Source organism: Bradyrhizobium frederickii (assembly GCF_004570865.1).
In the GTDB taxonomy this organism is placed as follows: Bacteria; Pseudomonadota; Alphaproteobacteria; order Rhizobiales; family Xanthobacteraceae; genus Bradyrhizobium; species Bradyrhizobium frederickii.
On record NZ_SPQS01000002.1, the window covers coordinates 54647 to 110848 of the forward strand.

At 63.1% G+C, this 56202-nt stretch carries 54 protein-coding genes, 1 tRNA gene, 1 pseudogene and 1 riboswitch (2 of these 57 only partly in view); of the genes and pseudogenes, 26 read left to right on the forward strand and 30 right to left on the reverse strand.

Translation table 11 applies throughout. The features are described 5' to 3' along the window. Window positions 1–525 carry the 5' portion of a L,D-transpeptidase gene (locus tag E4K64_RS03060; RefSeq protein ID WP_135162126.1) on the reverse strand. It extends 153 nt beyond the left edge of the window, so only the first 525 of its 678 coding nucleotides appear in the window; the start codon lies at window positions 523–525; its stop codon lies beyond the left edge, outside the window. 335 nt (window positions 526–860) lie between these two features. Between E4K64_RS03060 and E4K64_RS03065 the strand changes: the two genes are divergently transcribed. Further along, the gene (locus tag E4K64_RS03065; protein WP_135162127.1) at window positions 861–1838 is read left to right on the forward strand and encodes a magnesium transporter CorA family protein; all 978 of its coding nucleotides are present in this window, start codon (window positions 861–863) and stop codon (window positions 1836–1838) included. Between the two features lie 207 nt (window positions 1839–2045). Next, window positions 2046–2261, forward strand: a complete 216-nt coding sequence (locus tag E4K64_RS03070; RefSeq protein WP_126256678.1) for a hypothetical protein — start codon at window positions 2046–2048, stop codon at window positions 2259–2261. Between the two features lie 175 nt (window positions 2262–2436). On the opposite strand, the gene E4K64_RS03075 is transcribed toward E4K64_RS03070, so the two are convergent. Together E4K64_RS03075 and pdxH are read right to left on the reverse strand one after the other, a co-directional pair. Beyond that, window positions 2437–3189 (reverse strand): SDR family NAD(P)-dependent oxidoreductase, encoded by a 753-nt coding sequence (locus E4K64_RS03075; protein WP_126256677.1) that lies wholly within the window; start codon window positions 3187–3189, stop codon window positions 2437–2439. A gap of 50 nt (window positions 3190–3239) precedes the next feature. Next, a complete protein-coding gene (gene pdxH / locus E4K64_RS03080; protein ID WP_126256676.1) occupies window positions 3240–3881 on the reverse strand; it encodes a pyridoxamine 5'-phosphate oxidase in 642 nt (213 codons plus the stop codon). A 113-nt stretch (window positions 3882–3994) separates the two neighbouring features. Here pdxH and E4K64_RS03085 point away from each other — a divergent pair, with 113 nt between their 5' ends. Next, window positions 3995–4402: an RT0821/Lpp0805 family surface protein gene (locus tag E4K64_RS03085; RefSeq protein ID WP_167771784.1), complete on the forward strand. Its 408-nt coding sequence runs from the start codon at window positions 3995–3997 to the stop codon at window positions 4400–4402. A 109-nt stretch (window positions 4403–4511) separates the two neighbouring features. Beyond that, complete coding sequence (locus E4K64_RS03090) at window positions 4512–5474, forward strand: DnaJ C-terminal domain-containing protein (protein ID WP_135162129.1); 963 nt, start codon at window positions 4512–4514, stop codon at window positions 5472–5474. Window positions 5475–5788: 314 nt separating this feature from the next. On the opposite strand, the gene E4K64_RS03095 is transcribed toward E4K64_RS03090, so the two are convergent. Both E4K64_RS03095 and E4K64_RS03100 read right to left on the reverse strand, forming a co-directional pair. Next, window positions 5789–6559 (reverse strand): anti-sigma factor family protein, encoded by a 771-nt coding sequence (locus tag E4K64_RS03095; RefSeq protein WP_135162130.1) that lies wholly within the window; start codon window positions 6557–6559, stop codon window positions 5789–5791. 106 nt (window positions 6560–6665) lie between these two features. Continuing rightward, window positions 6666–7154, reverse strand: coding sequence for an RNA polymerase sigma factor (locus tag E4K64_RS03100; protein ID WP_028144186.1), 489 nt, complete (start codon window positions 7152–7154; stop codon window positions 6666–6668). 173 nt (window positions 7155–7327) lie between these two features. Between E4K64_RS03100 and fabI the strand changes: the two genes are divergently transcribed. From fabI to E4K64_RS03120, 4 genes are all read left to right on the forward strand, one after another. Next, window positions 7328–8143, forward strand: coding sequence for an enoyl-ACP reductase FabI (fabI, locus tag E4K64_RS03105; RefSeq protein ID WP_126256671.1), 816 nt, complete (start codon window positions 7328–7330; stop codon window positions 8141–8143). Between the two features lie 13 nt (window positions 8144–8156). Next, a complete protein-coding gene (locus E4K64_RS03110) occupies window positions 8157–8756 on the forward strand; it encodes a histidine phosphatase family protein (RefSeq protein ID WP_135162131.1) in 600 nt (199 codons plus the stop codon). A 208-nt stretch (window positions 8757–8964) separates the two neighbouring features. Next, window positions 8965–10053 carry a chorismate synthase gene (gene aroC, locus E4K64_RS03115; protein WP_135162132.1) on the forward strand — a complete coding sequence of 363 codons (1089 nt, stop codon included), beginning with the start codon at window positions 8965–8967 and terminating at the stop codon, window positions 10051–10053. Between the two features lie 61 nt (window positions 10054–10114). Next, window positions 10115–11302, forward strand: a complete 1188-nt coding sequence (locus tag E4K64_RS03120) for an adenylate/guanylate cyclase domain-containing protein (RefSeq protein ID WP_135162133.1) — start codon at window positions 10115–10117, stop codon at window positions 11300–11302. A gap of 4 nt (window positions 11303–11306) precedes the next feature. Here E4K64_RS03120 and clpS read toward each other — a convergent pair whose 3' ends face one another. From clpS to E4K64_RS03145, 5 genes are all read right to left on the reverse strand, one after another. Further along, on the reverse strand, window positions 11307–11615 hold the full coding sequence (gene clpS, locus E4K64_RS03125; RefSeq protein ID WP_135162134.1) for an ATP-dependent Clp protease adapter ClpS: 309 nt from the start codon (window positions 11613–11615) through the stop codon (window positions 11307–11309). A 43-nt stretch (window positions 11616–11658) separates the two neighbouring features. Next, window positions 11659–12000 carry a DUF190 domain-containing protein gene (locus E4K64_RS03130; protein ID WP_028144192.1) on the reverse strand — a complete coding sequence of 114 codons (342 nt, stop codon included), beginning with the start codon at window positions 11998–12000 and terminating at the stop codon, window positions 11659–11661. A 2-nt stretch (window positions 12001–12002) separates the two neighbouring features. Next, window positions 12003–12431: a fluoride efflux transporter CrcB gene (crcB, locus tag E4K64_RS03135; protein ID WP_135162135.1), complete on the reverse strand. Its 429-nt coding sequence runs from the start codon at window positions 12429–12431 to the stop codon at window positions 12003–12005. 83 nt (window positions 12432–12514) lie between these two features. After that, on the reverse strand, window positions 12515–12904 hold the full coding sequence (gene crcB, locus E4K64_RS03140; RefSeq protein WP_235884515.1) for a fluoride efflux transporter CrcB: 390 nt from the start codon (window positions 12902–12904) through the stop codon (window positions 12515–12517). Between the two features lie 19 nt (window positions 12905–12923). Further along, window positions 12924–14132, reverse strand: a complete 1209-nt coding sequence (locus tag E4K64_RS03145) for an MFS transporter (protein WP_135162136.1) — start codon at window positions 14130–14132, stop codon at window positions 12924–12926. Between the two features lie 100 nt (window positions 14133–14232). Next, window positions 14233–14309: riboswitch (Fluoride riboswitch) on the reverse strand. 273 nt (window positions 14310–14582) lie between these two features. Between E4K64_RS03145 and E4K64_RS03150 the strand changes: the two genes are divergently transcribed. The 3 genes from E4K64_RS03150 to E4K64_RS03160 all read left to right on the forward strand — a co-directional run bounded on the left by E4K64_RS03150 (window position 14583) and on the right by E4K64_RS03160 (window position 17167). Beyond that, window positions 14583–15446 carry a DUF1194 domain-containing protein gene (locus E4K64_RS03150; protein WP_135162137.1) on the forward strand — a complete coding sequence of 288 codons (864 nt, stop codon included), beginning with the start codon at window positions 14583–14585 and terminating at the stop codon, window positions 15444–15446. A gap of 165 nt (window positions 15447–15611) precedes the next feature. Beyond that, window positions 15612–16247 (forward strand): hypothetical protein, encoded by a 636-nt coding sequence (locus E4K64_RS03155; protein ID WP_135162138.1) that lies wholly within the window; start codon window positions 15612–15614, stop codon window positions 16245–16247. Window positions 16248–16552: 305 nt separating this feature from the next. Further along, window positions 16553–17167 carry a hypothetical protein gene (locus tag E4K64_RS03160; RefSeq protein WP_135162139.1) on the forward strand — a complete coding sequence of 205 codons (615 nt, stop codon included), beginning with the start codon at window positions 16553–16555 and terminating at the stop codon, window positions 17165–17167. Here E4K64_RS03160 and E4K64_RS03165 read toward each other — a convergent pair. From E4K64_RS03165 to E4K64_RS03215, 10 genes are all read right to left on the reverse strand, one after another. After that, window positions 17164–18330, reverse strand: a complete 1167-nt coding sequence (locus E4K64_RS03165) for an Acg family FMN-binding oxidoreductase (protein ID WP_235884517.1) — start codon at window positions 18328–18330, stop codon at window positions 17164–17166. The genes E4K64_RS03160 and E4K64_RS03165 overlap by 4 nt on opposite strands. Window positions 18331–18345: 15 nt before the next feature. Continuing rightward, the gene (locus tag E4K64_RS03170) at window positions 18346–19593 is read right to left on the reverse strand and encodes a class I SAM-dependent RNA methyltransferase (RefSeq protein ID WP_135162140.1); all 1248 of its coding nucleotides are present in this window, start codon (window positions 19591–19593) and stop codon (window positions 18346–18348) included. Beyond that, the gene (locus tag E4K64_RS03175) at window positions 19586–20320 is read right to left on the reverse strand and encodes a TlyA family RNA methyltransferase (RefSeq protein ID WP_135162141.1); all 735 of its coding nucleotides are present in this window, start codon (window positions 20318–20320) and stop codon (window positions 19586–19588) included. The genes E4K64_RS03170 and E4K64_RS03175 overlap by 8 nt, the downstream gene beginning before the upstream one ends. Window positions 20321–20394: 74 nt before the next feature. After that, window positions 20395–20949 carry a nucleoside 2-deoxyribosyltransferase gene (locus tag E4K64_RS03180; protein WP_135162142.1) on the reverse strand — a complete coding sequence of 185 codons (555 nt, stop codon included), beginning with the start codon at window positions 20947–20949 and terminating at the stop codon, window positions 20395–20397. 210 nt (window positions 20950–21159) lie between these two features. Then, window positions 21160–23088, reverse strand: a complete 1929-nt coding sequence (gene dxs, locus E4K64_RS03190; protein ID WP_135162143.1) for a 1-deoxy-D-xylulose-5-phosphate synthase — start codon at window positions 23086–23088, stop codon at window positions 21160–21162. A 597-nt stretch (window positions 23089–23685) separates the two neighbouring features. Beyond that, complete coding sequence (locus tag E4K64_RS03195) at window positions 23686–23937, reverse strand: exodeoxyribonuclease VII small subunit (RefSeq protein WP_126256655.1); 252 nt, start codon at window positions 23935–23937, stop codon at window positions 23686–23688. A 74-nt stretch (window positions 23938–24011) separates the two neighbouring features. Then, window positions 24012–24941: a histone deacetylase family protein gene (locus E4K64_RS03200; protein ID WP_135162144.1), complete on the reverse strand. Its 930-nt coding sequence runs from the start codon at window positions 24939–24941 to the stop codon at window positions 24012–24014. Between the two features lie 134 nt (window positions 24942–25075). Continuing rightward, window positions 25076–26731 carry a bifunctional metallophosphatase/5'-nucleotidase gene (locus E4K64_RS03205; protein ID WP_135162145.1) on the reverse strand — a complete coding sequence of 552 codons (1656 nt, stop codon included), beginning with the start codon at window positions 26729–26731 and terminating at the stop codon, window positions 25076–25078. A gap of 326 nt (window positions 26732–27057) precedes the next feature. Further along, a complete protein-coding gene (locus E4K64_RS03210) occupies window positions 27058–27816 on the reverse strand; it encodes an enoyl-CoA hydratase-related protein (protein WP_135162146.1) in 759 nt (252 codons plus the stop codon). A gap of 197 nt (window positions 27817–28013) precedes the next feature. After that, window positions 28014–29792, reverse strand: coding sequence for an acyl-CoA dehydrogenase family protein (locus E4K64_RS03215; protein WP_135162147.1), 1779 nt, complete (start codon window positions 29790–29792; stop codon window positions 28014–28016). A gap of 253 nt (window positions 29793–30045) precedes the next feature. On the opposite strand from E4K64_RS03215, the gene E4K64_RS03220 reads away from it, so the two are divergent. Both E4K64_RS03220 and E4K64_RS03225 read left to right on the forward strand, forming a co-directional pair. Beyond that, a tRNA-Gln gene (locus E4K64_RS03220) sits at window positions 30046–30120 on the forward strand. A 22-nt stretch (window positions 30121–30142) separates the two neighbouring features. Beyond that, a complete protein-coding gene (locus tag E4K64_RS03225) occupies window positions 30143–30433 on the forward strand; it encodes a hypothetical protein (RefSeq protein ID WP_135162148.1) in 291 nt (96 codons plus the stop codon). Here E4K64_RS03225 and E4K64_RS03230 read toward each other — a convergent pair. Next, window positions 30411–31631 carry a hypothetical protein gene (locus E4K64_RS03230; RefSeq protein WP_135162149.1) on the reverse strand — a complete coding sequence of 407 codons (1221 nt, stop codon included), beginning with the start codon at window positions 31629–31631 and terminating at the stop codon, window positions 30411–30413. The genes E4K64_RS03225 and E4K64_RS03230 overlap by 23 nt on opposite strands. Before the next feature lie 554 nt (window positions 31632–32185). On the opposite strand from E4K64_RS03230, the gene E4K64_RS03235 reads away from it, so the two are divergent. From E4K64_RS03235 to E4K64_RS41060, 3 genes and pseudogenes are all read left to right on the forward strand, one after another. Continuing rightward, a complete protein-coding gene (locus tag E4K64_RS03235; protein ID WP_135162150.1) occupies window positions 32186–32362 on the forward strand; it encodes a GntR family transcriptional regulator in 177 nt (58 codons plus the stop codon). A 52-nt stretch (window positions 32363–32414) separates the two neighbouring features. After that, a pseudogene (locus tag E4K64_RS41850) lies at window positions 32415–32540 on the forward strand (hypothetical protein); the annotation flags it as partial. A 50-nt stretch (window positions 32541–32590) separates the two neighbouring features. Continuing rightward, complete coding sequence (locus E4K64_RS41060) at window positions 32591–32749, forward strand: hypothetical protein (RefSeq protein ID WP_235884519.1); 159 nt, start codon at window positions 32591–32593, stop codon at window positions 32747–32749. A 78-nt stretch (window positions 32750–32827) separates the two neighbouring features. Here E4K64_RS41060 and E4K64_RS03245 read toward each other — a convergent pair whose 3' ends face one another. The 5 genes from E4K64_RS03245 to E4K64_RS03265 form a co-directional block, all read right to left on the reverse strand. Beyond that, window positions 32828–33721: a LysR family transcriptional regulator gene (locus E4K64_RS03245; protein ID WP_135162523.1), complete on the reverse strand. Its 894-nt coding sequence runs from the start codon at window positions 33719–33721 to the stop codon at window positions 32828–32830. A gap of 186 nt (window positions 33722–33907) precedes the next feature. Then, the gene (locus E4K64_RS03250) at window positions 33908–35086 is read right to left on the reverse strand and encodes a muconate/chloromuconate family cycloisomerase (protein WP_135162152.1); all 1179 of its coding nucleotides are present in this window, start codon (window positions 35084–35086) and stop codon (window positions 33908–33910) included. 68 nt (window positions 35087–35154) lie between these two features. Then, entirely contained in the window at window positions 35155–36024 is an 870-nt protein-coding gene (locus tag E4K64_RS03255) for a dioxygenase family protein (RefSeq protein ID WP_135162524.1), read from the reverse strand. A gap of 70 nt (window positions 36025–36094) precedes the next feature. Further along, window positions 36095–36619: a flavin reductase family protein gene (locus E4K64_RS03260; protein ID WP_135162153.1), complete on the reverse strand. Its 525-nt coding sequence runs from the start codon at window positions 36617–36619 to the stop codon at window positions 36095–36097. After that, entirely contained in the window at window positions 36616–37155 is a 540-nt protein-coding gene (locus E4K64_RS03265) for a nucleotidyl transferase family protein (RefSeq protein WP_235884521.1), read from the reverse strand. Before E4K64_RS03265 ends, E4K64_RS03260 begins: the two co-directional genes overlap by 4 nt. 360 nt (window positions 37156–37515) lie before the next feature. On the opposite strand from E4K64_RS03265, the gene E4K64_RS03270 reads away from it, so the two are divergent. From E4K64_RS03270 to E4K64_RS03280, 3 genes are all read left to right on the forward strand, one after another. Then, complete coding sequence (locus tag E4K64_RS03270) at window positions 37516–39093, forward strand: 4-hydroxyphenylacetate 3-hydroxylase family protein (RefSeq protein WP_235884522.1); 1578 nt, start codon at window positions 37516–37518, stop codon at window positions 39091–39093. 111 nt (window positions 39094–39204) lie between these two features. Further along, the gene (catC, locus tag E4K64_RS03275; RefSeq protein WP_135162154.1) at window positions 39205–39495 is read left to right on the forward strand and encodes a muconolactone Delta-isomerase; all 291 of its coding nucleotides are present in this window, start codon (window positions 39205–39207) and stop codon (window positions 39493–39495) included. Window positions 39496–39632: 137 nt separating this feature from the next. Next, window positions 39633–41336 (forward strand): class I adenylate-forming enzyme family protein, encoded by a 1704-nt coding sequence (locus E4K64_RS03280; protein WP_209311935.1) that lies wholly within the window; start codon window positions 39633–39635, stop codon window positions 41334–41336. Between the two features lie 141 nt (window positions 41337–41477). Here E4K64_RS03280 and E4K64_RS03285 read toward each other — a convergent pair whose 3' ends face one another. Then, window positions 41478–41831: a hypothetical protein gene (locus tag E4K64_RS03285; RefSeq protein WP_135162155.1), complete on the reverse strand. Its 354-nt coding sequence runs from the start codon at window positions 41829–41831 to the stop codon at window positions 41478–41480. Between the two features lie 253 nt (window positions 41832–42084). Continuing rightward, window positions 42085–43332 (reverse strand): PucR family transcriptional regulator, encoded by a 1248-nt coding sequence (locus E4K64_RS03295; protein WP_167771786.1) that lies wholly within the window; start codon window positions 43330–43332, stop codon window positions 42085–42087. 113 nt (window positions 43333–43445) lie between these two features. Between E4K64_RS03295 and E4K64_RS03300 the strand changes: the two genes are divergently transcribed. Both E4K64_RS03300 and E4K64_RS03305 read left to right on the forward strand, forming a co-directional pair. Next, window positions 43446–45989, forward strand: a complete 2544-nt coding sequence (locus E4K64_RS03300) for a flavin-containing monooxygenase (RefSeq protein WP_209311936.1) — start codon at window positions 43446–43448, stop codon at window positions 45987–45989. Window positions 45990–46136: 147 nt separating this feature from the next. Then, window positions 46137–46814, forward strand: a complete 678-nt coding sequence (locus E4K64_RS03305; RefSeq protein WP_135162157.1) for a TetR/AcrR family transcriptional regulator — start codon at window positions 46137–46139, stop codon at window positions 46812–46814. Between the two features lie 344 nt (window positions 46815–47158). Here the strand turns inward: E4K64_RS03305 and E4K64_RS03310 are convergent, their stop codons facing one another. Beyond that, window positions 47159–49018, reverse strand: a complete 1860-nt coding sequence (locus tag E4K64_RS03310; RefSeq protein WP_235884524.1) for an ATP-binding protein — start codon at window positions 49016–49018, stop codon at window positions 47159–47161. A 728-nt stretch (window positions 49019–49746) separates the two neighbouring features. Further along, the gene (locus tag E4K64_RS03320; RefSeq protein ID WP_167771787.1) at window positions 49747–50532 is read right to left on the reverse strand and encodes an IclR family transcriptional regulator domain-containing protein; all 786 of its coding nucleotides are present in this window, start codon (window positions 50530–50532) and stop codon (window positions 49747–49749) included. 116 nt (window positions 50533–50648) lie between these two features. Here E4K64_RS03320 and E4K64_RS03325 point away from each other — a divergent pair, with 116 nt between their 5' ends. The 5 genes in view from E4K64_RS03325 to E4K64_RS03345 are tightly spaced (at most 53 nt apart) and all read left to right on the forward strand, a layout consistent with a single transcriptional unit that may run on beyond the window. Then, window positions 50649–51866: an ABC transporter substrate-binding protein gene (locus E4K64_RS03325; RefSeq protein ID WP_135162160.1), complete on the forward strand. Its 1218-nt coding sequence runs from the start codon at window positions 50649–50651 to the stop codon at window positions 51864–51866. Between the two features lie 53 nt (window positions 51867–51919). Next, a complete protein-coding gene (locus E4K64_RS03330; RefSeq protein ID WP_135162161.1) occupies window positions 51920–52870 on the forward strand; it encodes a 3-carboxyethylcatechol 2,3-dioxygenase in 951 nt (316 codons plus the stop codon). A gap of 44 nt (window positions 52871–52914) precedes the next feature. Further along, complete coding sequence (locus tag E4K64_RS03335) at window positions 52915–54726, forward strand: FAD-dependent monooxygenase (RefSeq protein ID WP_135162162.1); 1812 nt, start codon at window positions 52915–52917, stop codon at window positions 54724–54726. A 24-nt stretch (window positions 54727–54750) separates the two neighbouring features. Beyond that, window positions 54751–55632, forward strand: a complete 882-nt coding sequence (locus tag E4K64_RS03340; protein WP_135162163.1) for an alpha/beta fold hydrolase — start codon at window positions 54751–54753, stop codon at window positions 55630–55632. 11 nt (window positions 55633–55643) lie between these two features. Continuing rightward, on the forward strand, window positions 55644–56202 hold the 5' portion of the coding sequence (locus E4K64_RS03345) for a 2-keto-4-pentenoate hydratase (protein WP_135162164.1). The gene runs 224 nt beyond the window's last position; only the first 559 of its 783 coding nucleotides appear in the window; its start codon is at window positions 55644–55646; the stop codon falls past the right edge of the window.

Genomic DNA, 56202 nt, shown 5'->3' on the forward strand with positions numbered 1-56202 from the left:
CGAGATCGAGGCGCCGATATATTCCGGCTGGTTGGTGCCGTGGATGCGGAACAGCGTGTCCTTGCCGCCCGAGTAGAGATACAGCGCGCGGGAGCCCATCGGGTTGTCCGGGCCGGGGGCGACATAGGTCGGCACGCCCAGGCGCGAGATTTCGCCGGGGGTGGGGTGCCAGGCCGGCCACTCGGTCTTGCTGCCCACCTTGGCGATGCCCGACCAAGCCATGGCCTCTTCGCCAACGGTGATGCCGTAGCGGATCGCCTTGCCGCCCTCCAGCACGTAATAGAGATAATGGTTGTCGGAATCGACCACGATCGAGCCCGGCGATTCCTTGCGGTGGTACTCGACGATGGCGCGGCGGAACGGCTCCGCGACCGGGGCATTCTCGTATTTGACCTTGGCGAGGAGTTCCTTGTCCTTCGGCTTGAAGGCCTTGGTGTCGGTCGCCTCATAGCGAGTGGCCTGCATGCAGCCCGACAGCATCAGGCCAGCGGCCAAAATCCCAAACATAACTTTCAGCGACGACATGGTTTGGTTCCAATCAAAACAATACCGTGCGGAATGCCTGAGCTTACCGCCCAAGTTCCTCGACTCCGTTAATCCCATTATCGTTGAAATCTGCCACAATTCCAGCACTGAAGCCCTTTTCCCGCGCTGCGAGAGCCCACCTGTGGCTTTTCTGCCGCAAATTTTGCGGCAACGTGCAGGTTTTGGGGCGAGAAATGGCAAGCTGTCGTTTCCGTGCCACAGTTGAGCCATGACGCGCCCCCAAATGCAAACGCATCCTTAATGCAGTTGTCATCGTGAATTGGCCAGAATCGCGCTAAGGGCTGTCATTCTGTCGCAGGTCCCCGGAGTCGTGCATGCTTTCGGTGTTTGTTCCCTCGGAGTCCGCCCTGAAGAAGGTCGTGATCGAGGATCTTTCCGCGTTGTCCGAAAGCGCGGTCTGGATCGATCTGGTCAATCCGAGCGCGGCTGAGGACAAGGCGGTGGAGCGGCTCGCGGGCATCGCCATCCCGACCCGGGAAGACATGCAGGAGATCGAGATCTCGAGCCGCCTCTATATCGAGAACGGCGGGCGCTACATGACCGCGACTCTGATGTGCCACTCCGATACCGACATGCCCAGGACCACGGCGGTGACCTTCATCCTCGCCGACCACCGCCTGGTGACGGTGCGCTACGATCTCCCCAAGCCCTTCGCGCTCGTCGAGGCCAAGCTCGCCCGCTCCTGTACGCCGTCCATCACCGGCGAGACGGTGCTGATGGAGCTGCTGGACGCCGTGATCGACCGCTGCGCCGACATCCTGGAGCGTTGCGGCGCCGAGATCGACCAGGTCAGCCACGACATCTTCGAGCCGGAGAGCACGCGCCACGGGCAGGCAAAGAGATATTCCCAGATCCTGATCTCGATCGGCCGCAAGGGCGACCTGACCTCGAAGGTTCGCGAGAGCCTTGTCTCGATCGGTCGCGTCGTGGCGTTCCTGTCCGCGGTCGTCGAGGGCGTGAAATGGTCAAAGGACATGCGCGAGCAGCTCAAGACCATGCAGCGCGACGTGGCCTCGCTGACCGACCACGCCTCCTATCTCTCCAACAAGATCACCTTCGTGCTCGACGCCATGCTCGGCGTCGTCAATCTCGAGCAGAACAACATCATCAAGCTGTTCTCGGTCATGGCGGTCGTCCTGATGCCGCCGACGCTGATCGCCTCCGTCTACGGCATGAACTTCAAGGTCATGCCGGAACTCGAATGGGTGCACGGCTATCCGATGGCGCTGGTGATGATGCTGATCGCCGCGATCGTCCCGTACTGGATCTTCAAATGGAAGAAGTGGCTCTGATCGCGTCGCGCGCTCGGAAGATAGCTACCGAGACCTTACGCCGGTCGCACAGACACGATGAATCGTGTCGCAGAATAGATCGGGATTGAGGCGTCACGGTGATGGGTGCATCGTGCCGCAATTCCTCCGGTAAAATTTGAGCGGTGGGCTGAACGTTTGCGCGAAACTTGTCTGCGATAAGTAGTGCGTAGCCGCGAGGAACCAGCCATGGTTGAAAAACACATAACGTCGCCCCGCAACGTCATCGATCTGGCAAACTATCGTCGGGCGATGACGGGCGGCAAGGCGTCGATGTCGGTGCGCATGTGCCGGCACTGTGGTGCTCCGCTGCTCGACGGTGAGAACGACGACGATTGCTCGACCGCATTCAGCTCGGCCGCTCCGCGGCCGCGCGACAGGTCACGTCGGATTCGAATCGATTGAGGGACGGAAGGCGAGGGCGATCCAGGTCTTGCGGCGGCGTTGTCTGGATCGCCTTGCTTCCCGAAACGCTGGTTCCAATTCCGTCATTGCGAGGAACTCCTGCGACGAAGCAATCCAGAGTCTTTCCACGGGAAGATTCTGGATTGCTTCGCTGCGCTCGCAATGACAGTGACGCCTACACGTGCTGGCCGCCGTTGATGTGGATCTCGGCGCCGTTGACGTAGGAGCTGGTGTCCGTGCACAGCACGTAGATGATCTTGGCGACCTCGTCGGGCGTGCCGAGGCGATGCAGCGGGATCTGCTGCTCGACGATCTTCTCGGTGCCCGGCGACAGGATCGAGGTGTCGATCTCGCCAGGCGCGATGGCGTTGACGCGCACGCCGATGCGGCCGAAATCGGAGGCCATCTCGCGCGTCAGGGATGCCAGGGCGGCCTTCGAGGTGGCGTAGGCGGCCCCTGCGAACGGATGCACGCGCGAGCCCGCGATCGAGGTGACGTTCACGACCGAGCCCTTGGCCGCCTTCAATTCCTCGATCAGCCCGCGCGCGATCATGATCGGCGCGAAGAAATTGACGTGAAAGACATGCGTCCAGGTCTCGAGGTCGGTATCCACCGAGCCGAGCCTCGAGCCGCCCGGGCCCTTCGGCGAGATCGCGGCGTTGTTGACCAGCGCATGCAGCATGCCGCCTTCGAGACGGTTGCGGATGTCGGAGATCGCGCGGGTCGTGTCCCTGGGATCGGCGAGGTCGACCTGGATGTGGTCCTCAGGACCCGCATCCCACGGGCAGTCCTCGGGGAAAGGATGCCGCGAGCAGGTGATGACGCGCCAGCCCGCCGAGGAGAAGCGGATCACGGTGGCGTGGCCGATGCCGCGGCTGGCTCCGGTCAGGAGCAGCGTGCGGCGCGGCGCATTGGACGAATGCGGCATGGACATCTTTCAGGTCGGCCCAAAGCTCGAGACAAGGGTCAAGATGAGGGTCAAGGATACATCCGCGTCTTGGACCACTTCTGGCCAGCCGCGTCACGACGAAATTCGATGCGGTCGTGCAAGCGGAACGGGCGGTCGTGCCAGAACTCGATCCGTGAGGGCGTGATGCGCCAGCCGCTCCAGCCCGGCGGGCGCGGCACTTCGCCGATGACGTATCTGGCTGCGACTTTCGCGATGGCTTGTTCGAAGGCGAAGCGGCTCTCCAGCGCCTCGGACTGCTTGCTCGCCCAGGCGCCGATCTGGGCCTGCTTGGGCCGGGTGGCGAAATAGGCGTCGGCTTCGGCGTCAGTCACCGGCGTCACGTTGCCGCGGATGCGGACCTGACGGCGCAGCGACTTCCAGTGAAAAAGTAACGCTGCCTTAGGATTTGCGGCGAGTTCGCGGCCCTTCTGGCTGGCGATGTGGCTGTAGAAGACGAAACCCGCGGTATCGAAGCCCTTCATCAGCACCATGCGCACGTCAGGGAGGCCGTCGGGATCGACGGTCGCGAGCGCCATGGCGTTCGGATCGTTCGGCTCGCTCTTGATCGCCTCGTTCAGCCAGCTCTCGAACAGCGCAAATGGCTCGTCGGCGGCGGTGAAATCACCGGATGTTAAGGGTGTCTGGTGTTTCATCGAGGTCGTGTCGGTCATGTCTGGAGTCCGAGTTGCGTCCCGCGGCCCAAAACGCGTTGTTGTCCGCTACCGCCCTATATAGGGCATGGGGACGCGTTGGCCTATCGGCGATCCGGCCGTCCGGCTTCGTCATGACGATCATTCTCATCGGGCTCGGGGCCGGGGGCTGCAGCTTTTCCCGCAACGACCAGAGTGCCTACGCCAAGGCCGACGACAGCGACCTCACCGGCTCGATCGCGCGACCGGCGAAGGACGCGCCGCCGACCGAGACCGATCTCGCCTTCGCCCGCAACGCCGCCACCGACGTCCTCAGCAAGGGCGACAAGGATTCCAGCCAGCATTGGGAGAATCCGGAGACCGGGGCGCGCGGCTCGGTGACGCCGATCGCGCAATCCTATGCCGCCGAGGACGGCCGCAGATGCCGCGATTTCCTGGCGAGCTACGTCAACGGGACGACCGAAAGCTGGCTCCAGGGCGCCGGCTGCCAAAGCAGCCGTGGCCGTTGGGAGATTCATACGCTAAAGCCGTGGCGGAGCTAGGAATCGGCGCACGCCCCTAGTTGCAAAAATGCCACTCTCTCCCCACATGGATCGCAGGTGGGGCGGGGAGCCCTTTGAACAATTCGAATTCTTGAAGGAGACGTGACGGATGCGCGACCCCTATGAGGTCTTGGGGGTGCCGCGGAGCGCCAGCGCTGCCGCCATCAAGAGCGCCTATCGCAAGCTTGCCAAGAAGCACCATCCCGACAGCAACAAGGGCGACCCGAAAGCCGCCGAGCGCTTCTCCGAGATCAACTCGGCGAACGAGATCATCGGCGACGAGGACAAGCGCAAGCAATTCGACCGCGGCGAGATCGATGCCGAGGGCAAGCCGCGCTTCCAGGGGTTTCCGGGCGGTGGCGGGCCGCGCGGCCGCGCCGGTCCCGGCGGGTTCGAAAGCTATACGTTCCGCTCCGGCGGCGGCCCCGGCGCGGGCGGCGGCGCGTTCGAGGATATTCTCAACAGCATGTTCGGCGGCGGGATGCGCGGCGCGCGGCCGGGGGCCGGCGGCGGAGCTCAATTCGAATTCGACACCGGCGGCATCGGGCTCGATCTCGACGTCAACGTTGCCATGTCCGTCTCGCTGGAAGAGTCGGTCAAGGGCGGCGAGAAGCGCGTCCGGCTGCCGACAGGCAAGGAGCTCAACGTCAAGATTCCTGCCGGCGTCACCGAGGGTCAGCAGATTCGGCTGCGCGGGCAGGGCGAGAGCGCGCAGGGGCATCCGCCCGGGGATCTCCTGATCACCATCAACATCGCGCCGCACCCGTTCTTCAAGGTCGAGGGCGCCGATCTCAGGATCGACCTGCCGGTCACGCTCTACGAGGCGGTGCTCGGCGGGAAGGTCCGCGTGCCTACTCTCGGCAATGCCGTGGAGCTTTCGGTCCCGAAAAACACCTCCAGTGGCCGGACCTTCCGCCTCAAGGGCAAGGGCCTGCCGAAATCCGGCGGAACCGGGGATCTCTTCGTCACCGTCAGGATTATGCTACCGGATGGGAACGACGCCGAGCTTGAAGCATTGATGGAGAAGTGGCGGGACCAACACCCCTACAATCCACGTAGCGGGCTTGGTTAGACGATCGAACTGAAGGGGTTCTCCTAAAGGCCTAGGGCTTCGTCCTGGAGATGATGCTCATCATATGCCTGAGGCGTGGTAGCGCTTCATGAACTCGACGTATCGGCTGTCCGGCGGGGCAGCCGATAAAAAGGTGCGGCCTCGAGAGGGGGACCAGCGCGGTACCAAAAACCCCAATCGAGGCCGCCCGCGTCGATCGGCGGATCGAACGCTGCTCATTTTCGCGTGATCATCCGGTGCGATAATGAGACGCGCCGATGTCTTGATTCCAAATTTTCAATGACGGAATCTAGGCACTGTGCTCAAGCGGTGGTTTAGGTGCCGTTTTTCTCAGCCTGGTCATAGACCGCCTGCGCCACCTTGGTCAGCCGGTCGCGATCGCCGCCGCCGCTGACGACGTAACCAACGCCACGCTCGGCCCAGAACAGCGCGCCGTCCTTGTCGGTCCTGGCGTAACGCATTTGCGTCGCACCATTCTCGGTCTTGGCAGTGTAGATCGTGTAGCGCTCGCCCGAGACGCCCTCATACATCAGGAACGACGCAGGGCCATTCGGCCCCGGCAAGAGCCGGCCGCCGACCAGCTTCAGCCCGCTGGCCTCCAGGTTCGGCGCGAACACGGTCCAGCCGCAGCGCCGGGTCAGCCAGGCCTGGAGGTGGTCGCGCTCATTGCCGCCGACCTCGACGGGGTGGCGGACCTCGACGACATAGAGGCGGTGAGCGTCGAGCGCATCCGCGGTGAAGCTCTGGAAGGTCGAGGGGGCGCTGGCGGCGCCATGCGCGACCCAGCCGGCCGTGCCGCCGGCGACGAAGGCAACCAGCACAGCCGCGGCGGCGCCATAGAGCCATTGCCGCGGGCCGCGCTCCAGCCGCTCGAGCTCCAGCCGTGCCGGCACCGGCTCGTGGGCGATGGAATCGTAGCGGGCGTGCAGCATCTCCGCCATGGCGCGCCAGGACTGCACGCGCTCGGCCTCTTCCGGATGGGCGACCAGCCAGGCCTCGACGTCGGCACGGCGCTCGGCCGGCAGCTCGCCGTCGACAAAGGCGTGCAGTTCGTCCTCGGTCACTGGGATCTTGCGCTCGTTCATCTCAATCGTCTCTGGCTCTGTGGCCCACAATGTCGTCCAAAGCTCAAATTTGCTCGCGGCATCGGCACGCTGCGGGCGGATGATCCGCGATGCATCGACCCTGCCATCATTTCACCCGCCTGAGCGTCGGGCGCTCGCCTTCCAGCGAGGCCTTGACGTGGGCACGGGCACGGGCGAGGCGCGACATCACGGTGCCGATCGGCACGCCCTGAATGTCGGCGACCTCGCGGTAGCTCATGCCTTCCAGCATGACCAGGAGCAGCACCGAACGCTGCTCCTCGACGAGCGTCGCCAGCGCCCTCTCGATGTCGCGCCCTTCGGCTTCGGTGCCGCTGGCATCGGGATTGTTCTCCGTCAGCTGCATGAATTGCGGCCGCCTTGCCAGCGAGCGCCGCCGGTTCTTGTTGAGGTTGGTCAGGATCGTGTAGAGCCAGCTCCTGACGTCGCCTCCGAGAAACAATCGCTCCGAGCGCAGGGCCCGCACCAGCGTGTCCTGCACCAGATCGTCGGCCGCGTCCGCGTCGCGCGTGAGCGCGCGGGCGTAGCGGCGCAACGCCGGGATCATGGCTTCCACACTCTGGCGAAACGCGCTCATTGCGGTCTTGACGTCCTGGTCTCAGGCGCAAGCGCCTATAGGGATCATAACACCCGAATGGAACGGCTATTCCGGTGCTCTAAACAGCGTTAACGCGGCGTATTAGGGCTGTACCGCAAAGGAGGGCTGGTGTACCTCCAGACCTCAGCAAGAGTTCGACGGGACGTTCAAACATGGCGCAGAATTCAGGTCTGATGCAGGGCAAGCGCGGGGTGATCCTCGGTCTTGCCAACAACCGCTCGATCGCCTGGGGCATCGCCAAGGCATGCCACGCCGCCGGCGCCGAGCTCGCCTTCACCTATCAGGGCGATGCGCTGAAGAAGCGCGTCGAGCCGCTGGCCGCCGAGATCGGCGGTCTCGTGCTCGGCCATTGCGATGTCACCGATGCCGCGACCATCGATGCGGCGTTCGCGGTGCTGAAGGAGAAGTGGGGCAAGATCGACTTCCTGGTGCACGCGATCGCCTATGGCGAGCAGCTCGAAGGCCGCTACGTCGACACTACCGCGGAGAATTTCTCGAAGTCGCTGCTGATCTCCTGCTACTCGTTCACGGCCGTGGCGCAGCGCGCCGAGAAGCTGATGACGGATGGCGGCTCGCTGATCACGCTCAGCTATTACGGTGCCGAGAAGTGGATGCCGCATTACAACGTGATGGGCGTAGCGAAGGCGGCGCTGGAGGCCAGCGTGCGCTATCTCGCCGCCGACCTCGGCGAGAAGAACATCCGCGTCAACGCGATCTCGGCCGGTCCGATCAAGACGCTCGCCGCCTCCGGCATCGGCGACTTCCGCTATATCCTGAAGTGGAACGAGACCAACGCGCCGATGCGGCGCAACGTGTCGACCGAGGACGTCGGCGGCAGCGCGTTGTATCTGCTCTCCGACCTCTCGCGCGGCGTCACCGGTGAGGTGCATCACGTCGATTCCGGTTATCACGTGCTGGGCATGAAGAGGCCCGATGCGCCGGATATTTCGTTCGGCGGCAAGGACTGATCTTCAGGCTGGAATGGCCGTGCCCACGATCTACTATCTTCGCCACGGCGAGACCGAGTGGAACGCGCTCGGCAGGCTTCAGGGCACCAAGGACATTCCGCTGAACGCGCGCGGACGCAGTCAAGCCGTCCAGGCCGGCGGCATTCTCGCCGACCTGTTCACGCGCGAGGGGCGCGACAAGGCGGCGCTGCCTTACGTGTCGAGCCCGCTCGGCCGCGCGCGCCAGACCATGGAGCTCGCGCGCTTCAAGCTCGAATTGCCGGTTGCCGACTATGCGCTCGACGATCGGCTGCGCGAGATCGGCTACGGCACCTGGGAAGGGCTGACGCTGGCCGAGAGCGAAGCGGCTGATCCCGACATTTACGCCAGGCGCCTCGCCGACAAATGGAGGGTGGGCCCCGCCGGCGGCGAGACCTATGCCGATGTTCAGGTCCGCGTGCGCGCCTGGTACGATCAGCTGCGGACCGACACGGTCGCGGTGGCCCATGGCGGGACCTGCCGGGCCCTGATGGTGTGCTTGGGGCTGGAGACGCCGGCCAGCGCCGCGGAACTCTATATCGAGCAGGGGGCGGTCTACGTGTTCCGCGACGGGCGGCTGGAGAAGTTCAGTTAGGGGCGGCGCCACATCCTCCGCCGTCATGCCCGGGCCTGTCCCGGGCATCCACGCGCTTTCTCGCCAGCGGCGGGGCAAAGGACGTGGATGGCGGGACAGGCCCGGCCACGACGAATTTGGCGGGCATTTGACCACCCATCCAGATCGCGTTACGTCACGTTGACATTCAACATGGACGTTGTCTTTCAACGCTAGCCTACGGTCCGGCATGTCCTTCAACACCTTCGGCCACATGTTCCGCGTCACCACCTTCGGCGAGAGCCATGGGGTGGCCATCGGCTGTGTGGTCGACGGCTGTCCGCCCATGATCCCGCTCACCGAGGCCGACATCCAGGGCGACCTCGACCGCCGCCGTCCCGGCCAGTCGCGCTTCACCACCCAGCGCCAGGAGCCGGACCAGGTGAAGATCCTGTCCGGCGTGATGGCGCATCCGGAGACCGGTGTGCAGGTGACGACGGGCACGCCGATCGGGCTCCTGATCGAGAACACCGACCAGCGCTCGAAGGACTATTCCGAGATCAAGGACAAGTTTCGTCCCGGCCACGCCGACTTCACCTATGAGGCCAAATACGGTCTGCGCGATTATCGCGGCGGCGGCCGCTCCTCCGCGCGCGAGACCGCGACGCGCGTTGCCGCCGGCGCCATCGCGCGCAAGGTGCTGCCCGACGTCAGGGTGCGCGGCGCTCTGGTGCAGATCGGCCCGCACAAGATCGACCGCGCGAAGTGGGACTGGGACGAGGTCGCAAAGAATCCGTTCTTCTGTCCGGACAAGGACAAGGCCGCGTTCTTCGAGACCTATCTCGACGGCATCCGCAAGAGCGGCTCCTCGATCGGCGCGGTGATCGAAATCGTCGCCGAGGGCGTGCCGGCCGGACTCGGCGCGCCGATCTATGCCAAGCTCGATTCCGATCTGGCGGGTGCGATGATGACCATCAACGCGGTGAAAGGCGTCGAGATCGGCGCCGGTTTTGGCGCGGCGGAATTGACCGGGGAGGAGAACGCCGACGAAATGCGCACCGGCAATGACGGCACGCGCTTCCTGTCCAACCATGCCGGCGGCGTGCTGGGCGGAATCTCCACCGGGCAGCCGGTGGTCGTGCGTTTCGCGGTGAAGCCGACTTCCTCGATCCTGCAGCCCCGCCGGACTGTCGATCGCAAGGGCGCCGAGACCGAAATTTTCACGAAAGGCCGCCACGACCCCTGCGTCGGCATCCGCGCCGTGCCTGTCGGCGAGGCCATGATGGCCTGCGTCCTGGCCGACCATTTCCTGCGTGATCGCGGACAGGTGGGGCGTTGATGTTGCCGTACTAGCCCACCGCGCGGCTTGACGGGTCCACCACTTCATCCGCAAATGAGCTATGAACAGTTCCGAGCTCCAGCGCGTCCGCAACTGGCTGATCGACGGCGTCTGGTCGGTTGAGCCGGCCGTGATGATCACCGACTTCTGCGAACGCCTGGTCGCGGCCGGCCTGCCGGTGTGGCGGTTCGGCATCTTCATCCGCACGCTGCATCCCGAAGTCTTCGGCCGCAACTTCATCTGGCGGCAGGGTGAGGAAGTCGAGATCGGCACCGTCGATTTCGACGTTCTGGACACGCCCGAATTCGCCCGCAGCCCCCTTCGCGTCGTGTTCGAGCAGGCGCTGGAGGTCAGGGGGCGCGCGAACGATCCCGACGATAAGCGCTTTCCGTTTCTCGACGACATGCGCGCTGAAGGCGCGACCGACTATATTGCGGTGCCGGTGCCGTTTCTCGATGGCTCCATTCACGCAACCAGCTGGGTGACGCGACGTCCCGGCGGCTTCAGCGACGACGACATCGCGTCGATCCGGGCCCTCATCGCGCCGCTCGCGCGCGTCAGCGAGATCATCACCCTGCGCCGCACCGCGGAGATGCTGCTCGACACTTATGTCGGTAACCGCGCCGGCGCACGCATCCTCGGCGGCCAGATCCGCCGCGGCCACAACGACACGATGCAGGCCGCGATCTGGCTCTCGGACCTGCGCGGCTTCACCGCGCTGTCGGACCGGCTGCCGCCCGAGACGGTGGTCCAGATCCTCAATCACTATTTCGACTGTCAGGTCACCGCGATCCTCGCCCATGGCGGCGAGGTCTTGAAGTTCATGGGCGACGGCCTGCTCGCCGTGTTTCCGATCGACGAATATGTCGGCGATGCCGCGCATGTCTGTTCGCGCGTGCTGGAGGCCGCGCGCGAATCCCGCGCCAGCGTCGAGGCGCTGGCCTTTCCGGTCGGTGAGGCCATGGAGCGCTTCCGCTTCGGCGTCGCGTTGCACGTCGGCAACATCCTCTACGGCAATATCGGCGGCGGCAACCGCCTCGACTTCACCTGCATCGGACCGGCCGTCAACCTTGCCGCAAGGCTCGAGAAGATCACGGGCCGCCTGGGACGGACCGTCGTGGCCTCGGAAGGCTTTGCCAATATCTGCCGCCACGACTGGCGCGAGCTCGGCGAGTTTCCGATCGCGGGATTTTCCAAGGCGCAGCGCGTCTATGGGCTGGCGGATGAGACGCCGGCGCTGGTCGATTGAGCCGCTATTCCTCCGGCTCGGTCGTGAACAGCAATGGGTAGCCCTTGGCGCGGCCGGCGTCGGTGGCGCGCGTCGCCTTGGTCTCGGCGACGTCCTTGGTGAACACGGCGACCACGCAGGCGCCGAGCTTGTGCGCGGTGATCATCACCTTGTAGGCCTGATCCTCCGTCATGCGGAATTCGGCCTTCAGCACCATGGTGACGAATTCGCGCGGCGTGTAGTCGTCGTTGATCAGGATGACCTTGTGCAGCTTCGGCCGCTCGACCTTGGTCTTGGTCCTGGTTTTCGGCTTGGTGACGGTCTTCTCGTTCATTCCGCCTCCTGGAATCGGCGGGCTCGGTTCCCAGCCGCGGCGATCAGCCTGCGGCCTTCGCACCATATTGCAGGACCTGCACCTTCTCCAAGGTGATCAGCCCGCTCGACATCATGCCGTCCAGGATGGGCAGGAATGCGTTGATGTTGTCCTCGCTGTCGACGATCTCGATCAGCAGCGGCAGGTCTTCCGACAGCCGCAGGATCTTCGAGGTGTGCAGCCGGCTCGATTTGCCGAACCCCATCGGTCCGCGTAGCACGGTGGCGCCCGCAAGGTGCCGCTCGCGCGCCGTCATCACGATGGCTTCATAGAGCGGTTTGCCGTCGAAATGATCGCTCTCGCCGATGAAGATCCGGAGCGAAACTGCCTGATTGGGAATTTGCATGCTCAGCTCCTAGTCAAGCGGTTGTAGCGGCTCGCCATCATATGGCCGATCCATACCGACACCAGCCAGCAGATCACGGATACGGCGATGTAGGCGAGCGCCGTGTATTTCATGCCGTCATGGAACAGGCGGAAGGTCTCCAGGCTGAAGGCCGAAAAAGTGGTGTAGCCGCCGCAGAACCCGGTCATGACGAATTGCCGGTGCTCGGGCCGCGCCAGCATGCGGCCGTCGGGACCGGTCAGCGTCGCGTAGAAGCCGATGATCAGCGAGCCCATCGCGTTGATGAACAGCGTCGCGACGGGAAAGCCAGGTCCGGTATCGAGCGCCAGCCCGACCAGATAGCGCGTCAGGCCGCCGACGACGCTGCCCGCGGCAACCCAGGCATAGAGCATCGCAGTGCGCCAGCGCTCGGCGGAGGAGGGCGAGTTCATCACACGCTTCCTCTTGCCCCTCTCCCCGCAAGCGGGGAGAGGTGAAGATGCCGCGCTGCCGATGCCTTTCCAAAATCCATCCGCTAGCCTCCCAGACCGTCCGCAAGGAGGAAGCCGCAACTGACGGCGGCAAGGCACAGCCCGACCGACAACACGATATTGCCGAGCGCATGCATCGGCTCGCCGTTCCGCGCGAGCGTCAGCGTTTGCAGGCTGAACGAGGACACCGTGGTGTAGCAGCCGAGAAAGCCAGTCACCGCGAACAGCCATGGGGTGGGCGCGGCGAAGGCCGAGCCGGGATGGGTCGCCAGCGCGCCGAAGATGCCGATCACGAAGGCTCCGGTGACGTTGATGGTCAGGGTGCCCCACGGAAACGTTTCGCCCAGCCGCCGCGCGATCACACCGGAAACGAAATAGCGCGCACAGCCGCCCAGGGCACTACCGATCACGATCGCGATTGCCCCGCTCAGCATGATGGACGCTCTCCCGTCATCATTTGTGCTCCGTCGCGAGGCCATTGCCGATGGCAAGCAGCCCCAGAAGCGCAAGCAGCGCGAAGCCGAGCCCCGCAAGGAACGTTCCGGCCGGGCCATAGGCGTCCCACAGCGCGCCCGCGATCACGCTCGCGGCCAGCAAGGCAAGGCCGGTGAACAGGTTGAAATAGCCGAACGCGGTGCCGCGCAGGCTCGGCGGCGCGGCGTCGGCGACGAGGGCCGAGAGCAGGCCCTGCGTCAGTCCCATATGCAACCCCCACAGCGCGACGCCGAGTGCGAGGCCCGAAAGGTTCGGCAGCAGCGCAAGCGCGAGATCGGCACCGGCGAGGAAGACGAGCCCGAGCGCGAGCAGGCCGGTCCGGTTGATCCGGTCCGAGAGCACGCCGGCCGGATAGGCCGACAGGGCGTAGACGATGTTCATCAGCACCAGCACCGCCGGCACCCACATCGCATTGAGCCCGATATTCTGCGCGCGCAGGATCAGAAAGGCCTCGCTGAAGCGCGCGAGCGTGAACACGATTCCGACGGCTACAACACGCCAATAGACCGCTCCGAGCCGCCGCATGGCGGCGAGATTGAGCGGATTTTTTGCGGGCTCCCGGCTCGGATCCGGGTCCGGCTCGCTCACCGCGAACGCGATCAAGCCGAAGGACAGGAAGGCCGGCAGCACCGCTACCCAGAACACGGCGGTGAAATTGTCGGCGGTCCACCACATCAGGCCGATCGCGGCGAGCGGCCCGACGAAGGCGCCGATAGTGTCGAGCGATTGCCGCAGGCCAAAGCTCGCGCCGCGCAGGCCGACAGGCGCGATATCGGCGATCAGCGCGTCGCGCGGCGCGCCGCGAATGCCCTTGCCGACGCGATCGACGAAGCGCGCGGCCACCAGCCATCCGACGCTGGGCGCGAGCGGGAACAGCGGCTTGGTCAGGGCGGCGAGGCCATAGCCGAGTGCGGCGAGCAGCTTGCGGCGGCCGAGCCAGTCCGACAGCGCGCCGGAAAAGATCTTCGTGATCGAGGCCGTCGCCTCCGCAATGCCCTCGATGAAGCCGACGGTCAGCGTCGAAGCGCCGAGCACGGTGACCAGATAGACCGGCAGCAGCGCGTGGATCATCTCGGAGGAGATGTCCATCAGCATCGAGACGAAGCCGAGCACCCAGATTCCTCTGGGCAGCCCGTTACGTACAGCATTCGGTGTCGTCGTCGTCACGTCTTCGCCTTCTCCCGGCCTTGCGCCAGACAACAAAAAACCCGCCAACGGCGGGTTTGTCCATGCTCCCGCCGAAGGCAGAGGCTCAAAGATTGCCCCTCCTCAAGCAGGAGTCATCAGCCCATACGGTGATCGACCGCCGGGCGGTTATCGGGGGACTCCATCCCCATCTGTGAGGCCAACCTAGCACGGAAATCGCTTCGGACAAGTGGGCGGGGAGCTCTGTCCCCGTGCTCGTCGCTCCAGCTTCGCGCATCATGAGCCCGATGGTGCGAGCGCACGAGCGTGTTCCAGCGGTGCAAGCGCGGCAACACGGCGACAGCATTGCGCAAAGCGCGTGTACGCCTGAGCCGCAAATCCCTAACTCGAATGTGAAGCGCAAGCGATCTTCGCGCTTTGCGGCAAGGCGATTGCATGTCACCATCGCGTCATACGACGGGAGACGCTGCGATGCGGTTGCTGTTCTCGATCGGGGCTGTGCTGGTGGCCGGCATGTTTGCCGGAGGGGACGTCGCGGGCATCGCGGCACCAGGGCCAAAATTTGAGCCGCCTAAAAGTCAGCCGCAGCGGCCTGCGGCCGACAGGGACGCGCAGACGGTCGACGTCGAGCTGGTCCTCGCAGTCGACGTGTCCTATTCCATGGACATGGACGAGCTCGCGATCCAGCGCGAGGGCTATGCGCAGGCGATCCAGTCGAAGGAGTTCCTCCAGGCGCTGAAGCTCGGCCCGAACGGCCGGATCGCGGTGACCTATTTCGAGTGGGCGGCCTCCAGCGACCAGAAGATCATCATTCCCTGGCGGCTGGTCGACGGTCCCGAGACGGCGGACGCGGTCGCCGCCGAGATCATGAAGACGCCGATCCGACGCGCCTCGCGCACCTCGATCTCGGGCGCGATCGCTTTCGCGATGCCGCTGTTCGATGAGGATCCCTATCGCGGCCTGCGACGCGTGATCGACATCTCCGGCGACGGCCCCAACAACAATGGCGGCCCGGTCACGTTGGCGCGCGATGCGGCGCTCGAGAAGGGCATCGTCATCAACGGCCTGCCGATCATGGTCAAGGAGCCATCCTATTCGACCATGGATATCGACAATCTCGATTTCTATTACGAGGACTGCGTCATCGGCGGCCCCGGCTCCTTCGTCATCACGATCAAGGACCGCGACAAGTTCAAGGAGGCGATCCGCACCAAGCTGCTGATGGAGGTCGCCGGCCGCACGCCGGAGCGTCCCGTGGTGCCGGTCGCCGACAGGGAGCCGCGCGTCAATTGCCTGATCGGCGAGAAGATCTGGTCGGACCGCTGGGGCCGCTGAAGCCCCGGCTGAGACCTTTTGCCCGCCCGGGCGATGCTCGAGCTTAACGCCTCGTTAACCGGCGCGGGGCCCTAATCGCATGGTTTCCGTTCGTTTCCAGTCGGCATCCTGACATTGCCGAAGCGAGCGAAAGCGGGTTTGTCAGGCCCGTCTCCGAGCAATCCAATGGCCATCGTCACATCGAGCACCAACCAGATTTCGCCGGCCAACGAGCGCCTGTATCACCAGAGTGCTCTGGTCGGTGACTGGAAGGGCAATTGGGTGGGCAACAACCAGCCCGTCGGCTTCAAGGTCGTGAACATCCGCGGCGCCCGGGCGCAGGTCGAGTACACCCATAACGGCCACACCGAGCGCGGCTTCGCCGAGGTCAGCGGGACGCTCATCACCTTTGGCGGGGTTACGGTCGGCACCAAGGACGGCAAGAACATGGTGATGCTGTTCTCGTTCGGGGGCGCCGGCAAGCAGACCGCCAATCTCGAGAAGCAGGCCCCGCCGGCCTCCGACAGCCGCCTGATGGGAAGCTGGGGCGGTTATTCCAGCGCCAACGGCAAAAGCGCGAGCTTCAAGGTGCTGTCCGTCAATGGCAAGGAGGCCGAGGTCAGCGTCACCACCGACGGCGTCACCCGTAAGGGCACCGGCTACGTCTACAAGAACGTGATCATGTTCGGGCAGACGCAAATCGCAACCGATGACGGGCAGAACGGCAAGGTCATCTACCAGGTCGGCACGAAATCCTTCATGGTGCCGGTGACGAAATATCCGCCGGCCGATTCATCGTCCTCCGTGGACCGGACCGCATAACTTTCACGACCCCGGTCCACCGGGCTGCGTCAGCGCCTTCAACTGCCGGTCGATCTGGCGCAGGGTCGCGCAGGCCTGCGAAGCAGCCCGCACCGATCAACCGCCAGACTTCATCGGACAGCTCCACATGATCTGGAATCGTCTGCGGCAGATGGGCAGCGTCCTGCAGCGCGCGTGAGCAGGGGAACGTGCGGCATCAGGTTCGGCTATGGGGAGGCCCGTGGCTGCGACGTTGGCGCGGCCGCTCCGCTGGCATTGGCGATATCAGGGGAGTATATTCTGCAAAAGTCTTGACGGTAGTCTCAATGTCCAGCCTTGCCCCTTCACCCGTTCTTGCAGCTCTGCTCGCTATGCTTTGCGTGACGGTAGCACCGGTTCACGCCCAGGTCGCGCCGCTGAAATACTGGGTCCCCGGCGGGCCTTTCGGCCTCAGCGGTGGCGCCGACCAGAGTTCCGATATTTATGGCAATTCCACCAGCTTCAATGCCGGCGATCCGGATTGGCGCAGCAGCGCGAACGGCTTCTTCGTCGGCAGCCAGCGCGGCAACCTCAATTGGAGCGGCCTCAGTCAGACCGGACTCAGCCAGACCGGCCTTGCCGGCAATTTCAGCGCGCTCTCATATGACAGCACGCAGTTCGGCTACAACACCAAGACCATGGGCGGCATGCCCGTGACGTTCTTTGCCGGTTTCGACACGTTGAAATATGGCAACGGCATCGGCAGCTCGGTTGCGCCGCTGACATCTGGCGCGGCGCCCGGCACCGGCGCATTCGCGGGCGTCGAGTTCAAGCCGACCTCCAATCTCAGCCTGTCGTTCGGGGCTGGATTCATTCAGCGAGATTCGGTCCGCATGGACAGCGATATCAGATCGAACATGCTGCCGGGCGAGTCGCCGGCGCTGAGCGGTTTGCGTCGTTAGGGCCGCATCACCTGCTCTGGCGGACGCCGCAGCGATTTCGGCAGGTCCGGGCCGGTTCCGAAACGCATCACGATATCAGGGCGACGTTCGCCGAGTCCGAGTGAGGTTGCAAATTGCTGCCTCAGCGCCGCCACCTCGACCGGCTGATTGACGAAGGAATATTTGAGCCCCAGCGCGGTCGCCTGCAAACCGAAGCGCTGGCAGGCGCGGCCGACTGCGATCCAGTGCGATTTGTCACTGCGCTCGGCCGCGAGCACGACGACGCCCGCAGAGCTGGCGAGCTGGTCGCGGTACTTCTTGTTTTCCCCGCTCTCGGTAAAGAAGAGCTTGAGCATCGGCCGCGCCAGCCACGGCGGCAGCGAGGGGTTTCCCGAGGCCGGTGCGAACAGCCCGTCCAAGGTCGCGACCGCCTCCGCCTCGTTGAAGCGAATCCAGCTCACGAGCTCGCGCATGAAGGCCTTGTCGCGCATTTGCGCCGAGTTGCCTTCGAGCACGTAGTCGGTAACCCCGGCGATCGCGGCGCGCTCGGTCATCAGGATTGCCGTGACACCGGGTTCGCGACAGATGCTCTCGAGCCGGCGCAAGGTCTCGGGCGCGGCGGGCCTGCCATCGAACGCCGCGCGGGTGCATTGCCTGATCGGAATTGCGGCGGCCAATGCCGATGCGTCCGGCGGGGCTTGCTCGAGCGCGATCACGATCCGCTCGCCGTCGATGACCGGATCGGCGCGCCAGCCCAGTGCGGACGCAGCGAGGATGAGGTTTTCGGCGGCGCAGCCAAGACTGACAAAGAGGTGATGGTCGTCCGGATCCACCGCCGGACAGCGGCGCGAAAAATCCGGCGCAATCGCGATTTCGTTGCCGCGGGCGGAGAAGACCCACGGCTGGGTGTTGTGGCTGTTGGCCGCGAGGGTGGCAAAGCGCACGAGCTCGCGATCCCGCGGCACGGCCTGCAGCGGAGCCCGTGACGTCGTTACCGCCCCGTCGTAGGTCATCGCCGCCGCAGCAGCGGGGAAGTCGCCGATAGCCGCTGCGGAAAAGCCCAGCGCGGCCGCGGTGAACTGTCGTCGGTCAAGCACGAACGTCCGCTCCGCATCCCATGTCGCGCCTCCTGGCGCAAACGCGCTTCTAGCACCCAACGCGTTGCAACGATTGACCGGAATCAAGACCGGGCACCGAGGTTAGCGCGTGAAGCGCGCCACCAGCTCCACATGCGGCGTGTGGCGGAATTGATCGACCGGCACCACCGACTCCAGCCGATAACCGCCGTCGATCAGCAGCCGTGCGTCGCGGGCAAAGGTTGCGACGTTGCAGGACACGGCGACCACGACGGGCACCTTGCTTGCAGCGAGCTTCAGTGCCTGCGCCTGCGCGCCCTGACGCGGCGGATCGAACACCACGGCGTCGAAGTCGCGCAGCTCGGGCGGCACCAGGGGACGGCGGAACAGGTCGCGCGGCTCGCACTTGATAGGCTTCAGGCCTGGTGTGCGTGCGGCCTTCACCAGCGCTGCGACGGCGCCGGAATCGCTGTCGTAAGCAGTGATTCGCGCCTTCTCGGCGAGCCGTAGCGCGAACGGGCCGACGCCGCAGAAGAGGTCGAGAACGTCCTTGGCCTTGCCGATGCGCTCAGTGACGAGCGCGGCGAGCGTTTCTTCGCCCGCCACCGTTGCCTGCAGGAACGAGCCCGGCGGCAGCGTCACTTCGGCGCGCCCCATCTTCACCGTCGGCGGCAGGCGTTGCAGCACCAGCTCGCCGTGCCGCGTCAGCCGCGCCAGGCGGTGCTGCTCGGCGACGCGCGACAGCGCCGTGACCAGCGGCGTCGGCAGCGGCCCGGAGCCGCGCAGGTCGACATCGAGGCCGTTGGCGGTGGCGGTGACCTGGATGTCGAGCGGCTTGGTCACCGGCATCTTCGACGTCAGCGGTTCGGCGAGCGCCCAGGCGGCATCGAGCGCGCCGTCGAGCGCGGGATCGAGGATCGGGCAGCGGTCGATCGGGATGACGTCGTGCGAACTCGTCGCCGAGAAACCGACTTTGAGAACATCATGCGTGCCGAAGCGGCCGTGCAGCGTGATGCGCCGGCGGCCGGCGCCATGGGCGTCGACCAGCGGCGCCACCTCGCAATCGATGCCGGCCTGTGCCAGCGTCTCCACCACGATGCCGCGCTTCCAGGCGTGATAGGGCTCCGCCGCCCAATGCTGGATCGCGCAGCCGCCGCAGACGCCGAAATGCGGGCAGAACGGTTCGATGCGCTCGGGGCTTGCGACATCGACCGCGAGCAGCTTGCGGCGATCGGGATGGTGGCCCACGACGTGATCGACCTCGACGGTCTCGCCGCCGAGCGTATAGGGCACGTAGACCGCATCGCCCGCGCTGAGGCAGACGCCGTCGCCGCGATGGCCGACATGATCGATGGTCAGACGCTCAACCACGGCGCGCGCCCAGGAAGAATTCGGCATTGCCGTCACCGCCCGCAATCGGGGAGGGAAATACCTCGATATCGGTGCAGCCGAGCGACGCCGTGAAGGCCGCGATGTCGTCGCAGATGGCCTGGTGCACGGCGGCGTCGCGGACGATGCCCTTCTTGTTGTGCTTCCTGTCAGCCTCGAATTGCGGCTTGATCAGCGCGAGCAGGCTCATCGGCGCGGCGGCGAGGGACAGTGCCACCGGCAGCACCGTCTTGAGCGAGATGAAGCTGACGTCGATGACGACGACATCGGGCCGTGCCGGCAGCCGCTTGCCCTCATAGCTGCGGATGTCGGTCTCCTCCATCGAGACGATCTTGGGATGGTCGCGTAGCGAGGAATGCAGCTGGCTGGTGCCGACATCGACGGCGAACACCAGGCTCGCGCCGTTCGCCAACAGCACCTCGGTGAAACCGCCGGTGGACGCCCCGACGTCGAGGCAGACATGGTCCTCGATCTCGATTGGATAGCGTTCCAGCGCGCCGGCGAGCTTGACGCCGCCGCGGGAGACGTAGGGGTGCGCGGGCTCGGCCTGGATCACCGCGTCCTCGGCGATGGTCTCCGACGGTTTGGCGACCTGCTTGTCGTCGGCCCTGACGAGGCCGGCCTCGATCGCCGCGCGCGCTCGCGCCCGGCTCTCGAACAGGCCGCGCTCGACCAGCAATACATCCGCGCGCTTGCGGGCAGGGGACATCGGTTCTCTCAAGAGGGCGTTTTGCTGAGCATGATCTTATCGGAAAACCGCTGCACACTTTTCCGGATCATGCTCTATGTAGCGATCAATCGCGCGGCCGCCATCCGGACGCAAGCCTCGAACGCGGCCAGATCGTGCCAGACGTCGATGGGCGCCACGGTCGGCGTCACCAGCGGGCAGCCATGCAGCTCCAGCGCATGGATCATCATGAGATTGTCGACGAGGCCGAAATCCTCGACGGTCAGGCCCTGCGCGTCGATCAGCCGCCCGTCCTCGGACGTGACGTCCATGAAGCGGCTGAGGCGGTCGGCATAGGTGGCGCCGTCATTGGCATAAGCGAGGCAGAACTTGCCGCGGCCGGCCATGTAGCCGAGCTCGTAGACGGTGCCGGGATCGGCGCCGGCGCCGCGGAACGGGGTGAGGTTGGCGATGATGGCATCGGCCTCGTCCATCATCGCCTCGTTGCCGCAGAAGATCTGCCGCGCGGCATCGGGCGCCGTGAGGTCGATCGCGTTGTCGAGGGGATAGAGGCCGGTCAGGCCGTGTGCGGCGCAGACATCGACCTTGCGACGGCCGATCTCGATGGCATCCGGCAGGAACACGTCGGGACCTGCCAGATAGATCTTCATGCGTCTGTACCGGAAAATCTGAGTCGAGGAGCAAGCCGCAGAGTGCGGTCTGCTCCCTCCCCTGCTTGCGGGGGAGGGGTGGGGAGAGGGTGCCCCAGCACGCGAGAACCCCCAAGAGGAGAAGACCCTCACCCGGATCGCACTGGACGATGCTTCGCATCACCAGGAGCGATCCGACCTCTCCCGCAAGCGGGAGAGGTGAACTCACTATCAGGCCAGCTTGACCGTCTCGGCCTTGACGTCCTTGCCGAGCGCTTCGAACACCTTGGCGACGATGCCCTTGGCGTCGAGGCCGGCGCGGGCGTACATCGCGGCGGGCGTGTCGTGATCCTGGAACACGTCGGGCAGCACCATCGAACGGAACTTGACCATGCCGCTGTCGAGCACGCCCTGGTCGGTCAGGAACTGCGCGACATGCGAGCCGAAGCCGCCGACCGAGCCTTCCTCGATCGTGATCAGGATCTCATGGTCGCGGGCGAGCTTGAGCACCAGCTCGGTGTCGAGCGGCTTCATGAAGCGCGCGTCCGCGATCGTGGTGGACAGGCCGTGGGCGGCAAGCTCATCGGCTGCCTTCTCGCATTCGGCGAGGCGCGTGCCGAAGGAGAGCAGGGCGATCTTGCTGCCTTGGCGGATCATGCGCCCCTTGCCGACCTCGAGCGGAATGCCGACCTCGGGCATCTCGATGCCGCGGCCTTCGCCGCGCGGATAGCGCAGCGAGCTCGGACGGTCGTTGATCGCCACCTGGGTCGCCACCATGTGCACGAGCTCGGCTTCGTCCGCTGCCGCCATGATCACCATGTTCGGCAGACAGCCGAGATAGGCGTTGTCGAACGAGCCGGCATGGGTCGCGCCGTCGGCGCCGACGAGACCGGCGCGGTCGATGGCGAAGCGGACGGGCAGGCTCTGGATCGCGACGTCGTGCACGATCTGGTCGTAGCCGCGCTGCAGGAAGGTCGAGTAGATCGCGCAGAACGGCTTGTAGCCTTCGGTGGCGAGGCCCGCGGCAAACGTCACCGCGTGCTGCTCGGCGATGCCGACGTCGAAGGTGCGGTCCGGGAAGGCCTTGTTGAAGATGTCGACGCCGGTGCCCGACGGCATCGCCGCGGTGATGGCGACGATCTTGTCGTCCTTCTGCGCTTCCTTGACCAGGCTCTGGCCGAACACGTTCTGATAGGCCGGCGCGTTCGGTTTTGCTTTCGCCTGGGTGCCGGTGGCGACGTCGAACTTGACGACGGCGTGGTACTTGTCGGCGGATGCTTCCGCCGGGCCGTAGCCCTTGCCCTTCTGCGTCACGACGTGGACCAGGATCGGGCCGGTCTCCATGTCGCGGACGTTCTTCAGCACGGGCAGCAGATGGTCGAGATTGTGGCCATCGATCGGGCCGACATAGTAGAAGCCGAGCTCCTCGAACAGCGTGCCGCCGTCCATCATGAAGCCGCGGGAATATTCCTCGACGCGGTTGGCGCGGTTGGCGATGATCTTGGGCAGGCGCTTGTTGATCTGCTTGGCCGCATCGCGCAGCGTGCGATAGGTCTTGCCTGAGTAGAGGCGCGACAGATAGGCGCTCATGGCGCCGACCGGCGGCGCAATCGACATGTCGTTGTCGTTGAGAATGACGATCAGGCGCGAGTTCATCGCACCCGCATTGTTCATGGCCTCATAGGCCATGCCGGCCGACATCGCGCCGTCACCGATGACGGCGATGACGTTGTTCTTGCCGCCGGAGAGGTCGCGCGCCACGGCCATGCCGAGGCCGGCGGAGATCGAGGTCGAGGAGTGCGCCGCGCCGAACGGATCGTAATCGCTCTCGCTGCGCTTGGTGAAGCCGGACAGCCCGCCGCCGGTGCGCAGGGTGCGGATGCGATCGCGCCGGCCGGTGAGAATCTTGTGCGGATAGGCCTGGTGGCCGACGTCCCAGATCAGCCGATCGCGCGGCGTGTCGAAGACGTAATGGATCGCGGTGGTGAGCTCGACCACGCCGAGGCCCGCCCCGAAGTGACCGCCGGTCACCGAGACGGCATCGATGGTCTCCTGCCGCAACTCATCGGCGACCTGGCGAACCTGCTCGACCTTGAGCTTGCGCAGGTCTTCCGGCGTCCGGATGGTATCGAGAAGCGGCGTTTTACTGTATGCGTTCACGGCGATTTCCAATTTGTCAGCACCGGAAGGTCATTCCGGTGCGCGATGGGTTTGCACAATATCGGCGCAGCGCGAGTCCTAACCGTCGGAGCCACCTGCATGGGCCAAAGCCCCGTCTTCAAGCTTAGGTAAGCTTAAGTGCGCTCCGGTTCAGTCTCTGTGATCCCTGTCACTTAGATCGGCTTCGTCCGTCCCAAGCCAATTTCATTAGCAGTTTGAAGCCCTTGTCGTCGGTAATCGGTGCCCACGCAAGGCTTGCAAAAAGCCACACTCCGCGCAGCTTTACACCAAAGCTGGGGCCAAAGCCAACCCGGCGGACCGATTAGGGGTATGCAGATGCAACCGGCGGGCCAGAGTGGTTAACCGTGGCGCGGGACGTCGGGTTCCAGGTTTGCCTGGTCCTTGTCAGCATTTTCGAGCAATTGGGAGCCCTTTCACTTCAAGGGGCCGTCCGGAGCCGGACGATCCCGGCCCACCGCCATGGAACCGGGATCCGTCGCGGGCACGCAGCTGTGCGATCTGAAGACCTGGCAGGCGCTGCGACCAGCGAAGACGTTTCACCGGAGCGCGGTCAGAAATGGACAGGAGGGCCTCGGCCTATTGAACGTCGAGCGGCGCCGTGCCGGTGGCCTGGCCGGTGGCATCCGTGGTGATCTTGTCGACGCGCGCCTCGGCCTGGCGCAGCAGTTCCTCGCAGCGGCGCTTCAGCGCCTCGCCGCGCTCGTAGATGGTCACGGATTCCTCGAGCGGCACCTTGCCGTCCTCGAGCCGCTTCACGATCGTTTCGAGTTCCTCGATCGCGCGTTCGAAGGTGAGCCTGGAGACGTCGACTTGGGTGTTTTCGGCCATATCCGTTTCCGATTGCCCGATTCGCTTGGCCCACAGTGAAGGCCGGTTTTGCGGGCTTAATGTGGCGAGTGCTTTCAAGCGCCCATCAGGGCGCCGACATGCGCCGTAACAGATTCTTTCAGTCCTTGCAGGTCATAGCCGCCCTCGAGCACCGAGACAACACGCCCTCCGGCGGTCTTGTCGGCGAGATCCATCAGCTTGCGCGTCACCCAGGCATAATCCTCCGCGCGCAAATTCAGCGAGGCCAGCGGATCGCGGTAATGCGCGTCGAAGCCGGCGGAGATGACGAACAGCTCGGGGCTGAATTTCTCGAGCTGCGGCAGGATCAAGTTCTCGAACGCGGAGCGGAATTCCGGCCCGCCGTCCTCAGAGGCAAGCGGCGCGTTGACGATGGTGTCGTGGTCGCCGCGTTCGCTCTTGGCGCCGGTGCCCGGAAACAGCGGCATCTGGTGCGTCGAGCAGTACATCACGGTCGGGTCCGACCAGAAGATGTCCTGCGTGCCGTTGCCGTGATGCACGTCGAAATCGACGATGGCGGCGCGCTTGATGCCGTATTTGCGCTGCGCATGGCGCGCGGCGATCGCAACGTTGTCGAAGAAGCAGAAGCCCATCGGCTTGCCGATCTCGGCGTGATGTCCGGGCGGACGCACCGCGACGAAGGCGTTGCGATGCTCGCCCGCCATCACCGCGTCGGTCGCCGCAACCGCGCCGCCGACGCCGCGCATCACCGCTTCCCACGTGCCCGGCGACATCGACGTGTCGCCATCTATATAGACCTGCCCGCTGGCCGGCGCGATGTGGCGCAGCTCGGTGACGTAGTGCTCGTTGTGGCAGAGCGTGACGAGATCGAGATCGCCCTCAGGCGCCTGGTCGCGCGCCAGGAACTGGAAGCGCTCATGCGACAGCGCTTCCTCCACCGCACGCAGGCGATCGGGCCTTTCAGGATGTCCCGGCGGCGTGACATGGTCGAGGCAGGCCTTGTGGGACAGGAGAAGCGTGCTCATCAGGTCGGCCTCACAAGAAACGGGCTTTCGTCGTCGCTTGGCGCATCCGGCGCCAAAACGCAATGCAAAACCCAATCTATGCGCTTAGGCGGCAATGGCAAAGGGGCGTAGCGGGCCCAGCCGTTTGACCCGGATCAATTCACCCGCAGGATGCGGGTCGGCGGCAGCGGACCGATCGGCCCGTGCGCCCGGAAGAACGCGAACAGCGCGTCGGCGTCGTAACCGCCATATTGCGGCGACGTGCCCTGCTTGGCGACGGTAAAACCGTCGCCGCCGACGGCAAGGTAGTCATTGAGCGTGACCCGGTAGCCGCTCGCAGGCTCGATCGGCCTGCCGTTGAGCGTCATTGTCTCGGGGATCACGCGCTCGCCGAATGGCTTCGACGCATCCCAGGCATAGCTGAATCCGTTCGAAACCTGGAGGATCCGCGGCCGCTTCGGGTCCAACCATTGCTGCTCGAGCATGTCCTTGAGCTGGCCGCCCGTCAGCGTGAGCGTGACGAGGCGATTGCGGAACGGCTGGCTGGCGAAGACGTCGCCGAAGGAAATCGCGCCGTTCTCCTTCGGCACGATGTCGGTGCGGATGCCGCCGGGATTGGTGAGCGCAATGACAGCGCTGCCATCCTTGGCGTCTCTGGTCGCGGCGAGCTGCGCATCCGCGATGACGTCGCCGAGTGCGCTCTCGCCGGCCTCGTTCGGCACGCGCGACAACGTCTGCGTCACCGATCCGGCCGGCCGGTTGGCGATCGGCGCTGAGAGTCTGTCGTAGGCCTCGATCAGCGCGGTCTGCTCCGCGTCCTTCGCCAGCGAGGCATTGGCGACGAGCACGTTCTCGCCCCTGGCGCCGACGATGTCGCGCGTCGCGCGATCGAGCTTCAGGTCGATCGCGGTGACCAGCGTGCCGTATTTGTCGCCGCTGGTGACGAGCCGCCCGTCGATATCGCAGATATAGGCGCGGTGAGTATGGCCGCTGACGACGACGTCGACGGCGCGGTCGAATTTTTTCACGATGTCGACGATCGGCCCCGTAATGGCGGGGCATTCGTTGTAGTCGCCGGCGGGCTCGCCGCCCTGGTGGATCAGCACCACGATCGCCTCGACGCCGCGCGCCTTCAACTGCGGCACCAGCGCGTTCACTGTCTCGGCCTCGTCGCGGAATTCGAGCCCGGTTATGCCCGATGGCGAGACGATTCCTGCGGTCTCCTTCAAGGTCAGCCCGATGAAGGCGACGGGGATGCCGTCGAATTCCCTGATCTCGTAGGGCGGCAGCACGCTGTTGCCCGTCGCGGTCTCGATGGTGGATGCCGCCAGATAGCGGAATTTCGCGCCCGTGAACGGATGCGGCCCCTGGCAGCCGTCGACCGGATGGCAGCTGCCGTTCTGCATCCTGAGCAGCTCGGCCGTGCCCTCGTCGAATTCGTGATTGCCGACGGAGGTGATCGCCAGCCCCATCATCGAGAGCGATTCGATCGAGGGCTCGTCGTGAAACATCGCCGACAGGAACGGGCTCGCGCCGATCAGATCGCCGGCGGCGACGAAGATCGTGTTCCTGTGTCCTTCGCGCAGCTGCTTGACCAGCGTCGCCATGTATTCGGCGCCGCCGGCCGCCACCATCACCTTCTTGCTTTTGTCCTCGGGATCTCCGATGCGGATGCCGCCCGGCGGCGGCCGCAGGTTGCCGTGGAAATCGTTGATGGCGAGGACGCGCAGCTCGACGGGGGCTGCGGTCTGCGCGGAGGCGGGGAGGGCGCAGGTGAGGGCGAGTGCGGCAAGGAGGGATCGGTATCGCATGGAACCAGGTTAGTCATTTTGCGCGAAGTTTTCACGAAGCATTGTCGTGAACGCGCCGCGCTTTCTTCCTTCTCCCCTTGTGGGAGAAGGTGGCGCGAAGCGCCGGATGAGGGGTTCTATCCGGTAACGACAATGCGATTCTCGTAAGGTGGACAAAGCGACTTGTCCGCCGTAGCTGCAGAGCAAAGGCGGAAGCGTTCCCACGTCTTTCGCCCTCATCGGCAGATGGTGGGCATGGCGCAAGTGCGCCTTTGCCCACCCTGCGATTCCGGACTCGCGGAGAGAGCTTTGATCCGTCTCCCGCACGGTGAGACGCAAAGTGCATTCTACCGCTTCTTCCTGTTCGCGAACGCGTTGAACGCCGCCACCGCCTCGTCCGACTTCAGCCGTTCGCCGAACAGATGGCCTTCCTGGTCGATGCGGCGGGTGAGCTCTTCGGCCGGCGCGCGCAGCAGCTTGCGGGAGGTCGCGATCGCCTCGGCCGGCAGCCGGCAGATGTCGCGCGCCACCTTGCGCGCCTCGACCTCGGTATGTCCCGGCGACACCACGGTGTTGACGAAGCCGGCGGCATGCGCCTCCGCGGCGGAAAAAGTCCGCCCCATCACCAGCATCGCAAAGGCGCGCTGATATCCCATCGTGTTCGGCATCAAGAGGCTGGCCGCGCCGATCGGCACCAGGCCGAGATGGATGTAGGGCGCGGAGAAGGTGGCGGCGTTCGAGGCCAGCACGTAGTCGCAGTGAAACAGCATCACGGTGCCTATCCCGATCGAGGCGCCGTCCACCGCCGCGATGATCGGCTTGACGTTGAGGGCGAGCGAATAGAGAAACTTGGCGCCCTCCGACAGCGTTTCGGGGCGCGAAGCGTCGGCGTGGAGAAAATCGTCGATGTCGTCGCCGGCGGTGAACACGCCGGAGCCGCCGGTGATGATCATGCAGCGGATATCGGGGTTGTTTTGCGCGGTGTCGATCGCGCGGCTCATCTCCCGGTACATGTCCTGGGTGATCGCGTTCTTCTTGCCCGGGCGGCGCAGCGAGATCACGCGCGTTTCGCGCTCCTCGGTGACGACGATATTGCCATTCGCCATGAGAGCCCCCCTCCGCCCGCCGCTCGGCGAGTCTTGCCGGGCATCAGCCTACATCATCTCGCAGGCGTGCCAATGCGCCGGCTCAACCTTTTCGGAGCCATTCCGGGGCCATGTCGCCGCGATCTCTTGCTGTCATGGGTCCCGGCTCTGCGCAGCAACGCTACGCGTTGCAGCGGGTCCGGGACACATGAAGCAACCTACCCCAGCAGCACCGCATCTGCCGCCGCGACCGATTCCGCGCTTTCTGTCACCGTGCGCTCGAGCGCGCCGGCCTGCACGGTGATGTTCTCGGCGAAGAAGCGCGCGAGCGAGACATAGCGCGCGGCGTCGGTGTTGCCGTCGGCCTTGGCGGCGAGCGCCTCGGAAGCAAGCAGGCAGCCGCCGAGCGTGGCGCCGAACTGCTGCAGATAGGGCGTCGCGCCGGCCAGCGCCTCGTTCGGTGCGGACGTGACGCGTTCCAGCAGCCACTTGCTGGCGCGCGTCAGCGCCTCGAGCGCTTCTCGCAATTTCGCTCCGGTGGTGCCGAAGGCGGGATCATTGGAGGCCTCGACCTTCTTGACGGTTGCCGAGAGCTCGTCGAGCAGCGCCCATACCGAGGCACCGCCATTGGCTGCGAGCTTGCGCGTGACGAGGTCGATCGCCTGGATGCCGTTGGTGCCCTCGTAGATCGCGGTGATGCGGGCGTCGCGATAGTGCTGCGCCGCGCCGGTCTCCTCGATGAAGCCCATGCCGCCATGGACCTGCACGCCGAGATAGGCGACCTCGTTGCCGATGTCGGTGGAATAGGCCTTGGCCATCGGCGTCAGCAGCGCCGCGCGTGCGGCGGCATCGGCACGCACCTTCGGGTCCTTGGCGCGCGTCGAGACGTCGATCGCGACCGCGGTCGCATAGCAGATGGTGCGCGCGGCGGCCGTCTGCGCCCGCATCCGCATCAGCATGCGCTTGACGTCGGGATGAACGAAGATCGCATCCGAGCCGTCGGTCTTGCTGCCGACGGCGCGACCCTGCTTGCGCTCCTGGGCGTACGACAAGGCCTGCTGATAGGCGCGGTCGGCAACGCCGACGCCCTCGAGGCCGACGCCGAGGCGGGCCTGGTTCATCATCGTGAACATGCAGCGCATGCCCTGGTTCTCTTCGCCGATCAAGAAGCCGATGGCGCCGCCGTGATCGCCCATCGTCATGGTGCAGGTGGGGGAGGCATGCATGCCGAGCTTGTGCTCGACGCCGCTGGCAAAGATGTCGTTGCGTGCGCCGAGCGAGCCGTCGGCATTGACCATGAATTTGGGCACCAGGAACAGCGAGATGCCCTTGGTGCCGGCGGGCGCATCGGGCAGGCGGGCCAGCACGAAATGCACGATGTTGTCGGTCATGTCGTGCTCGCCGTAGGTGATGAAGATCTTCGTCCCCTTGATGCGATAGGTGCCGTCGGCCTGCTTCTCGGCGCGGGTGCGCAGCGCGCCGACGTCGGAGCCGGCCTGCGGCTCGGTGAGCTGCATCGTGCCGGTCCATTCGCCGGAGACGAGCTTCTCCAGATAGATCTTCTTCAGCTCGTCGCTGCCATGCGCGTCCAGCGCCTCGATCGCCGAGGCGGTGAGCAGCGGGCAGAGGCCGAAGGCGACGTTGGCCGCGCTCCAGATCTCGGTGCAGGCGGCGTTGATCGCGATCGGCAGGCCCTGGCCGCCGAAATCTTCGGGGCCGGACACCGCGTTCCAGCCGCCTTCGGTCCAGCGCTTGTAGGCGTCCGGCCAACCGGGCGCGGTCGTGACCTTGCCGTCGTCGAGCTTGATGCCGTGCTCGTCGCCCACCTTGTTGAGCGGCGCCAGCACGTCGGTTGCGAACTTGCCGGCCTCCTCCAGCACGGCCGCGACGATGTCCAGGTCGAACTCGCCGTAATGACCGGCCTCCACGGCAGCCTTGAGGCCGGCGCCATGGTTGAGGGACAGCAGCATGTCATTGATCGGCGCGCGGTAGGTCATGGCTCACTCCCGTGGACAAATATTGGCGCCGTATTCTCACGAAACGGGGGCGGTCTCAATGGCCGGAAGGCCGGGCGGGCGCCCGCCGGATCCTCGGGGTTCTCCATAATGGAGTGAGGTGTGGCGGATCGGCGGATCGGTGTGGTATTTTGACCCTCCAGGCGGTTGAAATACCGCGCCTCTCCCTATAGACCGGCTGCGACCGAAGGGAATCTGCGGGGGCCGGTTCTTCCGCCGTTTCTCGGTCGCCTGATGGGGCGTAGCCAAGCGGTAAGGCAGCGGATTTTGATTCCGCCATTCGGAGGTTCGATCCCTCCCGCCCCAGCCAGAGCCAACGCGCTGATTTTGTTATGAAAACGGCCTTGCTCAAGGCAGGATTTGCAGCGCATTTGGAAATTCCATTTGCCTCGCATTTGGAAATTCTGTGCTCGTTTCGTTTTTGGTCGACCGCAGGTGAAAGTCGTCGCGCGTTGAACGTCGCTCAACTTATCAAAATACGAATTGAGCAGATGACGCTGTCCGCGCGTTGCAAGCTTCGACCGCTGCCGTTGATGTTGCGTGCGGGATCGACAGTTGCAGAACACGCCGCCTTTTACGGCGTTCAACGAAGCGCGAAGTCTATCCTTGAGATCGGACGCTAGTCTTCGAAATTGGAGAGGTCTGCGTTTCGTCTCGAGGTAATGCTGCTCCATCAGCATTCTGCTGATCGAGTTCCTTCTGCGCTAAGAGGTGTGCATGCCGCTTACGGGTCGCAGCCAACGCTCGCATCATTGTTTCCTTGGCATAGCCGCGATAGGCCTGTGCGGTCTTGTGGCCCGAGAGCGCACGACCCTGGCCGTCCGTCAGTTCGGCTTCCTCGAGTTCGGTCATGCCGCCGTGTCGACAGGCATCAAGCGTGAACAGCTTTGATACGCCGTCGATCTTCTTGCGCATCTGCTGCACAACTTTTTCCATGCCAGGGTAGGACCACACTTTGGCATCGCCCTTGCGTTCACCCTTTTGGATCCGACGCATGATCATAGGGACGCCGAGCTTGGGCAGGTGGCTTAAAACGTCCTCCGCTTCGGCGTAAAACTTGACGGTGTCTCCGTCGAGAGTCTCTTCGAGCGGATGCCAGACCAACGCCTTGTTCTTGTGGTGCTCAATGCGCACAGCGTGTGGCCAGTTTTTGCTGCGATAGTCGGGCCAAGTCAAAAACCCAGCCACCACGTTCTCCGGCCGTTGCAGCCATTCAAAGCAGATCACCGCGACAGCCGCGGGTTCAGGCCGCCCTTCTTTGATGCAGCCCCATGCAAATTTATAGACCTCCTCTCGAGTGACCGCGTGCTTCTTGGTCTTGGTGCGGCTCTTGAGGGTGAAATCGTCCCAGGGGTTCGGGTGCTTCCTATCGAACAACTCTGGGTGCAGCCGACGCATGATCCGCCACGCCTTTCGGCAGAGCCCCACTACCTTTTCTCCCTGCCGCAATCTGACGCCGTTCGGGCCGTTGATGATTTTGTCGTAGATCTTATCAGCGGCTCGGGGCGTGACTTCCATGATCTGCCGTTCGCCGATCCGCCGTCCGCTGTTGCCGACCGTGTCGCAGATCATTTGCATGATCCGTTCGTAGTCCGGGCGCGACCGAGGTGAGACCTTCTCAGTATACGCCTTCTCGGTCTTGTATTGTCGGAACAGCCAATCAATCGTGCCGTAGCGCGCGATCTTGCCCTGCTCGCCCGGCGCACCCCTGCGCTGGTTATTCCATTCGTCGAACAAGGCATTGAGGGTGGCAGCGCGTCCGCCTTTTCCGTCACCGCCGCATGCGGTTTCGTAGCTCGTCCCAAGTGGCTCATTCGCCATCTCGCAGCCGAGTTTCCTGTGGCGAAACCCTCATCATCGGCCTCGCTGGATTTGTTTTGATCCGGCTGGGATTTCATCCGGCCCCGACGCTACTTGGCTTTGTGCTCGGATCGCAATTCGAAGAAAGCCTGCGGCGAGCTCTGGCGCTTTCGGGAGGAAATCTCACTACTTTCGTCGAGAGACCGATCAGCGCCACTGGGTACCGCGTGCTTGTTGATCGGCCGATGGCCTTCTTTCATTTTCGAAGGAGGCAAGCTGCGATGACGATTCCGGCCAGCGGCGCCACCATGGCTGGCCCTTCATGATGGCTCTAGAACGGTGGCTCTTGCGCGGGGCATCCTGCGCTCGACCGCGATTTTAGGCGGCCAACGAAGCCGGATTATTCACATAAGGAATCTATTGTGAAAGATACCATTCCAAACGGCTTTAGGCTGATCGAACGACTTGGGGGCTTCGGTTCGGCGTTCTCTGTGCGCGCCCATGGGCCGCCACGACGCCCGCGAGCCGTCCAAGACGAATGGCGGTAGCGCTTGAGATATCTCATATAAAGGGGAATGTCAGCCACCGATGTCTTTGACCAAATTCGTGAAGATATCCTGAACTGCACACTTACACCTGGAGAGGCGATCTACGAACAGGAACTCGCGAAGCGGTTTGGACTATCTAAATCGCCGATTCGCGAGGCGTTGCTGCGACTGCAGGAGCAAGATCTCGTCGAGGTGCGCGCGTAGCGGATATCGCGTTCGTCCGATATCAATCGCTGAGGCCGAAGAGTTGTACGAAATGCGTCATCTCTTCGAGCGAGCTTGCGTTTCGAGAGTTGTTGATCATGCAAGCGACGATCAAATTGACGAACTTAAGAGACATTTGACCAACAATGCTCGGATGGCGGTTCGTCCTTGGGTGATTTTGAATAGGAAATTTCACTCGACGCTGGCGCTGATAAGTGGGAACCGTGTTTGGCTGAAGCGACAAATCGATTTGTCGATCGTTTTGATCGCTTTACTATCGTCAGCGTCACTCGGATCCAGCTGCCGATCGATTGGACTCAATTCAATAAGGAGCATGCTGCGCTGGTCGAAGCTCTGCGAGCGCGAGACAAGCGTGCGGCGTTATAGCAGCAATTTCACTTCGCGAAATCCTGTCGCCGTCTTTGCCTGATCATCGATCGCTGGAATTGAAGGCCGTGGACACGCCTATCCCCGTTCACGACGCGTAACCTTTTGGGCGATCTTCAGGAAATTGAACAAATGCGGCATCCGGTTGTCGCGCCGGTAGTTCAGCGACAGCGCGGTCCCTGGATTATATCCCTCATAGGCGCGGTAGGCGACGCCGGGGCGTTCCGCCTCCGAGACCGATTTCGGCACCAGCGCGATGCCGACGCCGACCGAGACCAGGCTGATCGCGGTCTGATAGTCCTGGGCCAGCACCTGCGATTTTGGAATGAAGCCATCTTTGAGGCATATGTTAAGGATGTGGTCGGCGAAGCTCGGGCGCGGCTTGCGCGGGTAGAGGATGAATGTCTCGGCCTTCAGCGCCGACAACCTGGTGACCCGCTGTTCGAGCAAAGGCGAGGTGTCGGACAGCGCGAGGATCAACGGCTCCTGCAGCAGCAGCTCCGACTTCAACTCCTCGTCGTCGAGCGAGGGGCGGGCGATGGCGATATCGATCTCGCGCTGGATCACCGCGCGCTTCTGCTCGGCGTTGTTCATCGCCGACAGCGCGAGTTCGACGTCGGGATAGGCGGAGCGAAACGCCTTGATCACATTGGGCAGCACGCCATAGGTCGCCGATCCGACGAAGGCGACGCGCAGATGTCCCGAAAAACCTTCTCCGATCCGCTTGATCTCGCGATGCGTTCGGTCGAGTCGCTCCAGCACGTCGCGCGCACGCTCCAAAAGCACGCTGCCGGCCTGGGTCAGCCGGATCTGGCTTCGGCTCCGGTCGATCAGCATGACGCCGAGATCGCTCTCGAGTTGCGCGATCTGCCGGCTGAGCGGCGGCTGCGCGATCGCGAGCCGCGAGGCGGCACGGCCGAAATGCAGTTCCTCGGCGACGGCAACGAAATAGACCAGTCGCCTGAGATCCATGACGTCGTCGCGGTCGGTCACGGTCAGCCGGACGCTTGTTCGCGCGCTTCCGCGGAAGCGGCCTGGAGGTCCCGCCGGGTTTGGTATCGCGTGGTCATCAGCGCACGATCGAGACGATGGTTCCAGCGTAAAGACTGGGCGTAGGTCCTCGGATTGTCAATCGTCCGCGGGAACGACGCCGCCTGCCTAGTCCTTCCGGGCGAAGGCCCGGATCTTGTCCTCGTCGACCTCGACGCCGAGACCGGGACCGTCGGGAACGCAGATCTCGAACTCCTCGAATCTGATCGGGTTGACGACCAAGTCCTCCACGAGGATCCGCGGACCGAAATGCTCGGTGCCCCATTCGAGCTTGGGCAGGGTGGCGAATGCGGCGAGATGCGCAGCTGCGCCGATGCTGCTCTCCAGCAGGCAGCCGCCATAGAGCTCGAGGCCGTGCGCGCGGGCGACCGCAGCGGCGCCCTTCATCTCAAACAGGCCGCCGCTCTTCACGAGCTTCAGCGAGTAGACGCTGCCGCAGGCCATCGTGCCTGCGCGGGCGATCTCTTCCTTGGTGAAGGCCGCTTCGTCGACCAGCAGCGGGATGGACGTGCGGGCCGCGACGCGCGCCATGGCCTCCAGCTGTAGCGCCGACACCGGTTGTTCGATCAGGGCAACATCCAATTCCTCCAGCGCGGGCATGAAGCGGATGCATTCGGCCTCGGTCCAGCCCTGGTTAACATCGACGATCAGGCGGACCTCGTCGCCGAGGCCGGCGCGCAGCGCCTGCAGCCGCTTCAGATCGGCTTGTGGCCGGTTGAAGCCGAACTTGATCTTGAACTGGCGGTGTTCGCGGCGCCGGAGCTTCTCCCTAGCCTCCTCGACCTCCTGGTCGCTGTCGCCCGAGGCCAACGCCCAGGTCACCTCGATGCGTTCGTGTACTGCTCCACCGAGCAAGGCGCTGGCGGGCAGGCCGAGTGTCTTGCCCGCGGCGTCGAGCAGGGCGGACTCGATCGCGCCCTTGGCCGCGAAATTGCGGGTCGCGGCTTTGCCCATGCGGAGCGCATTGGCCTCGAAGGCGAGGGCAGACTGCCCGAGCAGCGCCGGCCCCAGATAATTCGTGACCGCAGCCTTGATCGACTCCACGCTCTCCTCGGCCCAGCGCGGTCCGCCGAGCGTCGAGGCTTCGCCGATGCCCGTCACGCCGTTGTCAAGCAGGACGCGCACCAGCACGTAGCCCTGATGCGTGACTTCCGTGTTCGAGAGCTTGTGCCGACGACGGGTCGGCGCCTCCACGATGGTGGCGCGGATGCTGCGGATCGCGGTGTCCTTTGTGTGAGCCTGCACTCGCTCCACAGGCTCGGCGACTTCGATCACGGCACGACTCATATATCCTCGCAGGTCAGTTCAGAATGAGTCCTGCCAGGCCGGTGGGGCCTGGCAGAACATTACGGGTATTACTCTGCAGCGACGAGCCGTTCGACGGCCGCCTTCTTGAGCTTGAAGTCGAAGTTGAGAACCAGATCGGTGTCGGCACCGGCCGGCGCCTTGTTGAACTTGCCGATCAGGCTCTGCTTCACGGCGAACACCGAGTCGTTGTCGAGATACTTGGTCTCGGAATCGTAGATCTGCGAGATCAGCGATTGATAGCCGTCCTTCGAGAGCATGAAGTGGATGTGGCCCGGGCGCCAGGGATGGTGGCCCATGTACTTCAGGAGCTCGCCGCCCGCGCCGTCATAGGGGATCGGATAGGGCTCGGGGCGGAGCGCAACGAACGCGTATTCGCCTTTGGCGTCGGTGGTGAACCGGCCGCGCAGATTGTAGGCCGGCTGCTCCGGATCCTGCAGATCGTAGAGCCCATTCGGCGCGTCTTCCCAGACGTCGATGGTGACGCCCTCGATCGGCCGCCCTGCGGTGTCGCTGATGCACCCGCTGACCTTGACAGTCTGCGCGTTGTCGAACGTCTTCTTGATGATGGAGGCGCCCTTGGGCAGTACCGGCGGGTTTTCCCGGTAGAACGGCCCAAGCACGGTGGACTCGCTCTCGCCGTCGGTGACCCGGTGGTCGAGCATATCGACCAGCACCTCGACGCCGAGGATATCAGCGATCAGGATGAACTCGTTGCGCTTCTCGTCCGAAATGTCGCCGGCGCGCCGCAGGAATTCGCAGGCCGCGAACCACTCGGCGAAGGTCAGGTCGACCTCCTTGCAGAAATCATGCATGTGGCGGATCAGGCTCGTCATGATCTGACGGTTACGATCCGGAATGTCCTTCGCGAGCGCGGCGATCACGTGGTCGGTGATGGTGTCCTTGGTGACGTTCAGCATGGTCATTTCCTCCTCTTCTTGCAGTTTGATCAAACTTGCATCCCGTTTTCGGGAATATCGGTTGGCGGCTTCACCACACAAATTCGTAAGCAGCATTCTCCAGCATCGCGGGCGCAGGGTGCGGGTCGGCAAGGCCGCCAAAGCGGCCGCGGAAGAACAGTAGCGGCTTCTTGCTGGGCTCCAGCGCCATCTCGCGGACGCGGCCGAGGAAGATGGTGTGGTCCCCGGCGACGATCTCGTCGGCGAGATCGGTCACGAAATAGGCTGCCGCGTTGGCGATCACGGGTAGCTCGTTGCGCCGTTCGAAGATGTCGCAAAGGTCGAGCCTCGGCTTGCCGGCGAAATGCCACGCGAAATCCTCCATCCCCTCGGCGAGGACGCTGACAGCGAAGCGGCCTGTGTTATGGATGTTGCGAAGCATCTTCGCGCTTTTAGCGATCGAGATGGCGACCAGCGGCGGATCGAGCGAGACCGACATGAAGGCGTTGGCCGTCATGCCATGGTCGCGGCCCTCGCAATGCGTCGTGATGATGGTGACACCGGTGCCGAACTGGCCACAGGCATTGCGCAGCTCGCGCGGATCGATCGCGGTCATTGGCTTGCGGCCTCAGGTTGGGCCAAACCAGATCGATTAGCCGAGGGCGCGATGTCTCGCCAGTTTTCCAGCGTCGCCGCCGCCGCAGCAAGTCCGGATCGCCGCAAGCTCCGGATCCGGCTGCTGGAGACGATCTCGCCATTGCCGCAGCGCACCGGTGGCAGGATGCGGGTGTTGAAGTGTTGCCGCAACAGCAACGCCGTGCCGCCCTTGCAGGACCCGAAGCGGAAATCCTCGCCGACGACCACTTCACGCGGCTGCAGCCGCCGCAGCTCGGCGAGGAAATCCGCCGCTGTGCGCCGCACATAGATCCGGTTGAAGTCGGCGACGATGATATGGTCCGGCGCAAATGTTGCGATGCGCTTGAGCTTTTCGCGCAGCGATATCAACGGCTCGGCCTGGCCAAAGTACACCTTTGGCGGCGGATCGAAGGTGTAGACCACGGCGGCAACGCCGCGGCGTTGCGCTGCCGCAATTGTCTGCCGGAGTAGCTCCTGATGGCCGCGGTGGACGCCGTCGAACGCGCCGATCGTCACGACGCAGGCGTCGAGGGCCAGTTCTCCATCACGATGGAAAGCGACAGCGCTGCTGTCGAAATTCTTGCCTAAACCCGTGGCCATGGCTCGCTCCGGTTTTCGCTTCCTTGCCGTGCTGCGCGACTGCTCCGTCGCCTGCGGCGTTGCGTTGGCCGGACGATCATTGCCGTCCGGTCCGTGCGATCGAGTCATAGCCCGACTTGGGCCGGTCCGCGCGGTATGGTTTGATACCTTTCGCCGCTCCTCGTGAGCGCATAGCGTTTCCTCCGATGTCGCGCCGACCGAGAGCGTGACGGGATTGGTCCCAGGCCGGTGCTGCAACGCCGCCGGTCCAACGACACAAACGGAGGAGAAGTGTCCATGACTACAGCAGCCGCCCTGCGAGCCGACATGCCTGCGTCGACTACCAGCGTCTATACCGGCGCGGAATTCCTGGACAGCATCCAGGACGGAAGAGAAATCTACATCTACGGCGAGCGCGTCAAGAACGTCACACAGCATCCCGCGTTTCGCAATTCGGCGCGGATGGTGGCGCGCTGGTACGACCGTTTTCACGAGAAGAAGGATCAGATCGGCGTCCTGACCGATACCGGCTCGGGACAATTAACTCATCCGTTCTTCCTCGGCTCGAAGACGGCCGACGATCTGATCAAGGGCCGCGACGCGATCGCCGAACTCCAGAAGGTTGCGTTCGGCTGGATGGGCCGTTCACCTGATTACAAGGCATCGTTCCTTGGCACGCTGGGTGCGAATTCGAGCTTCTATGGCGACTACGCCGGCAACGCCAGGAAGTGGTATGCCCGGACCCAGGAACGGCTCGACTTCTGGAATCACGCCATCGTCAACCCTCCAATCGATCGTGATCGGGCGATCGAGGAGGTGCGCGACGTCTTCATGCATGTCGAGAAGGAGACTGACGCCGGCCTGATCGTCTCCGGGGCGAAGGTGGTCGCAACCGGCTCGGCCCTGACGCACTACAACTTCATCGCTCACTACGGCATCCCGATCAAGGACAAGTCGTTCGCGCTGATCTTCACGGCGCCGATGGATGCCAAGGGCATCAAGTTGATCGCCCGCTCGTCCTACGAATTCACGGCGGCGGCGACCGGCTCGCCGTTCGACTACCCGCTGTCGAGCCGCTTCGATGAAAACGACTCAATCCTCGTGTTCGACAAGGTGCTGGTGCCCTGGGAAAACGTCTTCATCTATGGCGACGTCGACAAGATCAACCAGTTCTTCCCGGCGTCCGGTTTCATCCCGCGGTTCACGCTGCACGGCGTGACGCGGCTGGCCGTGAAGCTCGACTTCATCGCCGGCCTGTTTTCGATGGCCGTAGAGGCGACCGGCTCCAAGGACTTCCGCGGCGTGCAGACCGCTGTGGGCGAGGTGATCGCCTGGCGCAATCTGTTCCACGGCATTGCGGACGCGATGGTGAAATCGCCGATCGCCTGGCAGGGCACCGAGGGCTACAATTTGCCCAACCTAAACTACGGGCTGGCCTATCGTGTGTTCGCGCCGATGGCCTATCCGCGGATCAAGGAATTGATCGAGCGCCATGTCGCGAGCGGCCTGATCTATCTGCCGTCGAGCTCGGCCGATCTGGAGAGCGATGCGATCCGGCCCTATCTCGACCGCTTCGTGCGCGGCTCCAACGGTTATGCCGCCATCGACCGGATCAAGCTGCTCAAGCTGCTGTGGGACGCGGTCGGCTCCGAATTCGGTGGCAGGCACGAGCTCTACGAGCGCAACTATGCCGGCAACTACGAGAACCTGCGGGTCGAGACGCTGAACGCCGCGGCCGCCACCGGCGACCTCGGCGCCATGCAGGATTTCGTGCGCAAATGCATGAGCGACTACGACGTCTCCGGTTGGACGGCGAAGGATCTGGTTAATCCCGATGACATCAACCTCGTCAGCCGCGGACTGGTGCAGGGCTGAAGACAAGGCGGACGAGCTGGTAAAGACGATTAAGGGAGCCGCCGCGATCGCGCCGCGGCTCCACGCCGTTTTCGCGCGGTCGCTTCAACCTTGCAGAAAGAGTTCATCGTCATGCTGTTTCACGTCGAAATGGAGGTGCGGATCCCGCACGATCTGCCGACTGAGCGAGCCGACGCGCTGAAGCAGGCGGAGCGTGTCCGCGCCGTGGAGCTGCAGCGCACAGGGGCCTGGCGCCATTTGTGGCGGGTGGCCGGACGCTACGCCAATGTCAGCATATTCGACGTCTCGGGCGCGCAAGAATTGCACGACATCCTGTGCAGCCTGCCGCTGTTTCCATTCATGGAGATTCGGGTCGCGCCGCTGTGCCGGCACCCGTCGTCGATCCGGGACGACGACCGTTAGCAGCGCTGCCGGCGCCGTTGCTCCAAACTAACATTACAGTTGCATTTTTTGTCTGAGGTGGGCTCGTCTGGCATAAGAGGTATGGTCAAATAGCGAATTGCAACCACTCCGAGAAGGTTCGGAATAAGGGCTCGAAAATGTCGACTAAAAGCCATCTGGACGAACTGAGCCCCTACGCCGCACGGCCGTGGCGGGCCCTCTATGAAGCTAACCAGGAAGGCGGAGTGCCAAAAGCCTCGAATATCGTCTCGATCTTCAAGAAGTCGGTTCGGTCAGCAGCGGCGCAGCCCGCTGTCATCTATTTCGATCAGAAAATCTCCTACGCCGAACTCGACGCATCGAGTGATGCGTTTGCAACGGCACTCGCGGACGAAGGCTTCGGTCAAGGTGACCGGCTCGCGCTATATCTTCAAAATACTCCTGCGTTTGTCATCGCTGCGCTCGCGGCCTGGAAGCTGGGCGGGATCGTTGTCACCGTCAATCCGATGAACACCGCCCGCGAACTGGCGCTTATCCTCGATGACAGCCTGCCCAAGGCACTTGTCTGCCAAGACGAGCTATATCGCGATGCCGTCAGTGGCCTCCAGCGCACGTTGCCCGCACTCTTCACGACATCTGCGTTCGATTTTCAATCGCGGAACGATCGTCGCATACTCGGCGGCCTGTCCAGGGGGAAGGTAGCGTCGAATTTGATTCAGCTTATCGAAGCCAGAAAGGGACGATCCGCTACGATCATTGAACCTGCGGCATCCGACCTAGCCATGTTGGTTTACACCTCCGGAACGACAGGCGTTCCCAAGGGCTCGATGAACACGCATGGCGGTGCCGTGATAACGGCGGAAAGCATTGCACGCTGGATGCATGTCGAAACGGGCACACCGGTCCTTGGCGTCGCTCCACTTTTTCATATCACGGGATTGATCGCAGGTCTCGCGCTGGCGCTCGTTCGCGCGGCGCCACTCATCTTGACCTATCGCTTTCATCCCAATGTGACTGCGGACGCGATAGAGGAGCATGGCGCTGGCGTCGCGTTTTGCGCCATCACGGCTCTGATGGCCATGTTGAACGAAGGCACCGTGCGCGCCGACCAGTTGAAGAGCCTCACTACGATATGTTCGGGAGGCGCACCGGTTCCTGCGCAGGTGCTGAGGGACTTCAAGGCCAAGTTTGGGCACTACATCTATCACGGCTATGGCATGACCGAGACCAATGGGCCGGTCATTCTTGTGCCTGCGGATCGCGAGGCACCGATCGACGAATTGACGGGAACACTGTCCATCGGTGTTCCGACGCCGCATACACAGGCCTGGATCGCCGACGAGAACGGCGCTCCCGCTGCCATCGGCGAGCAAGGGGAGATCATCATCAACGGGTCATCATTGTCCGCTGGATACTGGAACAATCCGGAGGATACCGCAAAGACGATGCAGCCGGATGGGCTGCGCAGCGGAGACATTGGTTTTATGGATGCGAATGGTTGGTTCTACCTCGTAGATCGCAAGAAGGACATGATCAACGCGGGCGGGTACAAGGTCTGGCCGCGAGAGGTGGAAGACGTGCTCTATACTCATCCCGCGGTCCGCGAGGTCGCTGTGGTCGGCGCCCCCGACTCCTACCGCGGCGAGACCGTGAGGGCGGTCATTAGCCTCAAGCACGGCCAGCACGCCACGATGGACGAACTGCAGGAGTTCTGCCGCCAGCGAATGGCCGCATACAAATATCCGCGGATAATCGAGATCGTGGAAGAGCTGCCGAAGAACTCGAGCGGCAAGATATTGCGCAGGGCGTTGCGGGATGCGTTCAGCGCCGGCCAAGCCGCGCCGGCACCGAAGATTGGATGAGATGCACAGTCATTTTGACAAAGCCGACGCTGGTCACGCGACTTCCTACAACGCCGTGGCATGGGTCGACCGCAACGTTGAGCTTGGCAGAGGTGACAAGATCGCGTTCATCGACGTCGCGCCCACGGCTGGAGCTCGCTCTCAAGAATCACGTGAAAGCGACGGTTGGGCCTTGGAAATATCCGCGATGGATTGAGATCGTTGATGAGTTTTCCGTGACCGTATGTGAGACAGGCCAGCCGAGCCATACGTTACTTCAAATTGCGGAGCTTCGTACCTTCCAAGTGGGTTGATCGGGCGGCTGATTGGGTCGCCGCGCCAAGCGCCGTCACAGGCGAAACGGTTGCGCTCGTCCCCAGCGGCGGCATCGGGAGTTCTGCTCCAGCGAATGGCTGCATACAAATATCCGCGGATCTCGAGCGGATAACTTTTGATCATTCGACGGATCTTGAGATCGACCACACGCTTGGCATGCCGTTCTCTGGCGAGGCGCATGGCGCGCTGCACCGAAGCTTGGTTGTCGCGGCGGCGCGAGACGAGGCCACGAGCTCAAGCTCTGCAAGTTGGCGCTTCAGGTCGAACTCGGTCCCCTCATGGAATCGGTGGAGCATCGACGTCATCCACCAGGAGAAGTGCTGAGCGCGCCACACGCGCCGAGGCGCGGTGCGCCAATAGGCATCCAAAAAGTCGGTCGACCGATTATCGTAGTACGACGCCAGCGCCCGAGCGAGGACGTGCGCGGCCAGATTCAAGCCCTTGGCGCCGGTTGGGGCGCGGCAAGCCGGTCCGCTAGGTGGAGGGCGAGTTCAAGATGCAATCGATTTTGCTTGAGCGGACGTCCAAGGAGTGTCTCCGCGCGATCGAGACGATAGCGAATCGTATTGTGATGGAGGCCGAGGCAGGCGCCGGCTGCGCGGAGATTGCTGTTGGCATCAAAGAATCCTTTGAGTGTGGCCCGCAAGCGACGTGCTTCGATTGTCTCGTCTGCCAAAGGCCCAAGCTTGTCGGCTATGAACGCGCGGCAGTACGCGGGATCGCTCCCGCAAAGAGCTGCAAGCTCCACGTGGTCAAAGTGAGTCACGGTCCCGGCAGGATAACCTGCAAGACGTGCGACTCGAAGTGCGTCGCAGGCTTCTCTGTGGCTGCGGCGGAATCCGATGATCCCGACGGCTGGCCGACCCTGACCGACAAGTACCGCAGCTTGCGGTGGACGAGCTTCACGCCCGACTTGTGCTGGGATCCAGCACCAAACCGTGTCGATGTCGGGACGGACTAGCAGTGGCTTTGCTTGGCTCAACGAGCCGGCAATTTCATGTGCGGTCGAATCGAGAGGCGTTTGATCCCCGCTTTGATGTCGGTGCAAAACGAGCGCAACATGATGCCCTGCAAGGTTATAGCTCAGGCGCAGGCCTGCATCGCGCATATTGACATCGTCTTCGGCCAAAACACGCTGGACGAAGGCCGCCCACGCCAGCGAGCCCTCCCGCGCAACGCGCTCGGCTTCATCTCTATACTCGGCACTCAGCCGGTGAGTGATCAGATCTAACCAGCCGATCAAGAATGTCGTCCCATAACTAACAACCGAGACGGCAGTAGACGTATCGCGGCAATGCTGCTCGACAGCATCGGACCAGCGCTTGCACCAATAGATCAGTCCCACTCGGTAAGCCCGCATAATTGCGTCATAGCTGAAGTTGTGCTGGACCATGGCGCGCGTGGACTGCACCACTTCGGCGGGGGGAGCGATCTGTTCGAATGGGACTGAATTGATTAGCGCGTGCAAAATCGCCTTGCTGTTGGCGTGGCAGCTCGCCCGCGCGAGGTCGATCATGCCGCCCTGGGGGATTTCTGGCATCGCCGCCAGAATGTGGGAAAGGGTCCCGTCACCAATCGAGGGCAATTCGGGCACCAACGCCGTGGCGATACGGCGAACGGTTGCGAGGATCAATTTTTCCGAAGAACGTGCCATAGGTCGAGCATATCGCCAAATGGTCAATTTTGCTCCAGAAATTTGAGCGTTTAGCCGAAGACAGCCGATGTCGGTCGGGTCCAAGCTCTGTGCTGGCAACGCAGGAAAACCTGGGGCCGCTTCAGATGGAGGATACGCTGATGGGATCGCATTACGATGTCGTTGTGGTCGGCGCAGGTTTTGCCGGTTTGTACGCAGTGCACAAAATGCGCGACGAGCTTGGGCTGGATGTTCAAGCCTTCGAGGCGGCCGGAGGAGTGGGCGGTACATGGTGGTGGAACCGGTATCCCGGTGCCCGCTGCGATTTCGAATCGATCCACTACAGCTACTCCTTTTCCGAAGAGATACAGCGCGAATGGGAGTGGTCGGAGCGCTTTGCCGGGCAGCCGGAAATCTTGGCCTATCTGGAATGGGTAGCTGACAAGCTGGATGTCCGCCGCGCATTTCGTTTCAATACGCGCGTGACGTCGACAACGTGGGATGACAAGGCCGCGCGTTGGATAATCTGCACCGATGACGGAGCCACCTGCACGGCACGCTTTGTGGTGTCTTGTGTCGGCGGCCTTTCTGTCGCGAAAGAGCCGGAGTTTCCGGGTTCAGAGACATTCAGGGGCGAACTCTACCGGACGAGTAGTTGGCCGCACGAGCCCGTGGACCTCACTGGCAAGCGGGTTGCGGTGATCGGCACGGGCTCGACAGGCATCCAGGTTATCCAGGAGATTGCGAACGAAGCGGCGGAGCTGACCGTGTTTCAGCGGACGCCCAATTTCGCCGCTCCCCTCGGCAATGAAGCCGTCGATCTGGCGCAACGGCGATGGAATGCAGAGCATCACGCCGAGCTGCGAGCGGGCTCGCGCCAACATATGATCGGCGTGCCCTACGACCCGCCCAGCGGTCCTGCACTTGCAGCGACGCCGGATGAGCGGCGCAGGATCTGCGACAAGTATTGGGACCGCGGCGGGTTTCGCCTGCTCGTCTCGACATTCAGCGATGTGATTTTCAACCAACAGGCCAACGAAACGATCGCAGAATATATCCGCGAACGTATCCGTGTGCGTGTGAAGGATCCTGCGACGGCAGCGTTGCTTTGTCCTACGGACCATCCCTACGCGTCGAAGCGTCCGCCGTTCGAGACCGGTTATTACGAGGCCTACAACCTCCCGCATGTTCATCTTGTCGACGTGCGCTCCGCGCCGATAGAGGCGATCACGCCAACCGGTGTCCGCACGTCGTCGAAATCCTACGAATTCGATGTGATCATCCTCGCAACTGGATTCGATGTCTTCACACGGCCGCTGTTGAATCTCGGGCTGAGGGGGCGCGATGGTCTGAAGCTCGAAGACAGATGGGCGAACGGCCCCACGAGCTATCTGGGTGTCCAGATCGCCGGATTTCCAAATCTGTTCGTCATCAACGGCCCGAAGAGTGCGGTCGCGCTCTATAACGTTCCATTGGCGACCGAGGACAACGTCAACTTTGTTGCTGCGGCTCTCGCTCGCGCCATAGCGGATAAGACCGCGACATTTGAGGCAACTTACGAGGCTGAAGAAGCCTGGGGCCGCCTGTGCGAAGGCATTCTCAACCTGACCGTCATCCCGCATTCCAAGGGCTCCTGGTACATGGGCGAGAACATCCCGGGCAAGGCGAGGGCGGCGTATTTCTTTGCGGGTGGCGCGCCCTTGTACCGGGCGATCTGTGCCGAGATCGCGCATGTGGGCTATGGCGGATTTGCCCTTGACCGTGTCTCGGCGCCTATTCCCCCAATGGTCAGACTCGATCCCGCCGCGGCGCTCCTCCTGGGCTCAATGCTGGCCCGCGGGATGAAGCCTCTTGATGAGCTCAATCTGGATGAAGTACGAGCGGTGGCCGAGTCCCTGAGGGAGCTGCAGCTGCCAGGACCCGCAATGCGAGTCGAAACCGTCGAGGCGCCTCGCGCGCGAATCTACATCCCCGACCGCGCGGGCCCTCTACCGGTGATCGTATTCTATCATGGAGGTGGCTGGATCTCCGGGTCGCTCGATTTGGCCGACGCTCCCTGCAGACGGCTCGCCGACGAAAATGGAGCAATCGTCGTTTCCGCGCACTATCGGCTCGCGCCCGAACATTCGTTCCCGGCTGCAACCGATGATACATTCGCTGCGCTAAGCTGGGTCTGGCAGCACGTTAGCGCATACGGCGGCGATCCTGGCCGGATCGTGGTCATGGGTGAGAGCGCCGGCGCGAATCTGGCCGCAGTCGCCGCGATCCGCGCACGCGATGCCGGCATTCCGCTGGCGGGGCAGGTGCTGATCTATCCTCCGATCGATCCGGAGGCATCCACGGCATCCCGCACTGAATTCGCTGATGGACCCTTCTTTACTCGGGCCATCGGCGAGAAGATGTGGGGCGCTTACCTCGGTGGCGCCGAACTGACCGCGCTCGCCGCGCCCTCGCGGGCTTCCTCCCTGGCCGGACTGGCACCCGCGCTGGTCCTGACGCTCGAGCTCGATATGAGCCGTGACGAGGCTGAGGACTATGCCGGTGCTCTGGCTTCGGCAGGGGTTCCTGTCCGGTTGCATCGGTTCGATGGACTCTTCCACGGTGTGTTCAACATGAGTGCGTTCATCCCGCGGGTTCGAGAAATGTACGTGTCGATCGGCGAGTTTGTGGCCACTTGCAAAGAGCAGATAACCGAAGCCGCGTAGTAGACCTTAGATGACGGGAAGCGATGCCGCAGCGCTAGCCGGCTAGTATGTCAATGCGAAGAAAATCCCCGAGTCAACCCAGGCTCGAACACCTAAGCATGATATGCGCGATTCACAGCATGCGGGAATAGCCAGCGTTTCAGGGCCATGAAACACAAGAACTTAGCAGCCGAACATTCTGCTACCTGCCGTCGCATTCTGGACGCTGCGACCAGACTGTATCGGCTGATGGGTCATAGGAAGACATCGGTGGCCGATATTGCGCGCGAATGTTCGATGTCGCCGGCAAACGTCTATCGGTTCTTCAGCTCGAAGCAAGCGATGAACGATGCTGTTGCAGACAGGTTGTTTGCGGAGGTGATCGCTCTTGCGACTGAAGCCTCCGTAACCCCGCGTACTCCCGCCGAGCGACTAAGGGCGACGCTGGCGGCTATCGAGAAGCGCCATGCGGATCGCTTCCTCAACGAAAAACATCTCCATGAACTAATGGTGATTTCGGTACGAGAGGACTGGTTGGTTAGCCGTTCCTTCACTGAGCGGATCGAGTCCATCGTGGCCGACATCGTCTCGGAAGGGATAGCACGGCACCAGTTTCAAGGTGGAGATAGTATAATCATTGGGCGATGTCTTCTTGTAACTACGGCCGTGTTTTGCGATCCGCGCCTAGTCGCTACGACGGGAGGTTTTCATCGACCAAATCTAGAGCAGATCATGGACTTCGCAATTGGAGCACTTCGTGGAGGCAGCATTGCTCACTGCACGGGCGATAAGCTCCATGCCTCCAGAGAGCCGGTTTGCGCCGGGTCGACACCGCCTGTGCGATAGTCACTTCCCTCAGATGCTTGTGAAAAGAAGTGGCCCGGCAGTGTGTAAATAAGCTCGAGATTCTCCGACGGCGACGTTCGCCGCAAATGAGCGCACCCATCCTCGGGGTCGATAGCGATATATCGACGCCGGCGAGGGTTGATGCGGGTCAACAACAACAGCGGGGACTATGTAATTCACGCATGAAAACAGGGTGCATGCTGACCGATCCAGTTGGGATGGGTCGGGTTTACCCCGTGTTTCGAAAGCGAGAATTTAGCCCCCGCTCAAGCCGCTGTTACGGGCTGGCCGCTCTCGGCTGCCTTGCGTCAAAATCGCAGCTGGATGGTCATAGACCCGCGGGCTCATGCGACGAGCCGCGGCACCCCATCGCACGCTTCCTCTTGCTGCAACGGCAGAACGACCTCAAAGGTTGCGCCAAATCCGTCCTTCCCAGAAGCTGATATCCAACCACCGTGAGCTTCCACGATCGAACGGCAGATCGACAGCCCCATGCCAAGGCCAGCCGACTTAGTGGTAAAGAATGGATTGAACAAGCGCTCGGCGACTTCGGGGCGTATTCCTATGCCGCAATCAGTCACCGCTACGACCACTCGGCCACTGTCGTTCTGGCTCGATCGGATCACTAGCTCGCGCGAACAGTCCTCGACTGAATCCATAGCATCAATTCCGTTCATGACCAAGTTGATCATCACCTGTTGCAGTTGGATGCGATCACGAAAGATTTTGGGTAGATTAGGCGCAAGATTCGTTCGAACCGACACGGCGTGGCTGCTCAGCTCGCGATGAACTAGCGCTATGGTGTCCCTTGCAAGGTCATTGACGTCGAGCGAGACCTTCTCAAAATCTGTCTTTTTTGCGAGCGCTCGGACCCGAAGGATCACTTCACTCGCCCGTTTGCCATCGTCGATAATCCATTCTACCGAGCGTCGCGCCGCTTCCAGATCGGGAGGATCGTGTTGAAGCCATCTGATACAGGCGTCGGCATTTGCGATCACTCCGGCCAGGGGCTGATTTATTTCGTGGGCGATGGAGGCAGTCAGTTCACCCAACGTCGTCACCCGCGTGACATGTGCGAGCTCAGCCTTTACCTCGCGCAGCTCCTGTTCAGCCTGCTTAGCGCGAACAGCCGATGAGACATCGGCGGCGCCGCCGCGGTAGCCGAGGAATTTACCGCTCCCATCGAAAATCGGCTTGCCGCTGGCCTGGACGTAGAACGACGCGCCAATCTCATTTGAGGTGCGGTAGACGAAGTCGCGAAAGGGAAGATGCGCGTCAATCGTCGCCCGAAATTGTCGCCATTTTTCGGGTTCCGATTCGAAGTCGGCGGCGAACTCCCAGGGAACTTGGCCAATCAGGCGTGAGGACACAATGCCGATCGCATTGGCGGGGTCGGTTACGCGTGTCATCCGGTGGTCTGGACCGGACTCCCAGAACCAGTCGGAAGCCGTTTCGGCGTAGTCGCGGAAGCGCTGCTCGCTCTCGCGAAGCTCCTGCTCCACCACTTTTGTAGCCGTGATATCTGTCACCGCCCCGACGAATTCGATGTTGCCAGATGCGTCTCGTACAGCTCGAGCTAACGAATGGAGATGTTTCACAGAACCGTCCGGCAACAGCAATCGGTATTCGTGATCATAGTCCTCTTCGTCGTCAGAAGCCTGTTCGAGAATCCTTTGCACGGCCGCGCGGTCTTCTGGATGCGTACGCTGGAGAACGAACTGCATCGTCGGTTTCGTCGCCGCATCACATTGAAAGATTCGAAAGGTCTCCCTTGACCAGAGGATTTCACCGCTAGCAACCTTCCACCCGAAGCTACCCGTCCGGCTCAGCTCCTGAGCTTGAGCCAAGTAGGCCTCGCTCTGATGCAGAGCATCTCCGGTCTGCTTCTCGCCACGCTGTGCCTTCGCTCCGGTCTCAAGCAGCCTGTCCTGCTGGAGGACATATCGGTTCAAACCAACTGCAACTACAGACGCGAGAGAGAAAATGACTAACGTCAAGATAGCTGCATTGAAGAAGTAGGCCAGTCCCACGACAGACAGGATGACGGCAATCGACGCCGCCAAGCTGCCCATCAACGAGAGCAACAGGACTACGATCAAATAGGCAAATGCAGTCGAGGTCAGGTCGACGTTGAGAAAAAAAGCGCCGAAGCTCAGCGTTGCCAGCGCAACAGTGCCGAGGAGGAGTTGCGCGGGCAAACCCAAGGAGCTCGTGGTCTGACTATACCTCATTGCAGACCTTCCCGGCTATCCGGCCTAGGAAGTAAAGCACTTTAGAACCAGGTCGGCAATCCACCTCCGACCAGCAAGACACGTAAATGGGGCAGCGGTTTATATTCTCAATTCGTCATGAATAAGCTCGCTCCAGCTCTTGGAGCCTAACGCTTTCACCCTTGCGATATTGGGCAGGTGTGGTGTTCAGAATATTCGAAATCCGGCCAAGATGGCTTTGGTCGGAGAACCCACTCGCGAGGGCGATCTCCTTTAGTGGGAGGCGGTTTTCGCGAGGTGCCGACATGTCAGGGCCACTATTTTCTTCAGCAGGTACCGTATTGCGCGCGAAACTTGCGGGCAAATTGAACCGGGCTGCACCTGCAGCCCGCCGCTAGGTCTTCGAGTGAATACGGGCACTCCGGAGGGAGTGATCATTGGAATGCCAAAGGAGAAGCGGGTCTGGCTGAGGGCCGGCGATAGGATCATCAGCCGAATTGAGAAGCTTGGCACACTGAAGTTTGATTTAGCGTAGGAGCCATTCTCAGGGGTTGCGGCGGGATGCGTGCATTTCGCCGTCCATAGGCGTTTGTGACCGCGTAGAGCGGTTGCCACGTACGGCCTGACCATGCATGTCGCATGGGGAGGACCTTCGACGCCCGTTTTTCAAGGGGCTGCGCGAGGATCTATGCAGGAGGCGTCGGCATTTGCTGGCGGCGCTGCTAAGGCGGCTTCCCCCGGGCTTTGTTTGCCGCGGACCATCGCCTCTCGATTTCTTTAACTGCGACCTTCATGCTGGGCAGGTACTTCTTCGCGGCGGCTTCGGGCGTCATCGACGACGAGAAAAAGATCAGATTGATGCTGCCGAGCACGGGACCCCCGGCATGGATGGCGAGCGCGATGGCGCTGATGCCGGCCTCTGATCCACCGACCGACGAGGCGTATCCGTCCTCCTTCATCTGCGATAGGATTTCGTTGATGAAGCGACGATCTTTCGCCAGGCCTGCGTCTTCCTCGACAAGTGAGGCCGTCAGCTCGAGCATCTCGCGGCGCAGCGCAGGCGTCGAGGCGGCCAGGATGGCCTTGCCTAGGGCGCTCCGGACCAAGGATCTTCTGCGGCCCACCATCGAGCGGTGAACCGAGAAGGGGCTGAAGGGATGCGTGCTCTCCCGGATGAGGACCGAGCCGAGTTCGAAGACCCCGAAGTCGCTTGGCCACGAAACCTCGTCGAGCAGGCCGAACATCGCCGGCAGCGCCGCCTGGCTTGATAGGTCGCGTGAAGAAACGCCTTCGCTCAGGGTGCGCACTTGGGGCGTCAAACCGAACAAAGCGTTCGTTTCGTCAAAAGTTACGTAACCGTCTTCGCGCAGCGTATCGAGCAAGCGATAGCAGGTCGTTCGGTTCAGACCGGTCCTCTTCGCGAGCTGCACAACGTTGGACGGGCCGCTCGCATTGAGTTCATTGATCAGCGCCAACCCTCGGGAAAGTGCCCTGACGTTGCGGTGCATGATTCCTCCGGGCGGTGTTCGCAGTACGAACATTTCACAGACTCAGATGGAATCATAGTTCAATCGGCGGCAATCCATCGCCCGCACGCCCAAACAGGCGGCGACGGGAGGAAACGATGGTCCATTCAAGCCTTTATTTGTCCGCGGCCGTGTGTCTGGCCTTGGCGGTGCCAGCGGTGGCGCAGACCGCCGGCGGCACTCAGAAACTCAGCGATGGCAAGGTCAAGATCGGCGTTCTGACCGACATCGCCGGTCCGACGTCCATGGCGAACGGCAAGGGCTCGGTCGTCGCCGCCCAGATGGCCGCCGAAGACTTCGGCGCCGGCCTGAACGTCGAGGTGATCTCGGCCGACCATTCCGGCAAGCCCGATATCGGGTCCCAGATCGCCGGCCGCTGGTTCGACGTGGAAGGCGTCGATGCCGTTGCGGACATGCAGGGCTCGCCGATCGGCTTCGCCGTGCAGAACATGGCCGCGCAGAAGAGCAAGATCATGCTGCTCTCGGGATCGACCTCGTCGGACTTCAACGGCAAGGCCTGTTCGCCGCTCACGGTCCAGTGGACGGTCGATACCTACAATCTCGCAAAGGGCGCAGCCAAGTCCGTGATCGAGGCGGGTGGAACCAAGTGGTACTTCCTGACCGTCGATCAGGCCTACGGCAATGTGCTTACGCGCGATACGTCAGAGCAAGTCAAGCTCAACGGCGGCCAGGTGGTGGGCAACTCCGTGTTTCCGCCGAACACGTCCGACTTTGCATCCTTTCTGCTGACCGCCTCCAGCGCCGGCGCCAACGTCATCGCGATCGCGGCTTCCAGCGGCGACACCGTGACGGCGATGAAGCAGGCCGATGAATTTGGGCTGAGCGCGAAAGCGAAGATCGTGCCGCTGCAATCGGTGCTGACGGACGTGCACGCAGTGGGCCTGAAGATCGCGCATGACGCCTACGAAGTCTCCCCGTTCTATTGGGACCGGACGCCCGAAACGCGCGCTTGGGCGGAGAAATTCTTCGCGAAGGCGAAGCAAATGCCGACCGGCTTCCATGCCGGCGTCTATTCGTCCGTCGCGCACTACCTGAAGGCGGTCAAGGCGACGGGCACCGACGACGCACCGGCCGTGATGAAGCAGATGGAAAAGGAGCGGGTACACGACTTCTTCGCGGCTGACGGCTACATTCGCGCAGATCGCAAGATGATCCACGACATGTACCTGCTCCAGGTGAAGAAGCCCGGAGAGAACAAGGGCGATTGGGACCTCTACAACGTCGTGCAGACGTTGCCTGGAGAATCCGTCAACCGCCCGCTTTCCGAAAGTCCATGCCCGCTGGTGAAGAAGTAGGCCGCCGCGGCCATCGTTCGACAGATCAACTCGGCGTTCGAAGGAATTCGACCATGTCAGTCGCCATCGTCTGCGCTTCCCATACTCCCCTGATGTACAAGGGGCCTGCCAGCAATGAGACCGAGCAACGCGTCCGAACCGCGTTCGGACGTCTAGGAAGCTTCGTGAAGGAGTTCGCGCCGGACTACATCGTCCAGTTTGCGCCCGATCACTTCAACGGCTTCTTCTACGACCTGATGCCCTCGTTCTGCATCGGAGCGGGAGCCGTGTCCCTGGGCGACTGGGGAGGCGGGACTGGCCCGCTGGACGTTCCGGAGAAGACGGCGCTCGAACTCATCGACCACCTGCGGGCCGAGGATTTCGACGTCGCGGTGTCCTACCGCATGCCTGTCGATCACGGCTTCGTCCAGTTGTGGGAAGCGATGTTCGGGGACTTCAAGTCCATCCCGATCTTGCCGATCTTCGTGAACGCCGCCGCGCCGCCGGTCCCAACCTATCGCCGCGCTCGCCAACTCGGTGAATCCGTTGGCCGCTTCGCGATGCGCTCCAGCAAGCGGGTGCTGTTTGCCGCGTCCGGCGGTCTCTCGCACGATCCACCGCTCCCATCGATCAAGGATGCGCCGCCCGAAATCCGCGAGCGGCTGATCAACGGCCGGAATCCGACGGCCGAGGCCAAGGAAGCCCGCGAGAAGCGCGTGCTCGAGGCAGGTGTTCTTGCCGAGGCGGGCAAGGGCCCGTGCCAGCCGCTTAATCCGAAGTGGGACGCTGAGTTCATGGACATCCTCCGTAGCGGCCAGATCTGGCGTGCCGACGCGCTCGATACCGGCAAGGTCTGCGAAGTCGCTGGACGCGGCGCAAACGAGGTCCTCGCATGGGTCGCCGCCTTCGGCGCCTTCTCCACGGGCGGTCACTTCAAGATGGACCAGGAATTCTACGAAGCGATTCCGGGCTGGATCGCCGGCATGGCGATGATGGCGGCCAGGCAGGCCGACGGCGCTCATTGATCGACTAACCCCGCGCGAATGCGGAAGCATCGCGGAGCAGGCAAATGGCATACGAAACGGACGTGCTCATCATCGGCGCCGGCCCCACGGGCTCGACGACCGCCCTGGCGCTCGCCAATTGCGGCGTTCGCAGCCACATCGTATCGCGCGGCAACTGGATGGCCGACAGTCCGCGCGCCCACATCACGAACCAGCGCGCCAACGAAGTCTTCCGCGATCTCGGGATCGCGGAAGACGTGGCCCGGTACGCGAGCCCCTGGGAGCTCATGGGCGACACGACCTTCACAACCAGCCTGGCCGGCTCCGAGCTGATCCGGATGCGGACGTGGGGGACCGGCGACGATCGCCGCGGCGACTATCTGCGCGCAAGCCCCTGCGGCATGGTCGACATCATCCAACCGCTGCTCGAGCCAATTCTGTTCCAGAAGGCGGCCGAGAAGGGCGCGACCTTCGCGTTCAATACCGAGTACGTCCGGCATGAGCAGGATGCGGACGGTGTGACGGCCACGCTGCGCGATCGGCTCGACGGGCGAGAGTTCACCGTCCGCGCGCGGTACATGGTCGGCGCGGACGGCGCGCGCTCGATGGTGGTGGACCATCTGGGACTGCCGATCGAAGGCCAGATGGCGCGCGCAGGCACCGTCTACACCGTCTTCAACTGTGACCTGACCAGATACAGCAAACATCGGCCGAGCATCCTGAACTGGATCGTGACGCCGGATGCGAGCTTCGGCGAGATCGGAATGGGCCTGCTGCGGGCCGTGCATCCGTGGACCCAGTGGATCGCCGGTTGGGGTTTCGACATCAGCAAAGGCGAGCCGGACTTATCTCCGGAAGCGATCATTCCGAAGATAAAGGTTCTGATCGGCGACCCGTCCGTCGACATCGACATCGTGCGCACATCGATCTGGTACGTGAACCAGGCCTACGTGACCCAGTATTCGAAGGGCAGGGTGCACTGCGGCGGCGATGCGGTCCACCGGCACCCGCCGTCGAGCGGATTGGGAAACAACACCTGCGTCCAGGACGCCCATAACCTCGGTTGGAAGCTCGCCTACTCGGTGAAAGGGTGGGCCGGTCCGAAGCTGCTGGAAAGCTACTCGCAGGAGCGGGTGCCTGTCGGAAAGCAGATCGTGTTGCGGGCGAACCAATCTCGGCTCGATTACGCCCCGCTGAACGCATGCTTCAGGGTGCCAGGCGCGGAGAATCCGGTTGCTGCCGGCATCGCTCGCTTTCGGGATCCGGGTCCAGATGGCGTAGCCGCCCGGAAGGCGGCGCAGGCGGCGCTGGACCTGAAGCAAACGGAGTTCAATGCCCAGGGCACCGAGATGAACCAGCGGTACGAATCCTCGGCCGTAATTCCTGACGTCGATGCCAAGCCGGAGGAGTGGCGGCGAGATCGCGGCCTCTACAATCAACCGACGTCGCGCCCGGGTGCCAAGATCCCGCATGCATGGCTGGTCGACCGTGATGGCTTGCGCGTGTCGACGCTCGACGTGACCGGAAAGGGCCTGTTCACCGTCGTGACCGGCCTCGCCGGCGGGGTGTGGAAGGAAGCGGCGCTGCGCCTCGATCTGCCATTCCTCCGCGTCGTGGTGACGGGCTCGCCAAATACGCAGGACCTCTATTGCGAGTGGCAGCGCATTCGCGAGATCGAGGAGGCCGGAGTTTTGCTTGTTCGCCCGGATGGCGTGGTCGCCTGGCGCGACGTGGAGGGGACGTCCGACGCAAGCGTGGCTCTCGACCGGCTCAGCGCAGCCATCCGGAAGGTCCTCGATCTTCCGGACCTCTCGGCCATCCCGCGCGAGAAACCATCCTCTCCGTCGAAGCCCAGCGGCACGCCGCTTTTCGTCTGATACGACAACGAACGAGATTCAGCTATGAGCGACAAAAGACCAGAGAATTTTTCCAGCGTCTGGGCCGATCTAAGGGGCGTTTCCTTCAAACAGCACTACATCGACGCCGGCGGAATCCGGACCCGCTGTATCGAGTCGGGCGATCCGTCCAAGCCGCTTGTCCTCGCGCTGCACGGCGTCGGCGGCCATGCCGAGGCATACTCAAGAAACTTCGGTCCGCACGCCGATCACTTCTGGTTCGTAGCCATCGACATGCTGGGCCACGGTTGGACCGACAAGCCGGTGCTCGACTACCAGGTCAAGGACTACGCCAATCACGTCCTTGCCGTCCTCAAGACGCTCGGCAGGGACAAGGCAATGATCAGCGGTGAATCGTTGGGCGGTTGGGTTGCGACCTATCTGGCCGTGCATCATCCCGCTGCGGTCGAGAAGCTTGTCCTCAACACCGCCGGCGGCTGGACGGCGCACCCCCAGGTGATGGAGCGGTTGAAAAGGCTATCCAATGAGGCCGCGTCAGACCCCTCCTGGGAGCGGATCAAGGCGCGTCTCGAATTCCTGATGTGCGACAAGAGCATGGTTTCGGACGATCTTATCGAGACCCGCCGCGCGATCTACGCGCAGCCCGGATTCGGCGACACGATGAAGCGGATCATGTGCCTGCAGGAGATGGAAATCCGCCGGCCCAACATGATCACCGCCGACCAATACCGGTCGATCAAGGCGCCAACGATGGTCGTATGGACCTCGCACGATCCGACCGCGACGCCCGAGGAGGGGAAGCAGATCGCAGACATGATTCCGGGCTCGAAATTCGTGGTCATGAACCGCTGCGGCCACTGGCCCCAGTTCGAGGACGCCGAGCAGTTCAATCGGCTCCACATCGAATTCCTCCGGACCGGCAATTAAGGATCGTTTAGATGAACCAGCAAGCCAAGCACAGCGAACTCGCCGCTCAGATCCGCGCCGCTTACGCCGGTACTCCGATCGCGCCGATCCGGCCGCAGTTGGCGGACCTCGACGTCGATGGGGCCTATGCCATCCAGCAGGAGAACACCGCGCACTGGGAGAAGGAAGGTCGGCGCGTAGTCGGAAGCAAGATCGGGCTGACATCGCGAGTGGTGCAGAAGCAGCTCGGGGTCGATCGTCCCGACTTCGGAGTTCTCTTCGCTGACATGATCGTAGGCGAGGACGAGCCTGTCGCTGCGGGGCGTGTTCTTCAGCCGAAGATCGAGGCGGAAGTGGCTTTCCTTCTTGATCGGGACGTCGAGGTCGAGGTGCCCACGGTGGCCGACGTGCTGCGCGCGGTGGCCTACGCGATGCCCGCCCTCGAGATCGTCGGCAGCCGCATCACCAATTGGGACATCGGCATCGTCGATACCGTCGCCGACAACGCGTCGTCGGGTCTCTTCGTCCTCGGAGGGCCTGTGCGTCGGCTTGATGGCTTGGATCTCCGTGCCCTCCAGATGCAGATGACGA

Bases quoted from the DNA above. Each gene is read 5' to 3' on its own strand.
- E4K64_RS03250 (WP_135162152.1), bottom strand. From the start codon at position 35,086: ATGAGTCGTGCCGTGATCGAAGTCGCCGAGCCTGTGGAGCGAGTGCAG.
- E4K64_RS03160 (WP_135162139.1), top strand. From the start codon at position 16,553: ATGTCCAGCCTTGCCCCTTCACCCGTTCTTGCAGCTCTGCTCGCTATG.
- E4K64_RS03100 (WP_028144186.1), bottom strand. From the start codon at position 7,154: ATGAGCGCGTTTCGCCAGAGTGTGGAAGCCATGATCCCGGCGTTGCGC.
- E4K64_RS03255 (WP_135162524.1), bottom strand. From the start codon at position 36,024: ATGCTGAACGTCACCAAGGACACCATCACCGACCACGTGATCGCCGCG.
- catC (WP_135162154.1), top strand. From the start codon at position 39,205: ATGCTGTTTCACGTCGAAATGGAGGTGCGGATCCCGCACGATCTGCCG.
- aroC (WP_135162132.1), top strand. From the start codon at position 8,965: ATGTCCTTCAACACCTTCGGCCACATGTTCCGCGTCACCACCTTCGGC.
- E4K64_RS03200 (WP_135162144.1), bottom strand. From the start codon at position 24,941: ATGAGCACGCTTCTCCTGTCCCACAAGGCCTGCCTCGACCATGTCACG.
- E4K64_RS03130 (WP_028144192.1), bottom strand. From the start codon at position 12,000: ATGCAAATTCCCAATCAGGCAGTTTCGCTCCGGATCTTCATCGGCGAG.
- E4K64_RS03285 (WP_135162155.1), bottom strand. From the start codon at position 41,831: ATGCGCCTCGCCAGAGAACGGCATGCCAAGCGTGTGGTCGATCTCAAG.
- E4K64_RS03280 (WP_209311935.1), top strand. From the start codon at position 39,633: ATGTCGACTAAAAGCCATCTGGACGAACTGAGCCCCTACGCCGCACGG.
- E4K64_RS03180 (WP_135162142.1), bottom strand. From the start codon at position 20,949: ATGAAGATCTATCTGGCAGGTCCCGACGTGTTCCTGCCGGATGCCATC.
- E4K64_RS03175 (WP_135162141.1), bottom strand. From the start codon at position 20,320: ATGTCCCCTGCCCGCAAGCGCGCGGATGTATTGCTGGTCGAGCGCGGC.
- E4K64_RS03245 (WP_135162523.1), bottom strand. From the start codon at position 33,721: ATGGATCTCAGGCGACTGGTCTATTTCGTTGCCGTCGCCGAGGAACTG.
- crcB (WP_235884515.1), bottom strand. From the start codon at position 12,904: ATGCTGAGCGGGGCAATCGCGATCGTGATCGGTAGTGCCCTGGGCGGC.
- fabI (WP_126256671.1), top strand. From the start codon at position 7,328: ATGGCGCAGAATTCAGGTCTGATGCAGGGCAAGCGCGGGGTGATCCTC.
- clpS (WP_135162134.1), bottom strand. From the start codon at position 11,615: ATGAACGAGAAGACCGTCACCAAGCCGAAAACCAGGACCAAGACCAAG.
- E4K64_RS03210 (WP_135162146.1), bottom strand. From the start codon at position 27,816: ATGGCGAATGGCAATATCGTCGTCACCGAGGAGCGCGAAACGCGCGTG.
- E4K64_RS03070 (WP_126256678.1), top strand. From the start codon at position 2,046: ATGGTTGAAAAACACATAACGTCGCCCCGCAACGTCATCGATCTGGCA.
- E4K64_RS03230 (WP_135162149.1), bottom strand. From the start codon at position 31,631: ATGGCGAATGAGCCACTTGGGACGAGCTACGAAACCGCATGCGGCGGT.
- E4K64_RS03150 (WP_135162137.1), top strand. From the start codon at position 14,583: ATGCGGTTGCTGTTCTCGATCGGGGCTGTGCTGGTGGCCGGCATGTTT.
- E4K64_RS03090 (WP_135162129.1), top strand. From the start codon at position 4,512: ATGCGCGACCCCTATGAGGTCTTGGGGGTGCCGCGGAGCGCCAGCGCT.
- E4K64_RS03195 (WP_126256655.1), bottom strand. From the start codon at position 23,937: ATGGCCGAAAACACCCAAGTCGACGTCTCCAGGCTCACCTTCGAACGC.
- E4K64_RS03270 (WP_235884522.1), top strand. From the start codon at position 37,516: ATGACTACAGCAGCCGCCCTGCGAGCCGACATGCCTGCGTCGACTACC.
- E4K64_RS03325 (WP_135162160.1), top strand. From the start codon at position 50,649: ATGGTCCATTCAAGCCTTTATTTGTCCGCGGCCGTGTGTCTGGCCTTG.
- E4K64_RS03320 (WP_167771787.1), bottom strand. From the start codon at position 50,532: ATGCACCGCAACGTCAGGGCACTTTCCCGAGGGTTGGCGCTGATCAAT.
- pdxH (WP_126256676.1), bottom strand. From the start codon at position 3,881: ATGACCGACACGACCTCGATGAAACACCAGACACCCTTAACATCCGGT.
- E4K64_RS03085 (WP_167771784.1), top strand. From the start codon at position 3,995: ATGACGATCATTCTCATCGGGCTCGGGGCCGGGGGCTGCAGCTTTTCC.
- E4K64_RS03065 (WP_135162127.1), top strand. From the start codon at position 861: ATGCTTTCGGTGTTTGTTCCCTCGGAGTCCGCCCTGAAGAAGGTCGTG.
- E4K64_RS03205 (WP_135162145.1), bottom strand. From the start codon at position 26,731: ATGCGATACCGATCCCTCCTTGCCGCACTCGCCCTCACCTGCGCCCTC.
- E4K64_RS03075 (WP_126256677.1), bottom strand. From the start codon at position 3,189: ATGCCGCATTCGTCCAATGCGCCGCGCCGCACGCTGCTCCTGACCGGA.
- E4K64_RS03225 (WP_135162148.1), top strand. From the start codon at position 30,143: ATGAAAACGGCCTTGCTCAAGGCAGGATTTGCAGCGCATTTGGAAATT.
- crcB (WP_135162135.1), bottom strand. From the start codon at position 12,431: ATGAACTCGCCCTCCTCCGCCGAGCGCTGGCGCACTGCGATGCTCTAT.
- E4K64_RS03340 (WP_135162163.1), top strand. From the start codon at position 54,751: ATGAGCGACAAAAGACCAGAGAATTTTTCCAGCGTCTGGGCCGATCTA.
- E4K64_RS03335 (WP_135162162.1), top strand. From the start codon at position 52,915: ATGGCATACGAAACGGACGTGCTCATCATCGGCGCCGGCCCCACGGGC.
- E4K64_RS03330 (WP_135162161.1), top strand. From the start codon at position 51,920: ATGTCAGTCGCCATCGTCTGCGCTTCCCATACTCCCCTGATGTACAAG.
- E4K64_RS03300 (WP_209311936.1), top strand. From the start codon at position 43,446: ATGGGATCGCATTACGATGTCGTTGTGGTCGGCGCAGGTTTTGCCGGT.
- E4K64_RS03155 (WP_135162138.1), top strand. From the start codon at position 15,612: ATGGCCATCGTCACATCGAGCACCAACCAGATTTCGCCGGCCAACGAG.
- E4K64_RS03095 (WP_135162130.1), bottom strand. From the start codon at position 6,559: ATGAACGAGCGCAAGATCCCAGTGACCGAGGACGAACTGCACGCCTTT.
- E4K64_RS03110 (WP_135162131.1), top strand. From the start codon at position 8,157: ATGGCCGTGCCCACGATCTACTATCTTCGCCACGGCGAGACCGAGTGG.
- E4K64_RS03305 (WP_135162157.1), top strand. From the start codon at position 46,137: ATGAAACACAAGAACTTAGCAGCCGAACATTCTGCTACCTGCCGTCGC.
- E4K64_RS03235 (WP_135162150.1), top strand. From the start codon at position 32,186: ATGTCAGCCACCGATGTCTTTGACCAAATTCGTGAAGATATCCTGAAC.
- E4K64_RS03260 (WP_135162153.1), bottom strand. From the start codon at position 36,619: ATGACCGCGATCGATCCGCGCGAGCTGCGCAATGCCTGTGGCCAGTTC.
- E4K64_RS03120 (WP_135162133.1), top strand. From the start codon at position 10,115: ATGAACAGTTCCGAGCTCCAGCGCGTCCGCAACTGGCTGATCGACGGC.
- E4K64_RS03215 (WP_135162147.1), bottom strand. From the start codon at position 29,792: ATGACCTACCGCGCGCCGATCAATGACATGCTGCTGTCCCTCAACCAT.